Here is a 57,671-nt window from a genome sequence, read left to right as displayed (position 1 = left end):
TGGTATGAGATATAATGATAGAGTTAAGCAAGATTTCATCCAAGAAATTTGAGTATGAACTCGGTTATAACAACCACGCTCGCAGAGTTTCTTTCTCAACCTAATATAGAAGCTTCCCCAGCCTGGGAATTAATCAACGGGGGTACAATTCAAAAACCAATGCCAACCCTGTTTCACTCGCGCCTACAGCGCAATCTGGTTAACTACATAAACCTTCATACTGAAAGGTTTGAAGCGGTGCAAGAGTTACGCTGTATCGTACCTCCCTTCTCGCCAGTACCAGATATTTCTGTCGTATTGCGCTCGCGCCTTCCCCAAGAAGATGGGCCTTTGAATGGAGCGCCAGATTGGTTAATTGAGATTCGTTCCCCCGATCAAAGTACCCTAGATTTACAAAATAAGATTCTTCATTGCCTCAGCAATGGGATGCAACTTGCTTGGTTGATCGATATAACTCGCCAACAGATTTGGGTTTGGCAAGGAGATGACCTGCCAAGTATCTATTCAGGAGAAGATATTTTGCCAACTTTGGGCGAGTTACCAGATCTGACAGTTAATGCAGTCATAGATATGACTCGCAGGCAATAAAAACCTTACGCTACCGACACAACCGGGCATGATATGATATCAAGTCCGGTTGCACGGGACTTGTATAGTAAGAGTGCGATCGCTCGCAATAACAGCAGCATGTTAAGTAAAGCGAAGATGCTTGCCTCTTGGCATTAGTTTGGCAATCAAACGACCGTTATTATCATGAATTTCTCCCGTATTAGAAGCAATCGCATCTTCTCTGATTTGCTCAGTATCCAGTGTTGGCACAAGTTTCACATAACAACGAGGAAATTCTTCAGCTTTTAGTTCTGGGTTAATCCATACTTGAGGTTTTCCACCATTATTACAAAGAGATACTTTGCTCAGTTTTCCCTCTAGCTTGCGTCCTCGTTCACCTAACTGTTCTACACGGCGTTCCATGAATCCTAGAAGCTTGTCTGTGAGCCATGCGATCGCCGCTGTATCATGTTTGGCTAAATCTGCAATGCGTTTAGCTTCTGATTGTCGGAAGTCGCGATTAGCTTTGAGCCAATTAATGCGCGCAACATACCCATCAATCTTTTTCTCGATCTTAGGTTCCAACTCCTCAAAAACTGCTTCGGCTGCTGCTTTATCTTTTGGGCTTTCCGAACCCAAATATTGAGTTATAAGTTACAATTGTTGCTCTAACTCATCGAGGGTTTCTCTGACTGTTTGAATTGGCGTAGTTGTCATAGTGAATAGCTATTTTCCTTTGCGATTGTTGGACGAAGCCAGCACAGGTTTTTCAGAATCTTCTGAAGCAGGGAGAGTAGGGGCGCTGCCATTGATAGCAGCCTCTATTACATCAGCACCCGATTCTTTAGCTAGCATAGCTAGCCATATTTCTACTTGTGCATCGGTGAGATTTGGAGTAGTACGACGAATTTCTTGGGATTTTATTAATTTCCACACAGCTAAAGCTTCATTAGGTGGAGCTTGCTGGATTGCTTGTCGGATGGAACGAATCAGTTTCTCAGTAGCACGACGCAGTTTAGTTTCGTTATCGGTAGAACGCATGGCAGAAATGTATTTTGATTCACTTTTGGTTGGCGCGTCAGCGCTGGATGAAGAAAAATTTGGTGGTAACAAGGCTGTATATAACACAACCTTGTTAACTTGGAATATGGAAAATCAACAAACAACTTATGGTTGTTGGTTTAGTTGTAATAAAATTAGTTCCGTCGGACATTGCCAGATTTTGCATTCCCAAGCATACTGGGATAGCCGTTGGCTTTCTCTGACTATCGCCGCCGATACTTGCGAGCGGTGTTGTACCATAAATTGGTCTGCTTTCTCTTTGGAATCAAAGCCGAAGTACGATGTTTTCCTATTTCCTTTTGGGTCGGTGATAGTGGCGATAGATTTGGAGACAATATTGAGATGCCAGCCATCTCCTAGAGGAACCTTTTGGCAGGTGATTTTAGTCAAGGAAGTCATGGTTCGTCTGCAATCTAATATTTCTACTTCGGGAACGGATGCGATCGCGATCTTGTAGATTGGGTTGAGGCAACAAAACCCAACATTATCGCCAGCTCAAAGTTTCATAAAACGGTAAAATGGAGAAAGCTTAGCTAAAGGTAGCGGTGATGACATTGCGATCAATTACTCTGATGCTGCCGAATGAGCTGATAACCCAGCTTCAGCAGTTGGTGACGGATAGCCCTGATGCGCTGCACCAATTTGTCATTCAGGCGATCGAACACGAACTTCAGCGCCGTCAGCGCGTCAGCCGCCAGCAAGCATTCTGGGCTAAGGTGGAAACCATTCGGGCGCAGATGACGACAGAGGGGATTGAGGTGAACCCGGACGAGATTTGGGGAAATGTGCGCGATCGCTCTCCGGGTCGTGAGGTTGTATTGTGAGTCGATACCTAATCGATACCAACGTTCTGTCTGAACCCCTCAGACCTCTGCCTCATCCCTTAACGATTGAGCGGTTGCGGCTGCATACTGATGAAATCGCCATTGCTTCAGTGACGTGGCATGAAATCCGTTATGGGTGTCTGCGCTTGCCAGTCTCTCGAAGACGCGAACAGATCGAACAGTATCTCCTGGAAGTGCAAGCCACATTCCCGATTTTGCCCTATGATGCAGCAGCCGCAGAGTGGCACGCCTCAGAACGATCGCGTCTTACGGCTTTGGGTCAGCCACCAGCGTATGCAGATGGACAGATTGCAGCGATCGCGCGTACCAACGATTTAATTTTAGTGACTCACAATGTCTCTGATTTTGCAGGGTTCCAAGACTTGCAGATTGAGGATTGGTTTGTTTAACGACCGTGAAAAGCGTGGGCGACTTCATTGCAATCAAATTTCAACTTCTGGAATTGAATCGATATAGTCTTTCAACGAGATTTTTCCCCGTAAAAGTTGGAGCGTAGAATCGTTAAGGTTAGTATCGATTGCTTTGGTTGCTTGGAAAAGTTTGGAAATAGTTTGAGCCAGTCGGCTCTTAAATGCGCGATAGCACGAGCTATTGTAGTGTAGGGAAACCTTAATGGGGTCAGATATCTCATTGAGAAACCAATAGGTTAATCTAATTTGCTCCGGTAGATAGGAATCAGTTTGTGTAATTAGAAACAAATCGAGTTGAGTTCTCCAGTCTGCGGCGATTGTTTCCAAGTTCGGCATAGGTCGTGCCGTCCAGTTAACAATCTCAGCTTGCTCGTAACGATAGATAATCAGGTCAAAATTCGACTGGAGAACAACATTTTCAAAGGTACATTCACAACAATAGTTGAACGCTTTCCAGGTGTTAGGTTCTTCAGTCCATATTTCTGGAGCTAAGGATTTGAGTTGGGAGAACCATTGCGCTAGCGTTTTATTGCTTTCCAAAAGTTCCGCAATGGGTAAACCCATTAAGGACTGCTGCATCACTAGATGAAATTGTTCTCCCAAATGTCGAGATTGAATCATCTCCTTTGTGTCAATTTCGTGAATCAATCCAGGATTTTCAAGGCGTGACAAGTCTTCTGCATTGAGAACCATTGCTAGGTTTTGTAGCGTATTAGGAAGGGTAACAGTGGAAATGAGTTGCACATAGCCCCAGAGCGGCTATGTTTTAACTGCCAGGTTTCAAGCGGCAAAGTTTGTCAAACAAAGCAGTAGGAAGACAATCAATATCAGAGGTTTGCGGGACATAAATTAAGACAGTTAAAGTCAGCTGACTGCTACTCAAGCTTTTCAACAAACTTCTAACTGTCCGATACTCTACTTTTTGAGAAAAATCCAGATAAAGTATTAAGGTTGACGCCACCGAACTAAAAATTTGTTCGAGCCAGACTTCGTTGGTTGTTTGTAAGGAAAAACGCGGATAATTGCCATTCCATACAGGTCTTTTAAAACAATTGGCGAGGGTTTGGATACTCACCTGCTTTTTTGGTAGATTCTTGAAGAACTCTGGGTGATTGGTAGCACAGCCGATCTCCAACGAGGTGAGCAAGTGGCTGGACTTTCTGCACCACTTCCGGTTTGTACGGGGACAGCGCGGTGTCAAGGTTCAGGCACGGCAACGTACATTTGATCCATCTACTGGGCAGCACCAGTACATCGACTTTTTCCCGGAACCTGCGAAATTTGGGGTTGAACATCCTGAAGGAATCGGCTTATTTGACAAGTTACTAGCTGCTTTGCTCAACACTGGAGCAACGAAGGGAGATTTGCAACCGTGGTGGCAAGAAGTCTTTGTGCCAGGACAAATGCTCCCATTTACGGCAATATTTACAGACGGCTTGCCGGAAGACAAGCAGCTTCACTTGCTGTACAAACTTCGTAATTTCTTCAACACCGCTCAAGGCAATCACCCGGCATCGTGTGATTTACAACCCGATCATTCTGCTTTGTTGCCTTATGTCGAAAAACAGTGGTTTTTGATGTCGTTGGAAGGCGGTGCTTTCCTCGCTGGGGATGCTCGCAAGACCGATTTCTTTCGCCAAACTCTTCCCCATCATCTACGAAATGAATATTTTCTGCTGTTTCTGTTAGCACTGCATCAACGGTTTACCTTGATGATGCTGTCTGAAAAAGTCACCCATAATTGGGTTATTGCTGACAAAACTAACTGCGACAAAGAGCGAGAAAAAGTTTTTCAAGAAATCCGCGACCAGTTGCTTTTGTTCACCGCAAGGGGTTATTTTGCCCAAACCATGCAACGGGAACACCATCACCGCTGCTATCTCAAGTGGCAAGAGGTGTTTCAGGTAGAGCGGTTGTACCAAGAAGTCAGCGATGAAGTGCGAGAAATGCACGAATACTCGATGATGCGGCAGAGTCAACGGGTTGAAGAACGCATCAACCTGGTGGGTGCTTTTATTGGGATTCCTGCGTTAATTATCGGGTTTCTTGGTATAAATTTGCAGGGCATTACATCGGACGATGGCATGGCATTGTGGCTGGCACTGCTAATAGGACTGGGTGGAGGAATCGGACTGAGTTTGCTGGTTTGGCGGTGGTTGAATAAATCATGATTGATTTCAGTTGTAATTGAGAGTAAGCAGTTGATTTTAACCGCTCAATTTTATGACTCATTTAATTTGGCAATTCTTAGGAAACAGCGACATTTTAGTCAGCGATAGTGGGGGTACAGTTAGTGGATATCAAAAACTACAAAGTTGCTATTCAGAACAGGATATCCAAGACCAAGCTAAATGGAATGACGAAGATTTTAGCAATCAGTCTATAACCGTCAGTTTTCCATTGATAGAAAAACTAATTCATCAACTTGAAAATCAGCAAAAAATACCCAAAAACGATTTGTTATTCGCTTTTGTATTAACCAGTCAGGTCAAGTGGATGACAGCACGAAGTGAAACCGGAGAAGGATGGAATAATGTTGTTGCACTGGATGGGATTTGGTGGGAAAATATCTTATCACCGTGGCTGAAACAACAAAATATAAATTATTCTTTTATTACCCTTGATGTAGATCCGGATATCCGCAATGGGGCTGCTGATTGGGAAGGAATGGCAGCCGAAGTAGATGTTTTATTTGATAACCTTGTTAAAGTTGAAAATCAGCTAGTTTATTTTCAACCCCAAGAATTAGATAAAATTCAAATCTATAAAATTATTTGGCAGCACAGCAGCGGCACGCCAGCTTTAAGTAGCGCCATGTATCTTTGGGGCATCGAACAAAAACTAGCGGGAGTCAATGTTGAATTTGTTTATATTTCCGACCAAGAGGATGACTGTTCGCCTCATTCGAGCGATCGCTGGCAATGGCGATTAAAAGTGCCTCAAATTCGCGAACTCCTGAGTATTCAAGATTTTAGTGGGGCTTTGAGATTGTTAGATGAGGGGCATCCCAAGTATCAAGAATTAGCCAATTCTCTCTCTGATCTAGACAAATCAGTTTCTCTGAACCTTGAGGGACAAAACTTGGAAGGCAGAGATAGTATTATTGAACGCATTGGTATTGCGCTTTGGAGTGAAAAAGCTTTCCGCGATCGCAGTCAATGGATGCACTGGTATCTCAGAATCGCTGGGGCTTTTGAACTGGCTTTACTTCTGTTATTAGAAACGCAAGGAAATAACGATTATCAATGGCAGGGGCGGAAACTGATTTTTAGGAATGATAAGAAGAAGGGAGAAGTTGCGCGGTGCGGTATCAGTTTTATTGTGGATAAACTCTTAACGCAAGGGGTTTTGAATTATAAAGGTTACAATGACTCTTTGACTCACTTTGTTGCCAATTCGATTACTACCGAACCTCAATCCAAATGGGACGAATTTAAGAAATTTTATCTTCAGCATTGGGGACTGGAAACAATACCCAAAGAACAGTTGGGATTTAATTCATTAATAAATCGACTTTATCACAGTTTAATAGGAGATAGCATTGACAAACTTTTAGATCTAAAAACCCAAGAACTTAACAACCAAGTGACTGATGAAAACCATCCCTCACAAATAGCGATTAAATGGCTGGAATATATTATCCATTTAGCCGAGTTTCCGCTCAAGTCAATGCTAGTTCGCAAGCTTACCGCGATCGCGTCTCAGAAGTCGTACAAAACCTCTCATGAACCTTAAAGACTGGTTATCGAAACAAAGCCAACTGTATCTCAACCAAACTTTACCTGATGATACTCCTACAAAGTCGATTCATCCTGTCAGTGGTGAATGGCAGAATTCTCCATCCATGAATAGTAAATTCTGGTGGGGAGGTGGAGCAAGCGAGGAAGCGTGCAAACAAATTGAATTGGGTGAGAATGCTGCCGATCTAACTCAGGTTGCTGTAATAACTTTTGGCCCAGTACAAACCTTTTTAGGCGGCGGACAACGACTGAGGGATTGGGCGGTGGCATCTTGGTTATGTCATTACCTTTCAGCGGTTTTAATTTATCGCTGGGAAGAAGCAGGCGGTAAAGTTTTACTGCCATTGCATCAAAGTTCAGAATTAATCAATTGGTTGTGGGGAACTACGTCAGGAACGGAGAAATTTTGGCAGGCAGAACTGCCCAATGTGGTAACAGGATTGTATCCCGATGAACCCGATTGGCTGCAACGGCGGGAAGCTGTCATTAAGGATGAATGGCAGCGATTTTTGGCAGCATTGGAAGATTCTGCTATTGACCAAGACCCTCGATTATTAAACGGTCAAGGATGGCGCGTAATTCATTTAGACCATCAATATCTGTGGTCAGTTTATGCTGAATCAACATCGATCAACATGGCAACAGTTAGTGAAGATATTGATAAGTTGCACAAACGGATTGAATCGCGCAAGATTGGTCGCCAATGGCAAGGAACTTGGTGGGGAGGACGTACCAGTCCTAGGGATGGTTGTTTATCAATTTGGCATCCTGGTTTGCGACTGATTTATCAAGGGGGAACTTGGGGATTGCCCGATGACCAGATTAAGTCTTGGTGGGAGAGGGCGACTCAAGAAAGTAAGTTTCAAGGCTTATTTTCTCAAAGCGATCGCCTCAACAGTATCGAGTTAGTTAAGCGCTTAGCTTCCGTTCCAGAAATTATCGAACCAACGTTAGAACGATTGTGGGATAAAACCCCGCCGAATTGCCCTTGGGAACGATTTCCAGATCGCACCGCTGCTGCTGCTGCTTGGGTGACATCACAAATGCAAGAAAATCCAGATTTGCACGCACATTTGCGAAATCAATGGAATCAGAAATTGACGAATTTGGAAAAAGACTACTTTTCTCGAGCCAAGAAAAAGTCAAAATGGGGAATGCCACTTGCAGATCAAGCCGGGTTTCACCCATCACGGCAAGGTAATTTTTGCTGGCGGGGACGATTTTTTATTGTTAGGGCCTTTGACTGAAGCGATTTCTTTGACTACCAATTTACATCGACTTTGGACTGGAGAAGCTTCACCTTTAACTCAACCTCTAGAACCTGCTGTTGATGGGTGGGTGCAATACAATTCGCAAATTTACCCCGTGCCTGGGAAAAAAATGAATTTTAGCTTAGGCGTTGTAATTGCCCAACGACGAGTTCCCCAATCTCTCTGGCATCGCGGGTTAAATCAGGCGTATAAAGAAGCCAAAAATCAAGGGCGGAATCGGGTTTGTATCAAAGTTTTATTCAACAGCGGACAGTCTTTAGAGTGGGTGTGTCCTTGGCCTTTGTGGAATATGTTAATGTTCGTTGAACCTACAACCGTTGCTCAAACAGAATTGAATCGCTGGGAAAAATTACTTTCTTATTTAGAAAGTTCCCGCTTGCAGAATGTTTCTATCTTTACAGTTGGAGAATTGATTGAGACGTTGTGGGCAAGCGTAGGAATTCCTTTGAAATGGAATGACGTAATCGTGTGGAGAAGAGACTTTAACAAAGAAATTGAAAATTGGCAGTGGTGGATTAATTGGATTAGCCTGAGAGCATTTTTGGCTAGGCAAGATCGAGAACGTCAAAAATGGTTGCAATTAGTAACGGGAGGCAAGCGATGACTGGATGGTATACGATCGCGCCAGCAGGTGCGATCGCAATTGGCAACTTAACGCCAGTTGGTCAAAATAGCGGACAAGTGGGCTGTCGCTGGCCTCCGAACGGGCATCAGCTAGCGGCTTGTTTAAATTTACCCAAAGACTGCCAATTATGGGGGCCATTTTGGTATTCAGGGCGGGAAATGTACGTCACCTTACCCCTCCCGGTTTATTGCTTGGAATCTAAAACTCTTGAGTTACCTCAAGAGATTTTTCGGATGCAATGGCGAGACGAACAATGGCAGGTGCGACCAGAACATCAAGCTCAAGCCATTGAACTGATTGGTGGCAGATATTTAATTGCAGGAAAAACGCTGAAACAATTGTGGCAGCAGGGACAAATGAAAAACTCGCAATTGCAATTGCAAGAGTTACCCTGGCAAACGCTAACTTTAAGTCACAACAGCCGCGAGGATTATCAAGTTAAAGATGAGGGCGGTTTCTTTGCCGAAATGACCACCTTAATAAAGCCTGGATGGTCAATTTTAGTTAAGGTGATTGGCGAGTACGAGAAAGATAAACCAGATGACCAAAAAAACAAACCAAAATGGAGTTTTTTGGGGGCAGGGGCAACACCCGTTCTCATTTCCCCAGTCCGGGTGATAGATAGTTGGTTAACTGCCGAATGTTCTAACTCAACGGGGGCGGTTTTACTCACCGGGGCGTTGTGGCAACAGGGACATCGTAAAGTATCTTGTCCCGTTCCTTCCGTTCCGATTAAAGCTTACGCTGCTGAGACGGGTATTCCTTGGCAATCTTGGAAAAAGGTCAAACACCATGATGACTCCAATCGGCGGGTGCAAGTCTTAACTCCTGGGGAATGGATGACGCCTGCTGGGGCTGTGTATTTGTGGGAAGGAACAGCACCTTTAAAACAATCAGAACCTTTACCAGATTCGCACCATCGGCATGTTTTGGGTTACGGACATTTGTGGTTATTTGAGGATAAATTAGATGGCAATTGAGTGGTTAATTTGTCGAGAACCCGTTCATATTGGTGGGGTAGATAGTAGCAGTCGTGGGAATAATAATCCCATTTTTCGGTTAAGCGATCGCACTCCCGCTATTCCCGGTAGTTCTTTGCGAGGCGCACTGCGCGAAGGTGCCAAGAATCAAGCAAACTATCAAGCACTGGTGAAAAATTGGTTTGGGGGTGAGGATAGCGATATCTCCCCTGGCTATATTTCTTTGGGTTGGGGATGGCCTGTATGGTGGCCCGTTCACGTTTTGGGTTATGGTAATTGGTGGGTAAGTTGTCCAACCTGGTTAAACCGATTTCGACAATTATCTGGTCAGCCAGCTATCAATGCAGCGACAGATAAAGTTTACATCACAGAACCTGAACTAAAGAATAAAACTGTTTATTTGCGTTGGATCAAACTGACGAACGTACAGCATTACCAAGGCGATTTACCTGCTCCCGCCGATGTACCCAAAGACAGACGAATTATTCTCCCAGATCCGAGGATTAACTTGATAGTTGATATGGGTTTAGTGCGCCAACCAAGAGTCAGTCTTAACGATGAGCCAGATCAAAGAGGTAATTTAGTTAATCACCTATTTTCCGTCGAAGGATTTCCACCGGGAGCAGTGTTTTTGATAACTTGGACAACGCGGGGAGATGTTCAAGATTTGCCGAAGTGGAATCAATTTCTGATCGGCGGCGAACATTACTTGGGTGGGTTGTGGAGTGTTGGCTATGGGCGGATATCTATTGCTCATATTAATTAGTTAGGAGTTAATTATGACCGTCAGTCTCTCTCTGTAGGGTGTGTTAGCGATAGCGTAACGCACCATTCTACTAATTATGTTGCTCAGATTGATAGTTAGGAGTGAATTATGCCCGTCAGTTCTTATGAATTAGACCAAGAAGTGTTTCGATTGCTCAAAGAAGGTAGAGCGCAATTAGACAATTGGCAAGGTGCCGCCAGCGAAATTGCAGATTACGTAGCCAGTTGGGGAGTCGAACGTTTTTGGGCAATGTCGCGTTCTCCCGTACTGCGGGGAGGTGCAATTCCAGAAGCTGGTCAAGGTTCTGAGGAACAACGGCGTTATTTTCCTTGGGCAGTGGCACGGGTAGTTTTGTGCAGCATTGTTAGGGATGATTTGGGAATTAAAGACACAATGACTACGGAGGAGTTTCAGAATCGATTTCGGCAGTTGAATTTTAATCAACAGGTTTTATTGACCGATTTATTGATTGAAATTTCCCTGGCTATTCAGTTTTGGACAATGCGAATGAAGGATGTAAAAGACAGCGGTAATTCTGTTTAAAGGCTCAGAATTTGTTTGGCTTTATAGGTATTGATGGATTCGGAGGTTGAATAATTAGGGTTCTCCAGGACATCTTATGCCAAACTATCAGTTAGATGCCAATGTAGTAAAGATCTTTTAGCTAGCAAAATTATCGAAATTTTTAAACCCGAAAGCACAAGGTTTTAAAACTTTTAAGCGATTATTTATTCCTTCAACCATAGCATTAGTCCTTTTCTGCTCAAAGTAACCGACTATTTCTGCAAACCAGTTTTTGATCGTTTTTACTGTTTTTGGTAAAAAGGTGGAGCTTTTAACAGCCAATCTGCTAATTTTAAAGTGCCTTCACCTAGATTAGTTAGTTGGTGTTTCACTTTTGTTTATGCTTGATTTATTGAGTGTTTAACTAATATTTTAGCATAATATGTCCTGGAGAACCTAATTTTTTCCCAGGAGTTGACGGTTTGAACGTGGAAGCGGATTTGAAGCCAGGGCTGGAAGTTTTGATAAAAATCCAATTCTTCATCGATTGGTAGAATGCCCATTTCCTGGCGAGCGAATTTATACCCTACTAAAAATTGCCTGAGTGCGGTTAACGAAGCATTACCAATGTACAGTCGTGGCTTTTGCTCGATTTTGCCAAGTAGTGCCAAAATGTTGCTCATTTTTCTCTAATTTTAGAGGTTATTTAGTTCTGTTACAATGAATAATCCCTTTACTTATCTTGGCTTTGGGGCGCTTACCGCCCCCTGAAGTTTCAATATCTGACGCGATGCCAAATGAGCTAAAATTTCCTGTCGCGATCGCCAAACCGGACGCAACTTTTTGCCAGCAAACAACGGCAACTGATCGACATTATGTACCGAATTCGGTTGAGTTGAATTCCCATAACTGGTAAGTGCCATCGCTCGTACTGGCTGCGAAAACTCAATCGCCGCCACAAACGAGTCGCCATCGACAGATTTAAATTTTCCATCAGGCTCCGAAGTAAAATCAAGCACCCGAAAAATGCCCAAACCTCCAGCACCTCCATTGGCTGGCAGATCCACCCCTAGCGATCGCAGTCGGTAAACATCACCCCAAGCTACATCTAGCTTCCCATAAGCCGACTTCACCTTTGCAGCTGCCGTTGAAAGCAGTTTAGCCGCGCTTTGAGGATCTGCCAAACCATCGGGCGTAGTACGGGGAGAATTTTCGTTCCAAGGGGTGCTGAACATGCTATCAAAATCCGTATCTTCATACCAGAAAGAAAATAGTACAGCGCCCCGACTATTTGCATCTGCCTTGCGATCCCAAGCATCCAAAACATCGGCAGCTTGACGCGCTAATTCATCCCCATACTTCCTGGCGGCAGGTATCAAGTCATCTAAAATTCGATCTGCCAATTCCATGCGCGTCGAGTGCTTGTACTCGATCATTTCTGCAAACGAAATCCGTTTATCCTCATCGAGCATTTTCGCTGACCGCTGTGCGCGAAAATACATCTGGCCGCGTGGAGCCATGTAAGGCGGGTAATTATTGGCAGCGATCGCCACCGGAAAAGTTGTCGTCCAAGGCGGATCGTTAGCATTCTGCAACCAACCGCTGGCGGGATCTAGAACGCGGGGCAAATCGCTGTAAGGGTGCATTTTCGTCCACAAAGTCGCAGAAGTGTCCCCAGGAATCACACCCGACCAGTATTTAAAATCACCTTGAGAACGCACCGGAACTTGACCGTTGAACAGGTGCATAATATGCCCAAATCTATCCGCATACATCACTGTAAACATCGGCAGTTGCAAGCGCTTTAAAGCTGTTTCAAATTCAGCTAAATTAGTCGCGCGTGCCATATCCCACCATTGCTCTAATACCCCTGGTCGATCGAGTCCGACTACGCGCAACGCCAGGGCTTCCCGATCTTTTTCTGCCACAATGGGGCCGTGAATCGAACGTCGCACGAGCAGTTTTTCTGAGCGCAAAATGCTGTCATTTTGCTTAACTTTCAAGGAAAGTTCTTGTGTCTGGAAAGGTTCAACTTTGCCATCAAAACGGTAACCACCATCGGCTAACGTCAATTTGTAGGCATCCCATCCATCATGGGTGTTAACCGTATGCGTCCAGCCCAGATTATCGTTGAAAGCGATCGCTAACACCGGAATCCCCACCAGCGTCGCCCCGTAGGCATTCATCCCTGGTGCGTTCAGATGCGCTTCGTACCAAAGAAATAAATCTGACCAAGGTAGGTGGGGGTTAGCCAACAGCATCGCCTTGCCGCTTGCCGATCGAGATGGTGCGATCGCCCAAGCGTTAGAACCTAGTGTCTTAGACTTCAACCCCATCTCTTGTGGGGTAGGCATCTTGCCTGCCACTAGAGCCAAATTTTTGCTTAAACTTGATCCAAAAGATGCAACTTCCGCTCGATTAACCACAAACGTAAAATTAAGTACCCGCTGCACGTGAGCCAACAAGTCTTCCCCCTTGACTGGCAACACAACCTCTACTTCATCATCAATTAAATCCCCATGTTCTCGCGCATAAGCATTAATTCCCGCCGCAAAATCATCAAGATACTTGCGAAAATTCGGATTTTGTGAATTATACCAAGAGCGGGCGCGGTCTGGGACTCCCATTGTCAGAACCCAACGATCTGATTCAATATATTTTTCGCCCCAATATTGAGCCGCACGCCCTCGTGCTTGACCGTACAGACGTAGAATTAAATTCCCGTGGCTTTGCATCTGCGCCCAACCAAAGGAATAGAACAATGAGGATGTATCCTTACTGTAGATATGCGGGACGCCGTAGGTATCCCAAAGTATTTCATTAGATGTTGGTGGCAAACTTAACCTAGGGTTTGAAACTAACAAAGCCAGTACCAAACCGAAGATTAATGGTAAAAGTCGGAACGATTTTCTTTTCAAAAGCCAGCACCTATCCTATAACTAATTCTGGACCCCTCTGCTGCTGTTGCTAGCCCACAAGTCCCGATTAAGCCGAAACTTTTCGGGCAATTTCTCCAAAATTCCGCTAACTTGGTGAGGCGCTATCAAAAAATAATAGCTCAGATTGATTATAGTTCGATTGCAACAGTTTTCTCAACTCTTCCTTTGTTAGCGATCGCCTTTGTCTGCCCCGCCAAATATAGACGCTGGCGATCGCGGTTATTTAAAACAGGTTAAGACAGCGGAAAACGATAGATGAAAGCGCGATCGGTGGCTAACACCTCGCTGCCATCTAAAGCGATCGCCGCCTGTTTAATCTCTTCCTTCCAGCCGTCAACGGTACGCCAGCCTCCATCGGTTGGGGATTGGAACCAAGCTTCTACCATGTCCCAAACTAATAATCCCCCAGAACTTGACGTTGCGTGCAGTCCCCCGATCGGTTCACCCGGAGTGATATCGAGCCAGTTACCATTTTGTTGGTGCAGCACGCTAGTTTTTGTCACAATCACCAACGAACCATCAGATTTGCAGACTGCCTGTTGTACGGGTAAATCCTGACAATCGATTTCCTCCAAACTAGAGATCCCCAGCACTGGATTAAAACGATACAGAGGACCACCCTCCCGCACCAAGAGTACCGAATCAGCATCCAACGCCAAAACCTGCTTAAACTTGCGATCGCCCAATTCCTCAATGCGAGTTAGCTTTTTGGGCATTCCCGCTTCGCTGACATAAACCCCCGTTTGGGTTGCCAAGATGAGGTAATCTCCCACAAAGGCCAAACTGCGAAGTTCGCCGTAATGAGGGGTGTTGAGCCACTCTCCGCTCTAAAGAGACGGAGATTCAGGCCAGGAATTAAAGTTAACTTTTCGCTCATTAACAGCTATCTGGTTAACACTTCCTGACTCTGCCCTTGACCGCTCCAAGGGAGAATGAGACTGCCAAATGAGAGGACTCGCCTAATTGTTCGCGGTTGATTTGAAAATCCTTCCAAGCCTCGTGCAAGTACGGCTCCGACCTTTCCCACTGTTGGACAGCGAGATGCAATAGAAGGATACCTTCCTCATTAACAAATCTACTCAAATAAGCACTAAACAGATCGCGATGCATCGCAAATCCCGTTTGGTCAAAATGAACGCGATCTGAAAGTTTCTTTTTGATGCGTTCACCAGTCAAATGAGTTGGCGACAGTGCTGTTTTTTGGGGAGAAAACTTCATGAATGACCCGCCAGCTCTCTCAGCTAATGCGTGCCAATTCGGATTGGACAAAACCAGGAGTTTTAGCATAAATAGCCTTACCGTATCGCTTCTGCCACGATCTAACCGATACATTTTCGGTTTTGATATGTTTACCGTGCCTCAAAATCTCGTTAACAACTCTACGGTTTTGAGACTTGGCATAGGCACTCTTGCGGCGTTCTAACTCTCTCTTCTTCCTGGCGATTTTTTGATATGCTTTAGACTTTTTCCATTGTCGTTTTCCTTTTTTGGGCTTACCTTTTTTAACAACAACTCTGCGTCCTAGATTAGCGATGAAGTCAGGAGCATAGTTTTCTGGATTTGAGCAACGTTGGGAACGTTGCATCTGACGCTGTAAAGCTTTAATTTCCCGATCGTAAGTTGGTACTTGATCTGCAAACGGTAGCAATCCAGCTTCGTTGTCAGAGACGAAGGCAATATTGGAAATATTGAGATCTAAGCCAATAACTCCATCAGCCACATATTTTTTTTCTTTCTGATATGATATTCCTGAGTTGATTAGCTGAACGTACCAACGTCGCTTACCGTTAAGATCTCGCCACAACAATCGAACGTATTTTACCTGAGAATTTAAGCCGTGTTGAATTACAGGGTTGTCCTCGTCGATGATCGGCAACAGTTTTAATTTCCCCCAAACCAACTGGTTGTCTTTCCATCTCACACCTTGCTTGTTAGTTTTACCTTCAACGCTTCTAAATCTACTTGGTATCTTGTACCGGATACTTTTTGCTCGTCCAAATAAAACCTGATCGCTAGCTCTAAAAGCTCTGGTAGCTATGGTTTGTTGGGTATTGGAATCAATTAGTTGAGCTATCCACTTCGAGCGATTGCTAACGATTGTGGCATAGGCTTGAATGTCATAGTCGGAATATCTGTACTCTCGCCTTGCGGCGTTGAAGGCGTCGCTTTTTGCTTTTTTTGATTGGCGATTTATTTGTTTGGCTAATCGGTAAGTTTTACATCTGCGTACCAGATTCATTCTTGCCATTGCTGAGTTGAGACAGGCATTATATAGTTGCCGTGCTGCTTGTCAGCGAGACAGCAATTGTTTTTCCTGAAAGCTGTCTACAATTAATCGCAGTTCTGCGACGAATGTTGATGTCTTACTTTTAGCCAATTACGATCGCACCCTATTAATTACTTATTCAAGTATACGTTGGTCAGTTGCCAACAAAAATCAATATTAATTAAGCTTAATATTGACGGCGGTTGAAACCGCTCGTGTCGCGCTTCCACCCCGCAATGAATTGACGGGGCTACCACGCTCCCGTTATTTTTAGGTGTGACAGAACCATCCGTAAATCTCTGATCTCTCGTCTCCGTTTCAGTTTCCAGGTTGCCCGTGGAAAAGAGTTTGAATCGGTCTACTTCAATCGGTCGGTTAAGAATGCTAATTCCAGCCAGGTAGGCGAAATTGCGAAAGGGGCGATCGCCAACTGCCGCTTCCACGTTCCACGCCTCGCCATTGATGGTATCCTGTCCGCCAAATCCAACCCGTCCCTCCAAGAAAAAATCTGTGGGTAACGAGCGAGTTTGCACGTTAACTCGTCCGGCAATCCCATCGCTTTCAAATTCTGCCGTCGGGTTGCGAATTACTGCCACATCTTCTATCAGAAATGACGGCAAGCGGCGAACTTGAAATTCTCGCTTTTCTCCCCCATCTGGAAACGTCAGTCCATCGATGGTGATTCGAGTAAACTCTTTGTCTATGCCACGCAATCGAACATCATTGTTTTCTCCTGGCGGCCCATCCACGAGAGTCCCCGGCATCCGTTCGATAATATCTCCCAATCGCAGACTATTCCGGAGCGAAAACTCTTCGCGAGTCACCCCGACTTGAGGCACGGGATTGTCTAACTGTTCCTCTTCCTGCGTTACGACAATTTCCAGTTTTGACTCACCGATGGGGTTGAGGCTATAGCTGAAACTCCCCAGAGAAAGCTTCACTTCTTGGCTGGGGAGAGCGTTTTGACCCACGACCCGAATCTGTATTTTGTCAGGAGTAGACTGAGCGATGCTGATTCTGGCGATTCCTGCCGTTGGGTTTTCTTCCTCAAATGCTTGTCCATTGGGCAACCTCAGCACGGTATTGGGAATCTCTGCAATCAGCGTATTTCCCTCCGTGCGGGTGACAGGGTTGAGCGTGCTACCCCTGTTGGTTTCCAGAATGATGTCGATCGTCCCCATTTCGGTATTCACTTTAATTCCCGTGACTTCAACCGGATTGGGTTGTCCTGAATCTTGGGAAAGCAGATCGGCGGCGCGAGTGGATCGCGATTCCCATCGGTTCGCTGACTGTTGCGTTGTCTCTTGTGCTGGTGCTAATTGCCCATCTTCTGTAATTGGAATCTCCTCTGCTGCGCTAGGCTGCATTGCCAATACTGTCATGGTCAAGGCCAACAAATGAATTGTATTTGATATAAATTTTCCCATAGATATCCTTAGCAAAACAACCAAAAATGTTTGCATCTGAACTTTAACTATTTAGTCAAATAGCTATCTGCCAGTGAGCTTAATTCACGGCATACCTGGAGAGTCTTAATACTCCTATGATTTAAACCCCAACAGAAATCAATCTTTAACCCAATTTGAATCGGTTTTATCTCTCTAAAATAGAAAGAATTCTTTAGAAAAATTCCTGATTTCGCAGAGCAATTCGGTGAAAATTGTCTGATTGACTCTGTAAGATTACACCCGTGAAGGCATACTACCTTTATCAAAAAAAATTGTCAACACTATTGCGATAAATTTTCAACATCTAAAAAATAGACGATTTAGACTCCCCAGTCGGGTCGCCCTAAAAAGCCTTGGATTCCCGCGTTCCTGGGTCGAGCGGTATTTAAATCTTGGGGGTCTACCCCTGAGAGGACGGAGAGATGGGGTGATATTAGTGCAAATTTATTGCATTAGTTATTGCAAGCTTAAATCATCCCCTTGCGGGGTTATGTAAATGCAAACTCCAGAAAATGCAGGACTTACAAGGGCTGGCATATTTTTTCTGTAGGGTGCGTGACGCTGCGAAAATATTTGAACGTAGCAATAAGACTTGTGGCGTCACGCACCAACCACCGTTCGCGCAGCGTGCCGGAGGCATATTGTGACAGTTGCGTAAGTCCTAAAATGGTTAAGGTGACATTTTCAAAAGCCAGCACCTATCCTATAACTAATTCTGAAACTGTCCGCCTTTCCAAGTTCCTTGCAACCTCGTACCGTCGGCATAAAGATAAACCCCATTACCTTCCTTATCGCCATTGCGAAATTCCCCTTCATAACTGTCCCCGCTGGCGTATTTACACATCGCCCTACCATTGAGACTACCAGCAGAAAATTCCCCATCACAGCGATCGCCATTGGCAAAAATATACGCCCCTCTACCGCTAAATTGACCGTTGACAAACTGTCCTTCATAGCGATTGCCATCGGCAAAGGTAAACACACCCGTGCCGTTAAACTGACCGTTACTAAACTGACCTTTATAAGTTCCTTCCTTCGCGGTTAAAGTTCCCTGACCCTCGAACTTACCGTCCTTAAATTCCCCTTCGTAACGATTCCCGTTGGGATATTGTCGTACCCCTCTGCCATTAAACTGACCGTTGCTAAACTGCCCTTTATAAGTTCCCCCAGAGGCGAAAGTATAAGTTCCTTCACCATTGGGTCGATTATTACTAAATTGCCCTTCGTAACGGTTTCCATTGGCATAAATACAACTCCCATTTCCGGTTAGCTGACCTCCACTCAGCGTTCCCGTACATTTATCCCCATTTTTGAAGGTAAAAGTCCCGGTTCCTTCTGGATTGCCATTTTTGAATTGTCCCTCAAGACGATTGCCAGCCGCAGAGATATACACTCCGGTTCCATTTGGCACACCGTTGACAAACTCTCCCTCATAGCGATCGCCGTCGGCAAACGAGCGCACTCCCTTACCATTAATTTGGTCGTCTTTAAACTCTCCCGTATAGCTACCCTTATCGGCAAAAGTGTAAGTTCCAGTCCCTTCGCGCTTGCCATTGACAAAATTGCCTTCATAGCGATCGCCATTGGCATAAGTACAGCTACCTTTTCCATTCAGAGTGCCGTTGCTAATTTCTCCCTGACAACGACCCCCATCTGGTAATGTCACCTCTGCTGCCGTCGCTAGCCCAGATGGAACGAGTAAACTAGCTATACTCAAACTCGCAGTTATTAGTAGTGCTATGTCAAATCTTAAACGAAACATAAAACATCCTCTTAAAGTTGGATTAATTAGTTATTAGTAAGCAATTTTTGTTTTGACTAGCGTGAGCGCGCCTAAACTATCCTCCCAGGGTAAAGGTGATTCCCATTCGCACTCGTAGAGGTCGGCTTCCTGGTGGAGCAAATCTCATCTTCCTCACCGCTTCAATCGCTGCACCATCGAGGTCGCGATCGCCACTAGATTCTGCCAGTTGCATATTCATCGGTCTGCCACTTGGATCTAACACAAACCGAATCACCGGACGCCCTTCCACGCCTCGCTGTGCCAGACGCCTCGGATATTCAGGTTTGCAAGAAGAGAGACAATTCAATCCCTCACCATCCACCTCAGTAGCATCTCCTCCATCGTCAGTTCCTGGTTCCGCATTACTAGGTGGACGCGGCGGTACTCCTCGATTCACTGCTACCCTTCCAGGTAATCCAGATGATGGCAATCCATTTTCTTCCCCTGGTATCGAACCACCCGGAAAATCACTGGAGTTATCTAAACTCGGTCTGCTTTGTCTGGAACCCTCCGTACTCCCTGGTAGCGCAGTACTTCCAGCTACGGGGCGTCTTGGGGCCGTGCCTCGATTTACTGCTACCGTTCCCGGTACGACCGATGATGAGGTTGTGGCGTCTTCCTCTGGTATCGAACCACCCGGAAAATCACTGGAGTTATCTAAACTCGGTCTGCTTTGTCTGGAACCCCCCGTACTCCCTGGTAGCGCTTGACTTTGTGCCACTCTTCGTTGGGGAGGTGTTCCCCGATTCACCGCCACCGTTCCTGGCGCTGTGGGGGTTGAGAATGTCTCTTCGTTTTCTGGAATCGATGCACCGGGGAAACCTTCCGAACTGTCCAAACTCGGTCTAGTTTGTCTGGAACTTCCTGTATCACCCGGTAGCGCTTGACTTTGTGCCGTCTGTCGTTGGGGTGGCGTTGGTCGATTGACTGCAACTTGTTGCGGTAGGGTTGGCAAAGTGTCCGAGGATTCTACTGAATCGCGGGATGTTTCCGGTGTTACCTCATCTCTAAAAAGTTTATTGTCCTCCCTTGGTGCTGGCAACAGGGGTCGGGAGTTCCCAGATAGCCTTTGTGGTGTTTCCGGTTGCTTCGCTGCCACTGGATCGGGGAGCGGTGATGGAGTATTTTCTGCTACTGGTTCCTTGGGGGTAGACGGCCTCAAAGGCTCTGTAACTGGCCTCGAATCCTGCTTTGGCGTTGGCGGTAGATTCTCTGCCACCGGCTCAGGCGGTGGCGTTATCTCTGGCTCCGGTACGACGGGTGTTGTAGGTGTGACAACGGGTTGCGGTGGTTCTGGTGGCGGAGTTTGAGGCAAGGCTAAGCGTGGCGGTTGAATCGGTGGCGCAGTGACAACGGGTGGGGGTGGTTCTGGTGGTGGAGTTTGAGGCTCGACTGGTTTTGGCGGCTCTTTCGGTTGTTGTGCTTGGATAGGAGGCGGTGGCAGTACCCTCGGCGTGACAACTGGTAATGGTGGTTCTGGTGGTGGAGTTTGAGGTTCCACTGGTTTTGGCGGCTCTTTCGGTTGTTGTGCTTGTGGCGTGACAACTGGCGATGGCGATGGTGCCGGGGGAGAGGGTGAAACTTTTGGTGAGGGTGGTGGTGTTTCCTCTGCGGGTGCATCGACCATTATGACTTCAATCGGATTGTCTGCAAGTGCAGGCTGTCTATCCCAAAGCATCGTGCCAATAAACAGCACGAGGGCGTGGAAAACCACAGACCCCAACAGGCTGTATGTCAGAAAAGACCTTAACTCCTCCTCTTCCTTTTCTCGCTGGTTAACGCCTATCACCGAAAGACTCATATTGCAATTTATTTTCATCTGCTTTGAGTCAGGGTAAGATGCTCTGTCCACCCATGTCAAGCAAAAAACTGAATAATTTCTAAATTTAATGCCGTTTTAATCCGAAATTTTTACACAAATCTTTACAAAAATTTACCTAAAAGTTGGTAGTCAATTGCTCAAAAAATTAAAAAACACTTGACATAGATTAGCAGTAAGATTAGGCTTTGATGAGATGTTAGCCTTGCCAGAGCAGCGCTCTGGTAGGTAACAACAGCATTCTGGATTACCTGAAACACAGCAGATGGGATTTAGTAAACTGTTTTCGGCGGGCGGCATCGTCATGTGGCCCCTACTGATATTTTCTGTAGTAGCGATCGCATTAATCTTCGAGCGAATCGCGTTTTGGTTTCGCGTTAACCGACGACAAACACAGGTGGTGCGAGATGTGTTAACTCTCTACCGCCGCGACAACGTAGTTGGTGCAATAGATAAACTCAAGCTCAATGCCGATTTGCCAATAGCGAGGATCTTTCTCGGCGCTTTGCTATTGGAAGATCCGAACCCGGAAGAATTTCGCTTGGCATTGGAAAGCGAAGCGCAAGCTGAAATCCCCGTCCTCAAAAGGTTTAACAACATATTCGATACGATTATCAGCCTTGCACCGCTACTGGGTTTATTAGGTACGGTGACGGGATTGATTGCCTCGTTTGGTTCGCTGACTCTGGGTGACGTAGGCGGAACAAAAACCGCCAGTGTCTCGGCGGGAATCAGCGAGGCGCTGGTTTCTACCGCGACGGGATTGGTTGTTGCCATTTTTACGCTGTTATTTGCCAATACATTTCGCGGGTTTTACCTGCGCCAAATTGCTCGAATTCAAGAATATAGCGGTCAATTAGAACTGCTGTATCGCCGTCGCTACGAACGAGGAGAGAAATCTTATGCGCCTACCCGATGAACCAGATATCCCGCCTCAGATCAACATCGTGCCGATGATCGATGTGGTGTTTGCGATTCTGACATTTTTTATTATGTCTTCCCTGTTTTTAACGCGGTCGGAAGGGTTATCGGTGAATTTGCCTTCTGCATCGTCGGGGAAAAGCCAACCACCTGCATCTGTGACGGTGACGATTGACGCGGAGGGAAAGTTAGCAGTCAATCGCGAGTCTATTGGGTTGGAGGGGCTTGAAGGTGCGGTGCAAAAGCTGCGAAAGCCGGATCAAGAGTTACTAATTGTATTGAATGCGGATAAAGCGGTTAACCACGGGCAAGTCGTGCAGGTGATGGATAAGTTGCGTCGGATTGAGGGGGCTAAATTAGCGATCGCCACTCAGAAACCCTAGTTTTCGTTGACATTGAACTTACGCCAACATTTTATATGTAGGGTGCGAAGCGCGATCGCGTAACGCACCTTCCACCATATTTATTGTTGCTGCGTAAGTCCTCTTTTTCCTTTCCTCCTTCCCCGTTAACCGAACAGGATCGCATTAGGTTGCTAGTCCAGACTCCTCCATCTTCTTGCGTAAACTAAGCGGCCTCATATCAGTCCACACTTCCTTGATATATGCCAAACATTCTTGTTTCAGACCGCTTTTACCAGCGTCTTTCCAACCGAGAGGATTTTCGCGCGAGGCTAACCATATTGAATACTGTTCTTCATGATTCACAACTACTTTATAAAGTGCGGTGTCATCTCGATCTTCCCAAGTCATTTTTTCTTCTCCTTGAATTGAGTTTTAGCGATCTTGAAAACAGGACTTACACTTGGGCGTTCCTACCAGCTTTGTTTCTTGCTGCGATGTAGAGAAGTTACATTTAACTTCTCTACATCAAAACGATTTTTCAGAGAAACCCGGATGGGTGCGCGTAAGTCCTAGAGGAAATAGCCGTTATTTTTGGTGACTACCTAGTGAGTGGCTTACGACAAACAAAGTAGGCATTACCAGCGGCTCTCTTTACTCCCAGATCGCGTTCCGCATCATAGACACAAACTTCCGTAAAGCCTACACTCTCCAGAACCGACTGAACTTCAGCACTGGAATAACATTTTTCTAGCAGCGTCGTGTCTTTTCGCTGCCAAGTTCCCTCTACTAAGTAGAATATAGTGATATTAAGTTTACCGATTTTATTTTCTGGATTATAGCTCTGTTGAACAGCCCAGGCATAATCATCTTTGACATCGCCAGACATGCCACCGTTCCAACCCGACTGATACTCTTCTTCCAAAAACATATTGAACAGAAACCAGCCATTTTCTAGCAGTGCTGCATACACATTACGGAAAACGCCTGCCAATTCTTCAAGCGTCATCACGTAGTTCAAGGCACCCATCGAAACAACTGCATCAAAAGTAGCAGGCAATTTGAAAAAGCGTGCATCATCAAGGATAAATTTCCCGCCTGAAGCGTTTATCCTGGCATAGGATAACATTTCCTCCGAGCCATCAATTCCAGTTACTTGGTAGCCTTTCTTTAATAGCTGTTGTGTGACTTGTCCCGAACCACAACAGAGATCGAGAATTTTTGCTCCCTCAAGCAAATGGGGTAACAGCAATTTTTCTAAAGGCGGTAGTGCTTTCTGGCAAACATCTGGTGCCCATGATTCGTTGTATATCCGAGCAAAAGGGTCATAGCTGGTAAAAAGAGTTGTTGAAGACATCAAAATTTCTCCTAGATAAACTAATGGGTTTGAAATGAAATAGGCGTAACTGGCTGAGTGCAATTTGATCAACAGGACTTACGCAGCAACACCATATATGCTGTTGCTGGTGCGTTACGCTTCGCTAACGCACCCTACATCTAGAGTGTCTGCGCCCGCTCAATTTACACAACTTGGACAGCGTTTCGTTTCAGAGAAATACTCGGTAAAAAGCCGCCTTCTCTCAGTTCCTGAATGCTATCTTTAACCGCCTGAATCGCGTATTCAATATCTTCATCTGAATGAGCAGTAGACAAGAAATTTCCCGCGCCTCGGAGCAGGACTCCTTTGTCTAGCAGATGGTAAAATAACAAATCCATACTTGCGGTCGCCGCCCCATGATCTGAAACTTCATCAGTTCCCAAAGCAGCAGGGCCAAAAACCGAACCAAAATGCGCGAGTTGAATGGGCAATTCTTCTTCTTCAAAGCAAGCATTTAGCGTTTCAACAAATTTTGACGTGCGTTGATTCAACTGCTGCTGAAGCGCAGAACCCTGATTTTTTAGATATTTAAGTACAGCAAGTGCAGCAGCAATTGAGAGTGGATGCTTGCAGTGAGTGCCTGCAAAAAATGTCTTTTTTGTTTGAGGAAAAGATTCATCTCCATAGTTCCATATTCCGCCATCAATTGCATCCATATAAACTGCTTTGCCAGCTATAACACCGATTGGCATACCGCCACCGACAATTTTTCCGTAAGTAGCAATGTCTGCTTGAATGCCAAAGTAAGCTTGCGCTCCACCGGGATGAATTCGGAAACCCGTCACCATTTCATCAAAGATTAATGCAATTCCTGATGTTGCTGTCAATTGTCTGAGTTGTAACAGAAATTCTTTGGGTTGTAAGTTAGGTCGGCGGGTTTGCACGGGTTCAACTAGAACAGCCGCTAACTCATTTTGATGAGCTTTTATCATTTCAAGGGACTGAGGATTTCCGTAGTCTAAAACCAAAATATCTGTGACGAAATTTGGCAGGACTCCGGGTGCAATTGGTAGAGTGTGGAAATTTCCATTTTCTGTTGGCGCTTTGGCTAAGGTTCCATCAAAATGACCGTGATAAGAACCTGAAAAAAGAGCAATTTTGTTACGACTTGTGACTGCTCTGGCAATACGCACTGCTGTCATCACGGCTTCTGTGCCTGTGTTGCTGAAAGCTACTCTTTCCATTTGCGTTAGTTCGCAAATTAATTCAGCGACTTCACCAACCATTTCTGTTTGTGGTCCAATCTGGATGCCTAGTTCTAGTTGCTCTTGCAATGCTTGTTTAATGAAGGGGGGATTGTGACCAAAAAGATTGATGCCAAATCCCATGATTAGGTCGATATATTCGTTGCCATCAATATCCCAAACTTTGGCACCAAAAGACTGCTTTGCCACAATCGGATAGAACACCTCTTTGAAGAAAGGATTGAATCCATCCGAGGCTCGGTTGTCAGCTATAATCGGGCGATATTTTTGGGCAAATTCTTTAGAATTTTGGGTACGCTTGTTGTAGCGTTTGACGAATTTTTCCAGATAGTCTTGTTGCAAATTCATTTTTATACCTCTTGTGTTGGAGCATTTAAAAAGCCGCTGCGAATTAGATAGGCGAAGTAGGTGCTGAGTAATTGGGTATTGACTGGCGGACAGGTAATAGAGGTTTCTAGGAGTCCGTTGAGGGTATTTTGGCAGTCGAATTGTAAGGTGGCTTTGCTGTTGCGATCGCTAGCATTTTCATAAAAAGTAGAAGCAAGGGGATACAAAGCATTTTCTGGGTTATTTTCCGCAATATTTAGCATTTCTGTTTGCCAACTTGAGTAGGAAATTTGCTTGAGTGGATAGCCCATTGAGCGAATCCAATTCACCAATTCATTCCAATGGACAGAGTGGGGATTTACGAGGTGAAAGGCTTTCCCCAGAGATGATTGTTGTTTGGATAGATGAGCGATCGCTTGACTAACATAATCCACAGGTGTAAGGTTCACCATTGCATCCAAATTAGGGGCATATCCGAGTTGGATACAGCCTTTAATTGTTCTGAATGTATGGTCGTTGGTATTGCAAACGCCTGTTTTACTATGTCCCGATATCCGTCCAGGTCGATAAATCGAGACAGGGATACCTCTAGAAGCCGCGATCGCTACTAATTTTTCAGCTACCCATTTACTCTGAGAATAGCCATCATGTATCAGTTCGCTATTGTCGATTTCATCGGCTTCTCGAACTACGCGAATTTCGTCACTTTCTGATGCAGAGAAAACAGAGGTAGTGGAAATAAAATGCACTGGCTTGACTTTAATTTTAGCTGCCAATCTCAATATTTCTTCGGTTCCTAAAACATTGGCAGCTTTGAGGGCAGAATAGGGATAAGTGAAGTTAACCAATGCACCGTTGTGGTAGATAACATCAAGTTGTTCTGCTAGTGCTAGAAATTCCCGATCTGCAAGACCTAAAAACGGCTTAGATAAGTCTCCTACTACTGGAATAATTCTAGAACTGAGATGTTCGTTCCAGAGTAAATAAGATTGGAGAGTATTTTGAATTCTCTGTTTGCCTTCTGTTATATTGGCAGAACGTACCAGACAGTAAATATCTGCCTCAGTTTGTTGGAGAAGTTCAGAGAGTAAAAAGGCTCCGAAAAACCCTGTGACTCCAGTTAAAAAGATAGCAGTGGGCTGAGTTTTCAGTTCAAAGGGTACATTATTAGGGCGAATTGTGGGGTCTAGAACTGCTTCATTGTCGATCGCGATACGGCTAACGCCACACTTCGCGATCGCATCTTTCTTACTAATTTCAAAACCTGATTTTGTTGGCATTCCCATTTCGATACGTTCAGCCATTCCTGCGACGGTAGGCGCTTCAAATATACTGCCCAAGGACAAGTCTATGGAAAACGTTTTTCGCACTCGCGCCAACACCTGAGTAACTAACAGAGAATGTCCGCCTAATTCAAAGAAGTTGTCATAAATTCCTACCTGTTCGACACGCAAAACTTCAGCCCAAATTTCGGTTAATTTCTTTTCGATAGGAGTACGAGGTCTTACAAAATTTGCTTGCAAATCAGGGCGTATTTTCTCTGGTGCTGGCAACTTTTGCCGAGCGACTTTGCCGTTGGGCGTCAGTGGCAAAACCTTGAGCATTACGTAAGCAGAAGGCACCATATATTCAGGTAACTTTTCTTTTAAAAAATCCCGCAAATCACTGGGGTTTAGATTTTGAATTGGTAATAGGGAAGTGGGGACATTGTTTCTCTGCACTACATAGGCAACAAGGCGTCGATCTCCTGGAACATCTTCTCGCGCCAAAACCACACATTCTTGCACGTTTGGATGTGTTAAAATAGCCGCTTCAATTTCACCCAATTCAATGCGAAATCCGCGAATTTTTACCTGATGATCGATGCGTCCTAAAAACTCTAAAGTGCCGTCCGGTCTATACCGGGCTAAATCTCCAGTTTTGTAAAGACGCGCTCCCGGTTCTTCGCTAAAGGGGTGAGGAATGAATTTTTCAGCGGTTAATTCAGGTCGGTTTAAATAACCACGCGCCAAACCTGCGCCGCCAATATGCAGTTCGCCAACTACACCAATAGGCGCTAAATTTTGATATTTATCTAATACGTAAAGTTGGGTGTTGGCGATGGGATTGCCGATAGGAATTGAACCTGATAGAGAGGGATTAGATACTTGATAAATGCAGCATCCCACTACAGTTTCAGTAGGGCCATATTCATTAATAAGTATGGTATTGGGAGCATATTTTTGCCAAAAAGCGATGCTTTCGGCGAGAAGATTTTCGCCACCAATGATGAATGCTCTGGTACGACCTGCTGCTTCTGGTGGCGAGAGTTGATGGCTGAGTAATTCTAACTGAGCAGGGGTGATTTTTACTAAGCTAAGGTTTGACCTGTTTCCCAGAGTCGCCGCTATAGTTTCAATGTCGATATCTTGTGGCAGAAGTTCTACTTTTCGGCCTACTAACAGGGGTGAAAATAGTCCAGTGACCGTTAAATCGAAGGCAATAGAAGAGTGAACGAGTGACCCCTCTCCTTGTTCGACAGTATAGGCTTTGGTACACCAAGTAAGATAGTTTAACAGCCCTTGGTGATGGATTAAAGTTCCTTTTGGTTTGCCTGTGGAACCCGAAGTGTAGATGACATAAGCCAGATTTTCAAATGTTATTCTACTGGCAGGGTTTTCTCTGCTTTCAGGCGCGATGATTTCCCAATCTGTATCCAGAGAAACTACTTTAATTCCATCTGTTGGCAATTCTTTCGCTAGATTTTTCTGAGTCAGCAGTATCGGCGTTTGTGCATCTGCAAGGATGAAAGAAAGCCGCTCTTTCGGATAGGTTGGGTCTAGCGGTACATAGGCTCCACCTGCTTTAAGAATGGCTAAAATTGCCACTAGCATTTCCAGGGATCGCTCTAGGTAAAGTCCTACCAAAACTTCCGGTTTAACGCCCAACTTTTGCAAGTAATGCGCTAATTGATTGGCGCGTGCGTTGAGTTCTGCATAAGTAAGTTTTTGATTTTCAAATACAACGGCAATGTTGTTGGGGGTGCGTTCTACCTGTGCTTCAAATAGGTGATGAATAAATTTGTCTTTTGGAGCGGCAGTTTGAGTGTTGTTGAATTCAAATAGTAGCTGTTGCTTTTCGCGATCGCTAATAATTTCCAATTGGGCGATCGCGGTTTCTGCATTTTCAATAGCGCTGCCTAACAAAGTCTGAAATTGTTCGGCTAACCGTTTGATATCATCTGCGGAAAATACATTGCCGTCGTAGTGAAACTCTGCATTTAGCGTATCGTCCTGACGAACGCAAGAAAGTTTTACTTTGAAGCGATCGATGCAAGCGTATGACTTGTAAATTGAAAACGTTACGTCCCCACCAGAATGCTTTACAGGTTGTTCTTCAAACTCAAAACAAAACGGTAAAAAAGACGGATATGCCACCTTTTCTTCCCAACTAAAATACTCCTGCCTTGCGTAAATTTCCCTTGCTGATTCGTTAAGCCGCATCAAAATGTCACCGAACAAGTTATTATCTTCCTGCTCGCAGTGAAGCGGTAAATATTTGGTAAATAGTCCTATTGCTTCTTTCAACTCTTCATATTTTCTGCCATCGCACGCCATGCCGACGATAACGTCGGATTGTTCTGTGAGTCGCCAAAGCAGAATTTGCCAACAAGCTAATAAGAAGACTGAAACTGAGGTTTGGTATTTTTGGGCGATCGCTTCTATTCTCCTTACATTCTCCTGAATCGGCAACGTGAGGAATTGCGGTGCAAATTCCGATTCTCCAGAAGACCAATTTTCAAAAGGCAGTTTTAAAGTTTCAAGAGCGGAGAAATCCTGCTTCTGCCAATACTCTCTGCCTGCTTTTGTATCTTCTGCTTCAAGTAATTCATTTTGCCATTCAGCCAGATTAGCATATTGTAGTGGTTCGTCTAATAGTTCCTCTCCTTGCAAGCAGGCAGCATAGCAACGGCTGATTTCACCTAATAAATTCTTCAGTGCTGTCCTATCCGCACAAAGAGATGGTAAGCTGATAACTAAAACATATTGATTAGGTAATAACCTAATTAAAATAGTTTGGCATAATGAATCTTTCTCAAAATTCAATTTTTGCTCGCTCGCCTGGTCAAATATTCTCTCTATTTCTTGAGTATTTAGATTTTTCAGGGTAAGTTCCTGTAATGATACCGTGCATTGACTTTTTATCACCTGAATAGGAATTTTGATCCCTCTTGTGCGGTGAAAGGCTGTACGAAGAATCTCATTGCGATCGACAACTAGCTGTAAAGCTTCTTCCAAAACCTCTACTTTCAGATTTCCTTGCAAAAGAATCGCACACCCAGCTTGATACGACTGGCTATCTTGTTGTAACAACCACAGACGTTTTTGTTGTGGGGAAAGTGGAAATCCCAGAATTTGTTCTTGCATTTCTCCTGCCCTATTTCAATTTAAAATTTCGTCAAAACTTGTCAATTCGCCCATCGCAACTAAGAGCTTTCTTTCTCCTACATAGGGATTGCGTGCATGAGCAGCCAAAACGTTGTCCAGCGCTAATACATCCCCTTGCTGCCAAGCGAAACAAACTTCCAATTTCTGATACACTTGGCAAATTTCATCCATCACCGAATCTTCAATCGGAGTGCCATCGCCGTAATAGCAATTTCGGGGTAAATCCTCTTCCGAAAATAATGTCAATAGGGACTCGCGAGTCTTTGGATCTAAGCAAGCTGGGTGCCAATGTTGCGCCTGATTAAACCACGACATTTCCCCTGTTTTAGGATGCTTAACCACCGCTGGACGAACAGAACGAGTTCTCAGGCGGTTTCCAGTTTTCCATTCTAATTCAATTCCCGCCTGTCTGCAAATAGCTTCAACTTCCGATCGACTTTCAGTTTGAAAAACTGTTTTCCAATTTAATCCCAAACCATCCCCATAATTTCGCAGATACATCACCTTTTTTTCAATGAATTTCTCCCTAATTTTTAAGTCGATTAATTGAAAAACTTTTCGACTGTCAACGATGGGTGTTTCTCCTCCTTGCTGTGTGGGTTGAAGACAGCAAAAGAAAATTTTCATTGGCCAACGATAGTTGAAAGAGTTTTCGTTGTGCCACAACAACTTTTGCTCGGCTGGGTAAAAGACTGGAGTATAAACATTACCGCTGACTGTTTCTCTGGGATGTTCGCCATTCTCATTGAATAATTCTGAACAAATGGCTAAACCCAATCGTTCAAATGCAGGTGCTGTGTCTATATTGAATCCTCGAAAAAGTATAGCACCATGCTCGTGGAATTTTGTTTCTATAAACTCTCGATTTCCTGCAATCCAATCGACCAAATCGACATCCTTTACAGCAGGCCGCATTACAAAAGGAAGTGTTAATCCCGGATGTAAATAATCTGTCTCAATCAATGCATCTTGTGGGAGACTAACTGATTTACGCTTGAGATTTTTCAGCTTTTGAAAGCTAAGTGTTTCCAAGTCTGAGTTGTTCACAGTTTATCCTTTGTTTGAACGAGTAACAAATTTCTTGAACTTTTGCAGGCTAACCTCTGCAAGTTCTTTCTCTTCTCCGAGTAGCTGTTGCTTGTCTGCTTGTGCGAGGATTTCTACCAGATCGTTGATTCTGCTATTTGGTTGGGCAACAATGCTGCTGAAGAGCCTCTCAAAATGAACCAACATTCCATTGATAGTGCTGGCGTTGAACAAGTCAGCATCGTATTCTAAAACCGCCATCAGTCCTTGCTCTGTCTCCGAGATAAAAAGCGTCAAGTCAAACTTTGTCATGCCGCTTTCTATCTCCTGGGGTTGCAGAGTTATACCTGAAAATTCTATGGGCGGAATTGGGGCATTTTGTAAAACCAATTTTACCTGAAATAGCGGCGTGCGGCTCAAATCTCGCTTGGGATTAAAAGCCTCAACTAACTTTTCAAATGGTAGGTCTTGATGTGCATAAGCTCCCAAAGTTACTTCGCGCACTCTTCCTAGCAATTCTCGAAAAGTAGGATTTCCGCCAAGGTTAGTACGTAATACTAATTGGTTGATGAAAAAACCAATTAACCCTTCAGTTTCGGCATGATTGCGGTTAGCAACATCAGTACCGATAACAATATCATCTTGTCCGCTGCGATAGTGCAGCAAAATTTGAAAAGTTGCTAGCACTGTCATAAACAGCGTTACTCCTTCCTTGGCGCTGAGAGTTTTGAGAGCCTCGGTAGTGGTTTTGGATATTACCAAAGATTCCTTGGAACCTCGGAAAATTTGAACTGCTGGTCGGGGACGGTCGGTGGGTAATTTTAAAATGGAAAGGTTGCTAAGTTGCTGTTTCCAATAAGCGAGTTGAGTTTCTAACACTTTTCCCTGTAAGCATTGCCTTTGCCAAACAGCAAAATCAGCATATTGAATGGATAATTCGGGAAGTGGAGAGGGTTTTCCGAGACAAAAAGCTTCGTAAATATTAGCAATTTCTTGAATCAGAATTCCCAGCGACCAAGCATCAGAAATAATGTGGTGCATGGCGAATAGTATTACCCAATCAGTTTCGCCGAGTTGCAGTAGCTTGACTCGCAATAATGGCGCTTTATCTAGTGCGAAGGGTTGCCGAATTTCTTCTATTGCTAGGTTTTGGGATTTTTGGATGCGATCGATCTCAGAAAATTCCCTTAAATCTACAATTGGTATTGTCACACTTAGAGTTGAAGCAATTTCTTGTACGGGTTCTCCATTCACCTCAATAAACGTGGTGCGTAAGCTTTCATGTCGCTTGATAACCTCATTCAAGCTTTGTTCCAGTGCCTTGACGTTGAGCGAACCAAAAACACGCAGGGTGGCAGGCATATTGTAAGCAGAATTACCTGGCATTAATTGGTTAGCAAACCACAGTCTTTGTTGAGCAAAAGATAAGGTTAAATTTCCCTCTCTGGGAACGCAAACAATTGGCGGAAGTTCCAGTTTCTGCCCTGCTTTGATTTCTGCCTCAATTCTTGGAGACAACTCTGCTATCGTTGGCGATTCAAACAAATAGCGCAGAGGAATTTCAAGTTGAAAAGCTTTGCGGATCCGAGAAATAACTTGGGTTGCCAGTAAGGAATGTCCGCCAAGTTGAAAAAAGTTATCGGTAATTTCGATTGGTTGAATTCCTAAGACTTGAATCCAAATCCCGGTTAATATTTCCTCTGTGGGAGTGCGGTAAATTTTAACAGTTTTTTTCGATTCTTCTGTCTGAGTAGGTATAGGTAGTCTTTTTCTGTCGATTTTACCATTGGGTGTCAGCGGTAGACTTTCCAACAGGACAAAGGTGGAAGGCACCATGTATTCAGGCAATTTATTGGCTAAAAATAGATGCAGTTCTGAGTCCTGAATTTTGTATCCCGATCTCGCTGTAAGATATGCAACTAACTGTTTATTACCAGGTCGATCTTCTCTAACTACAACCACCACTTGCTGTATGGCTGGATGTTGATTTAATGTGGCTTCTATTTCTCCAAGTTCGATGCGGTAGCCTCGAATTTTGACTTGGTTGTCGCTCCTACCGAGAAATTCTATATTACCATCGGGTAAGTATCGAGCTAAATCGCCAGTATTGTAAATTCGGCTGAATCTTGGATTAATTTCTATGTTTTCAAAAGGATTTTGGATAAACTTTTCCGTGGTTAGTTCAGGTTTGTTAAGATAGCCTCTTGCTAAACCAGCACCACCAATATAAAGTTCTCCAGCAACTCCGATGGGGACTGGTTGTAAGTTTGCATCTAAGATATAAAGCTGAGTGTTGGGAAAGGGCTTTCCAATCGGTACTAATTGGTCAATAGATAAGCCTATATCTGTACTTTCAAAGTATGAACTATCAATCGTAGCTTCGGTGACTCCAAAAGAGTTAATCAGTCTTGTTTGAGAACCGCAAAATTGTCTAAATTTGCTGTATTCGCTGTTATACCAACTATCAGAACCGCAAACAAGCAGTCGCATAAAGTCAAGGCGCTGTTCGGTTTCTTCTAAGTATTGAATTAGGTTTCTTAAGACTGCTGGGACAAATTCGGCGCAATCAACTTGTTCTTGAAGCATCAACTGATAAAGCTTTTCGGCATCTAGCAGGTGTGAGCGATCGCACAGCACCAGCTTTCCGCCCGAACACAAAGCGCGTACCATATCTCCGGTAAACACATCAAAGGAGAAGCTTGCCATTTGCAGGTGACAAGTAAGTTGTTCTCTTAGTTGATAAACTTCTTCCCACCCTAGATAAGCATTAACAACGCTTCGATGCTCAATCATTACTCCTTTAGACTGTCCGGTAGAACCAGAGGTGTAGATGATATAAGCTAAGTTTTCAGATCTGGCTCGAATAACTGGATTAGATTCGCTTTTTTGTGCAATCTTTTTCCAGTTTTCATCCAAATTAATTACCGTCATTTGTTCAAAGCTATTAACCAATGACGAATGACTAATAACTAATGACAATTCGGCATCTTTTAGCATGAAAGCTAGCCGTTCTTGGGGATACGCTGGATCGAGAGGGACGTAAGCACCGCCAGCTTTAAGAACGCCTAATACTGCCACAATTAAGTCTAAAGAGCGCTCCAAGCAAATGCCAACTTTTACTTCTGTTCCTACACCGACCGATTGTAAATAATGCGCCAAACAATTCGCCTTTGCATTCAATTCCCGATATGTTAATTGCTGGTCTTTAAAAACAACAGCAATAGCAGATGGTGTTCGTTTGACTTGCTCCTCAAATAGTTGATGAATGCACTGATAAATCTCAGACTTTGTTCCCCCCTTTTCAAGGGGGGCTAGGGGGGATCTAATTTTGGATTGATTTTGATTAAATTCGATTAGTAGCTGATATCGCTCTTTTGCTGTTAATAGCGATAGTTCAGATAGCCGCTGATGGGGTTTTGCAATGAGATTTAAAAGCAACGTTTCTAAATGCCGCAACATTCGATTAATGGTATCGGAGTGGAAGCGATCGCAAACATATCCAATCTTCAACAACAACTCCGAATCCGGTACAACTGTTACAGTCAACGGATAATTAGTCTTTCCAAAAGTGCGGAAATTCCCAATTTCTAGATTTGAATTAAGCTGTCCTACCGCCGGATATACCGGGTAATTTTCAAACACTACAATGCTCTCGAACAGCGACACACCGCGAGGAACTTCACTCCAACCTTGAATGTCTATCAACGGGTTGTATTCATACTGACGTAATTCCACAAGCTGCGTCTGAAACTGCTTCAACCAAGGTAAGATAAATTCATGTTGCTCTACCCAAACTCTTACTGGCAAAGTGTTAATAAATAACCCCACCATTGACTCAGCACCCACCAGCGTCGGTGGACGACCGGAAACTGTCGTACCATATACAATGTCCTGTTCGCCACTGTAACGGCTCAAAAGCAGCGCCCAAACTCCTTGCACTATGCTATTCAGCGTTAGTTGCTCTTGCCGCGCTAAAGATTGCAATGCTAGGGTTGCTTCTGCTGAAAGCTTTAATTGCTGCTCATCATAGCTTGGGATTGGTGACTGTTGATTGGCAATTAGTGAATGGGAAAATATCGCTGTAGGCGCAGTAAAACCTTTGAGTGTTTCTCGCCAAAATGCCTCAGCTTCAGTCACATTCTGTTGCTGTAACCAAGCGATGTAATCTCGATAAGGACGGGGTTTTTCTAGATATAATTCCTTACCTTGACAAAAAGCTGAATAAAAGGTAATAACTTCTTTAAAAATTAAAGGTAAAGACCAACCATCTAACAGCAAGTGATGGTGATTCCAAATAAATTGATACGAGCTTTCTGCTAGTTGAATCAGGGTAAGATTCATCAGCGGTGCTTTGGAAAGTTCAAAGCCTCGCTTTTGTTCTGTTTCCAACAAAGCCTCTAGTTGCTGTTGCTGTTCGACGCTGGAGAGTTCGCGCCAGTCAAGTTGCTGCCAAGGTAAACTTACTTGCCTTCCCACCACTTGCAGCGGTTTTTCCAGATTTTCCCATACGAAAGCAGTCCGTAAAACTGAATGCCGATTTAAGACTTCTTGCCAAGCTTGCTTAAATGCTGCAACATCGAGATTTCCATTCAGTTCAAGGCTTAGTTGTTCGACATACATGCCAGATGTGGGCGCATAAAGGCTATGAAAAAGCATTCCCTGTTGCATGGGAGAAAGAGGATAAATATCCTCAATATTTTTCTGATTCATAGGACTTCTCCCCCTTCAAATTCGACTGTTTGTAACACTTGAGCAAGTTCGTCAGCACTCAGTTGGGTGAGTGGTAATTCATTTGTTGTATCCTTGGCTTGTCTAGGCTGGGATGTATCTACCAATGCTGCTAATTTGGCAATGGTTTGATGTGTAAATAGTTGTTTGGGAGTTAAAGATAATCCGGATCGATCCGCTTTGGATATAACCTGAATGGTGAGGATAGAATCTCCGCCCAATTGGAAGAAGTTGTCGTGAATGCCTACCTGTTTAAGAGCGAGAACTTCCGCCCAAATTTCGGCTAGTATTTGCTCAACAGGGTTGCGCGGTACTGCATAGGTTGCTGCCAATTCGAGTTGAATTTGGTCAAGTTTTGGCAGTGCCTTTCGGTCTATTTTGCCATTGGGTGTCAGCGGCAAACTTTCCAGGATTGCGAAGCTAGAAGGCACCATGTAGTTAGGCAATCTTTCCTCTAGGTAGCTAAGCAAATCGCTGGGTTTTAGATTAGTAAGTTGCTTTTCTGGAACGAGATAAGCTACTAGACGCTTGTTGCCAGTTTCATCCTCTGGCGCTAAAACTACAGCGGTTTGTACTTCTGGGTGTTGGCTTAAAACGGCTTCAATTTCGCCTAATTCAATTCGGAAACCTCTGATTTTTACTTGATAATCAATCCGACCAATAAATTCGATGTTTCCGTCAGGTAAGTAGCGTGCTAAGTCGCCAGTTTTGTACAACCGCACCCCTGGTTTACTACTGAATGGATTAGGAATAAATTTTTCGGCAGTTAGTTCGGGCTGGTTGAAATAACCTCTGGCTAAGCCATCTCCGGCAATGTACAATTCGCCAGGAATTCCTATGGGAACTGGGTTGAGATACTTATCTAATATGTAGATTTGGGTGTTAGCGATCGCTTTCCCAATATAAGCCACCCCATCTTCCCTATTGACCTGATAAACCGCAGACCAAATTGTTGTTTCTGTCGGTCCGTATAAATTCCACAGAGAATCGCATTTGTCTAACAATTGCTGACTCAAATTCTGGGGAAGCGCTTCGCCACCACAGAGAATTTTCAGCGGCATTTTAGGCAACCCAGCTTCTAAAAGCATTCGCCAAGTGGCTGGAGTCGCTTGCATAATAGTCGCGCCGGAATCGGCTATTTCTGCTAATAATTGAATTCCATCGCTGGCAACTTCTCGACTCGCGATTACAACACTAGCACCGACAATTAAAGGCAGGTAAAGTTCTAAACCAGCAATATCAAAAGTAATGGTGGTAACTGATAGGAGAATATCTCGTTCTGTTATTCCCGGAGTTTGGCGCATAGAAGTTAAGAAGTTAACCACTGCGCCGTGCTGAATTTGTACGCCTTTGGGTTTACCTGTTGAACCAGAAGTGTAAATTACATAAGCGAGATTATTACTTGTTACTTCAGTGACTAAATTATTTTTATTTTCTTGGGCGATGCTATTCCATTCGGTATCTAAACAAATTACCTTCGCTTGATGTTGCGGTAATTGTACTATCAAATGTTGTTGAGTTAGCAATAGCGAAATTTGTGCATCTTCCAAGATATAAGCGATGCGCTCTTGGGGATAAGCTGGATCTAATGGTACGTAAGCTGCACCTGCTTTGAGGATGGCTAAAAGTGCGATGAGCATTTCGAGCGATCGCTCTACACAAATGCCAACCAATACCTCTGGTTTTACACCCAGCGATATTAAGTAATGTGCCAATTGATTAGCTCTTTGATTGAGTTCTTGATAACTCAACTGTTTATCTTCAAAAATGACAGCAACAGCATCCGGCGTTCTTTCTACCTGCGCCTCAAATAACTGATGAATGCTCGCTATTGGCGACTGAGAAACTTCCCCCTGTTTTCCTGCAAGCCATTCCACCAATAATTGCTGCTGTTCCGCTTCTGTTAACAGCGACAATTCCGAAAGCCGTTGATGGGAATTGACAACAATACTTTCCAACAATTTCTGGTAATGCCCCAGCATTCGGTTGATAGTCGAAGCATCAAATAGATCGGTGTTGTATTCCAAATTAACAATGAGTCCTGTGTCTGCTTCCTCTACATACAAAGTGAGGTCAAATTTAGCAGTTTTGCTGTTAATTTCTAAAGGTTTTAAGGTTAAATCTGGTAGTTCCAGAGGAGTTGTAGGAGCGTTTTGCAAAACGAACATTACCTGGAATAACGGCGTATGACTCAAATCTCGCTGTGGTTGCAGTGAGTCTACTAACTTCTCGAAGGGCAGGTTTTGATGGGCATAAGCGCCTAAAGCGACTTCTCGGACTCGCTTTAATAACTCTTGAAAACTGGGATTTCCTTCTAGATTAGTACGCAATACTAAGGTATTGACAAAAAAGCCAATTAGCTGTTCTATTTCTTGGCGATCGCGATTGGCAATCGGCGATCCAACTAATATATCCTCTTGTCCGGTATAGCGATGCAGCAAGGTTTTGAATGCTGCTAAAAGGGTCATAAATAGCGTTACACCTTGCTGCTGACTCAAGCTTTTCAATGACTCGCTTAAACTAGGAGAAAGTTGTAAGGATCGCGTTGAACCATTGAAAGTTTGAACGGCTGGGCGCGGGCGATCGCTAGGCAATTCTAGTATTGGTAAATCCCCACTTAATTGCTGTTTCCAATAAGTTAGCTGATTTTCTAAATACTCTTCAGACCATTGCTGTTGCCAAACCGCAAAGTCTGCATATTGGATGGGTAATTCTGGCAGTGGAGAGGGTGTCCCATTGCAGAAAGCTTGATAAAGTGCCGCCACTTCTCGAATCAAAACTGCTGTTGACCAACCATCTGAAATAATGTGATGTAGCGTCAATAGCAGCAAATGATCTTCTTCGTCTAACTTTACCAAATTGCCGCGCAATAAGCAGTCATTTGCTAAGTCAAAGGGGCGTTGAGCTTCAATCATTGCCAGTCGCAAGGCTTCTGCTTCCCTCTCAGTTTCCGGCAATTCATGCAAGTCTATTACTGGCAGGTTGATGATGGTATCGGCAGCAATTATTTGAACTGGTTTACCATTTTTAACGGGAAAGTTTGTCCGCAAAATTTCGTGACGTCGCATGACTTCCCGCAAGCTACCTTCAAGTGCTGCAATGTTCAGCTTTCCTCGTAGCCTGACAGTTTTCGGCAGGTTGTAAGCGGGGCTATCGGGTTCTAATTGATGGAGGAACCAAAGTCTTTGCTGGGCGAAAGACAAAGGCAATTCTCTGTCTCGCGAACTGCGCTGAATTTGCGAAGAGAGTGCTTGTTCAATTTGATTGGAACTTACAATTTGTTGGGCTAATTCTGCAACAGTTGGCGACTCAAACAAGCAGCGTAAAGGCAGTTCTACTTTAAATGTTTCTCGCATCCGAGAAATGACTTGAGTTGCTAACAGCGAGTGTCCGCCTAAGTCGAAGAAATTATCGTGAATGCTTACTTGTTCCAAACCGAGAATTTTCGCCCAAATTCCAGCTAAGATTTCTTCGACTGGAGTGCGCGGTGCGACAAAAGTTCTTTCTAATTCTTGCTGTGCGCGATCGCATTCTGGCAATGCAACTCTGTCTACCTTACCGTTAGGGGTTAAGGGTAGAGATTTCAGCATTACGAAAGCCGATGGCACCATGTATTCCGGCAATTTTTCTCTTAGGAAAAGGCGTAAATTATTATAATTAGTTTTTTCTACGGCTTTTTCAGCAGGAACAATATAAGCTACTAACCGCTTATTTTCCGTTTCATCTTCTCTGGCTAAAACTACAACTTCTCGCACGGCTGGATGTTGTCTGAGTGCTGCTTCTATCTCTCCCAGTTCAATTCGGAAACCGCGAATTTTTACTTGGTTGTCAATGCGACCGATAAATTCTAAATTACCATCTGGTAAGTAACGAACTAAGTCCCCAGTTTTGTAGAGTTTTGCATTCGTTTCATCGTTAAATGGGTGAGGAATAAACTTTTCAGCAGTTAGTTCTGGTTGATTTAGATAACCTCGCGCTAAAGATGCACCGCCGATATATAATTCGCCCGGACATCCGATAGGTACTGGCTGTAGGTGCGAGTCTAATACATATAGTTGCGTGTTGGCAATTGGACGACCTAAAGGAACTGTTTTTGCCCAAGAATGTGATTCATTTTTAACTGTAAAAGTAGTAACGCCAACGGTTGCTTCTGTGGGGCCGTAATGGTTAAAAATGGTACAGTTTGGCGATAATTGACGAATTTGTTCGATGAGTTTCCAACTAGCAGTTTCACCTCCCAAAATCAACCTTTGACGCGGCAAAATGGATGATTCGGGTGAAGAGTTTAAAAGGGCAGATATGTGGGAAGGTACTATTTTGAGGCAGTCGATGGGATGCTGACGGCAGTATTCAGCAAAGGCTGCTGAGTCAGACGCACATTCTTGAGATAAGATGTGCAAGCATCCGCCTGTGCATAGAGAAGGGAAGATGACTGTGTTGCCTAAGTCTGCTGCTAGTGTGGAGGCGATCGCATAATTTGCATCTGCGGGTAGGTTTAATGTGCGTGCGATCGCATTCAGGTAATTCAAAAGTTGTCGATGTTCGACGGCAACTCCTTTCGGTTTACCAGTAGAACCAGAGGTAAACAGCACATAAATTAGATTTTCAACTGTTATCTCACTACTGGGATTTACATCACTTTCCTGTGCAATAACATCCCAATCTTTGTCTAAACAAATTATCTGTGCGTCAAGTTTTGGTAGCGTATCGACTAAGTGCTTTTGTGTCAACACCAACGATACTTGTGCATCTTGCAACCGAATTGATAAACCTTCTGGTGGTAATGCCGGATCTAAAGGTAAATATGCACCGCCTGCTTTCAAAATAGCTAAAAGTCCGATGATACTTTCTAGGGATCTTTCTAAATATAATCCCACCAGCACTTCTGGTTTTACTCCCAGACGCTGTAAGTAATGAGCAAGTTTGTTGGCGCGTGCGTTTAGTTCGCTGTAGGTTAATTGCTGGTTTTCAAATACAAGGGCTATTTTTTCAGGCGATCGTTCTACCTGTTCTTCAAATAATTGATGAATGCACTTAGCGTTTGAATAATTAGTTTTTGTGTTGTTGAACTCTACTAAAAGTTGCTGACGTTCGCTTTCACTGAGAATTTCCAATTGCGCGATCGCATTTTCGGGATTTTCAATTGCCCCCGCTAACAATGTCTCAAACTCTCCCGCCAAACGTGCGATCGCTTCTGCTGAATAGTAATTTTTATCGTAATGAAATGAAAGTTTGAGCGAGTTGCGATCGCGAGTACAGGTAAGTTTAACTTTAAACGGTTCGATGCAAGTGTATTGCTGATAAACAGAAAAAGATACGCCACCTGCAAAGCATTCTGACTGCCATTGTTCAAACTCGAAACCAAACGGGAAAAATGTCAATTTTTCTTCAACAAAATAATCCTGCCACTCTTCGGCGTTTTCTTTAGCTTTATTTACCAGTTCTAAGACTTCCCAAAAGCGCAAGTCTGGTGTCAAACGGCAATGAATTGGTAGCCAGGTGGCGAATAATCCTAATGCGTCGTGGAGTTCTTCATATTCTCTGCGATCGCAACCCGTCCCAACAATAATATCTGTTTCTCCCGTCAGTCGCCAAAGCAGTATTTGCCAACAAGCCAGGAAGAACACATCAGCCGAAATATCATACTTTTGTACCAGTGCTTCAATCTTTTCTGTCACATCTGAACTGATCTCACAGGTAAAACATCCCGGCTGAAATTTTGTTTTGTTGAAAGAGGTATTCTCAAAAGGAAGTTTCAACCCATCTAGATTAGAAAAATCCTGCTGTTGCCAGTAATTTTTACCTGTTTCTGCGTCTTCATCTTCTAGTAATTGATTTTGCCATTCGGAAAATTGGACGTATTGCACAACCCCGTCTTCCAATTCCTCACCTTGAAGGCAAGCAGCGTAGGAATTGCCGATCTCTCGCACTAGATTATTGAGCGTCCAGCTATCCGCACATAGTGCAGGCAAGTTGATAGCCAAAATCTGCTTTTCAGGCGATAGCGTTATTAGGGTTGAACGCAACAGCGTCCCTTTTTCAAACGCAAATCTTTGGGGTCTTTCCCATTGTAAAATTTCTTCTACTTTGACAGCCTGTTCCTCTGGTTTACAATCGGTTAAATTGATATCGCGCCACCAAGTATCGCTGCGATCTTCCACTACCATCACCGGAGTTTTCATACCCGGTAACCGGCGAAAGTTTGTCCGCAGAATCTCATGCCTTTCGACAACTTTTTGTAAGGCGGCTTTTAAAATTTCCGCTTGCAGATTCCCTTCTAAAAGGATAGCGCAATTAGCCAGGGTAGAAAAGCCGTCTTGCTGCAACAACCAAAGACGCTTCTGCTGAGGAGAAAGTCTAAATCCGCTAATAGTTTTAGTTTGCATGTGCTTTCTCCATATCTTTGTTTACAATGTCTTGGCTGTGGAACATTTCGCCCATCGCTACCACAATTTTGCGCGCCCCTACATAGGGATTTCGGCTGTGTGCGGCTAGCATATTATCTAGCATCAAAACATCTCCTTGTTGCCAAGGAAAACTAATTGTGGCTTCTCGATAAATTGCTTGAATTTCTGCCATCACCGAATCTTCAATGGGAGAACCATCGCCGTAATAAACATTTCGCGGCAGGTTTTCTTCACCAAACAAAGATAATAAAGATTCGCGAACTCCTGGATCTAAACAGGATATGTGGTGTAACATAATTTGGTTGAAAAATACAGAATCGCCTGTTTTGGGATGTTTGGTTATTGCCTGTGCAATTCTCTTATTTTTTAAACCATTTCCATTTTTCCATTCTAACTCTATTTTCGCTTTTATGCAAGATTCCTCAACAAGTTTTTTATCAGTAGTGTGGAAGAATTCTTGCCAACTAACATCCAAACCTTCGGTGTAGTTGCGGACATACATTAATTGCTTTTTCTCGAAGTGCGATCGCAATTGCGGATCGAGCATTTGATAAATTTTCCGACAATCTACAATTGGCGTTTCTCCACCCTGTTGCGCTGGTTGTACGCAGAAAAACCAAATTTTTAAAGGCCAACAATGCAGGTGAGAACTTTCATTATGAAACAAGATTGCTTTGTCAGACGGATAAGGCGTTGAACCGTAAACTTTGCCCCCAACTCCCTCACGCGGCAAGTCTCCATATTCACCGAATAATTCTGGACAAATTGCCCCAGCAAAGTTTTCAAACGTCACCGCAGAACTTAAATTAAAACCTCGGAAAAGCAAAGCGCCGTGATGCAGTAATTTCGATTCTATGAATTCCTGGTTGTTCTTTGCCCAATCAATTATATCGATATCTACAACCTCTGGTTTAATTACCAAAGGCAGAGTTTCCCCAGAAGGCAGATATTCTGTTTTAACCAAACTCTCCTGTAAAAAGCTGACAGCTTTCGGCGCAACTTTCATGAACTTATTGAGTTTGGCATCTTTACGTTCTCGTTTTTCCATTTGTTGTTGTTTCTTTTCAGCTTCAGCGAGTATATCTAAATTGCTTAACCGGGCATCTGGCTGAGCGATAATGTTATGCAGCAGCGTTTGAAAATGTCCTGTCATCCGAGCAATTGTGTTTCTGTCAAAAAGGTCGGTGCTGTAGTTCCAGGTTCCCTCAATTCCCCCATCTGTTTCTGTGAGGAATAACGCTAAATCGAACTTTGCGGTTTTGTTATCCACTTCTAGCAGAGTTAAGGTTAACCCAGGCAGTTCTAAAGGTGGCATTGGAGCATTTTGCAACACAAATAACACCTGAAACAAAGGAGTGTGAATCGTCTTACGTTCTGGGCGCAGAATTTCTATCAACTTAGCGAAAGGTAAATCTTGGTGTGTATAAGCGCCCAAAGTTACTTGACGCACTCGTGTTAGTAATTCGCGAAAACTTGGGTTACCGCCGAGGTGAGTGCGTAAAACTAAAATATTGACAAAAAATCCAATTAATTGCTCTGTTTCCGAACGATTGCGGTTAGCAACATCAGTACCAACCAGGATATCTTCTTGACCCGTGTAGCGATGCAGTAGGGTTTGAAACGCTGCCAACAGAGTCATAAACAAAGTAACACCTTCTTGGCGCGAAATCGTCTTCAGTTGGGATGACAAACTTGCAGGAAGTGCGAAGGAATATGTAGCACCTTGGAAGGTGGGAACTGCTGGTCGCGGAAGGTCAGTTGGCAACTGCAAAACAGGCAAATTACCGCTCAATTGCTGCTTCCAATAACCGAGTTGAGTTTCTAGCGCCTCACTCTGCGATCGCTGTCTTTGCCAAACGGCGAAGTCTGGATATTGAATGGAAAGTTCGGGAAGTGGAGAGGGTTTTCCGCTGGAAAATGCTTCGTAAAGCGTTGCTATTTCTCGGATGAGTACTCCCACAGACCAACCATCAAAAATAATGTGGTGAATAGTTAATAGTAATAAATGTTCTTTTTCTCCCAAACGCAGCAAAGTACTTCGCAAAAGTTGGTCTTTTTCTAAATCGAAAGGTTTCTGCGCTTCTTGAAGTAAAAAGTTTTCCATCTTGTCCCCCTCGTGAGGGGGGATCTGAAAATCTAAAACCGACAATTTAAAATCCCAAGTAGGATTGACAATTTGAACTGGCTGTCCTTCCACTGTGCTAAAAGTGGTTCGCAAAGCTTCATGACGCTTAATAACTTCAATGATGCTGCGTTCCAATGCTTCTACGTTGAGGGAACCTGTCAAACGAACGACAGCGGGAATATTATAAGCGTGTTTGTTGGTTTCCAGTCGCTCCAAAAACCAGAGTCGCTGCTGGGCAAAAGAAAGGGGAATTTCTGCATCTCGCGAAACTATTTCGATGGGAGAAGTTTGCAAGTTTTTCCCAGACGTAATAGCTTTTTCAACTTGTTCAGCCAAACTAGCTATAGTGGGCGCTTCAAATAAGTAACGCAAGGGAAGTTCTATTTTAAAAGCATCCCGCACGCGAGACATCACTTGCGTAGCAAGCAAGGAATGTCCGCCTAAGTCGAAAAAGTTATCGTTAATCCCGACTTGTTGAATCCCAAAAATTTGAGTCCAAATTCCTACCAAAACCTCCTCGATAGGGTTACGAGGTGCATGGTTTTCAGAGGCATTACCAACATTATGAATAGTTTTAATTCGGGGAATTTGGTCAACAGGAATTATGTTTAAAAGTGATGGTATTTCTGGCTCTGGCTGGACAACGATCTCTTTTAACAAGTTTTGGAAATGTTCCAGAATGCGGCTGACACTACTTTCATCCAATCGTCTTGCATCGTAGACAAGTTGAAATTTTAACTCTAAATCAGGTTTGATTAGAAGTGCCAGAGGGTATTTTGTTTGACCTCCCCGCAAACTTTGATGCGCTACCTCAATAATTAAATCAGATAATTCTTCTCTGGATACATTCGAGGGAAAATTCTCGAAAACCAGGATACTTTCATAAAGCGGTAATGCACCTGGCATTTCGCTCCATTGATGAACTTGTCCGGCGGCGGTGTATTCATATTGCCGCAGTTCCAGGTTATAAGTTTGAATATCTTTGAGCCATAACCAAAAAGATTTTTCGCGCTCGATCTTTACGCGCACTGGCAAGGTATTTATAAAGATTCCAATGGTTGATTCGCTTCCCGCTAAATCCGCAGGACGACCGGAAACAGTAGTACCAAAAACTACATCTTTTTCACCGCTATAGCGACTCAAAAGTAATGCCCAAATCCCCTGAAGTAAAGTGTTTAAAGTTAGGCGATAATGCAATGCCAAAGACTGCAATTGGCCCAGTTCTGATTCTGGGAGAAAGGCTATTTTTTGATTGGTCGCTGGTGAGTGAGAAATTCTTTCCTGCGTTTCTGCTTTAATTCCCAAAGCAGTCGGTTTTGCGAAACCTTGCAAGGTTTTTCGCCAGAAAGTCTCGGCTTTGGACAAGTCTTGGTTTTTTAGCCAAACAATGTAATCCCTGTAGGGACGGGGTTGTTCTAAATGTAAGTTTTCACCGCGACGGAAGGCTTGGTAAAAGGCAAAAACTTCTCGGAAAATTAAAGGAATAGACCAACCATCTAAAAGTATGTGATGGTAGCTCCAAATGAACTGGTATTCGTTTTCAGCTAAATGAATAATACTTGTGCGGATTAGGGGTGGGCGGGTTAATTCAAAACCTTGTTGGCGTTCGGCTTCTAGGAAAGTTTTTAATTGCTCTTGTTGCTCTTGGAAAGACAATTGACGCCAATCTTTCTTATCTGGGTAAAATTGTAGTTGCCGCAACACAATTTGCAGCGGTTCGTCTTGTTCTTTCCAAACAAAACAAGTTCTTAAAATTGGGTGGCGATCGCTAACTCGCTGCAATGCCTCGGCAAAGGCATTCAAGTCTAAGTTTCCATGTATTCCACAAGTTATTTGTTCTATATGAACTCCTGAATTGGGAGCTATTAAAGTATCGAAAAGCATCCCTTGTTGTACTGGAGAAAGTTGATAAATTGCTTCAATGTTTTTCTTGTTCACATTATCCTCCGATTAAAAAAGGTCTAGTTCTGCCAAAGCTTTATCTAGTTGTGCTTGACTCAGATCCACATCGGGAAAGTCAGAAGGCGTGTAACCTCCGGCTTCGGGAGATTGACAGTGGGCGATAATTTCTCGCAACTTTTGCCAACAATTTTCAGTCAAACTTTCAATTGTGGCGCGTTTATATAAGTTCTCGCTGTATGTCCAAGTCAGCCACAATTGTCCATTACTAACAAAGGCGTTTCCTTCTAGCAAATGGGTTCGCTTTCCTTGGGGACTGCGCCTTGGATCTAAATTCCAATGCGTCAGTTTAAAGATAGATTCTTCAGGTATAAACCTATCCAATTGTCCTAAGTAATTAAAGATTACTTCGGCTTGCGGTGCGCTTTGCAGTTGGGTTGCTTCTTCTGTGAGATAGCGCAATACGCCATAGCCCAATCCTTCATTTGTAATCCGGCGAAGTTGCTCTTTACACGAAATCAAGGCATCTTTTAAATTGGTTGTTTTTCCTAAGTCTAAAACTACTGGAAAAAGGGTTGTAAACCAGCCGACTGTACGCGATAAATCTAAATCGTTAAAGATGTCATCCCTGCCGTTCCCTTCTAAATCAACTAACAGCGAAGTATGGCCTGTCCATTGTCCAAATGCTTGCGCGATCGCACTCAGCAATACGTCGTTAATTTGCATCTGGTATACTTGCGGTACTTGCTGTAGCAAAGCATTAGTTTCTTCGGCGCTGAGGGCGATTGAAATAGTTTGGGCAGAAGCAACTGTGTTATCGCCGTCTGGGTAATCTACTGGTAGGGGGGATATTGGTTTTTGCGCCTGTGACAGCCAGTAGGCTTTTTCTTCTTGTAAAACCGCTGATTTTGCATATTCTTGCACTCGATAAGACCACTGTTTGAATGAGGTGGTTTTGGGCGGTAATTGAATGGTTTTACCTTGACTGAGTTGAGCGATCGCTTTTTCCAAATCTTCCAGTAAAATTTTCCATGAGAAGCCATCAACGGCTAGGTGGTGGGCAACTATCAGCAAGCGGCTGGGTTGTTGCACGCCCAAATCAAAAAATGCCACCCGTGCGATTGGCCCTTGGGAAAGGTTTAAACTTGATTGTATTTCTGTAATTGTGGCCTGAATAACAGATTCTTGTTCAGTTGGAGATAGAGTCGATAAATCTATCTGTGCAAAAAAAGTATCTTCGTCACCGGGACTGGCGTTTACTTGCTGCCAGCCGCATTTTTCTTGATAAAAACGCAATCTTAATGTGTCATGCTGCACCAACAATGAAGGTAATGCTTGTTTCAAGATATCGGGGGAGACAGGTTGCCGCAGTTCCACCATAATTGCCAAATTCCAATGATGTTTTTCCGGCAAGTTCTGCTCAAAAAACCAGTGCTGAATGGGTGTGTGAGGAATTTGGCCAATTATCGGTTCTTGTTCGGCGCGACTTGTTGCTGTTGTCCCCGCAACTGTTGCTAATTCGGCGATGGTTTGATGTTCAAATATTTGCTTTGGAGTGACTAAAATACCAGCTTTTTTAGCTTTAGCGATTACCTGAACGCTGAGTATAGAATCTCCACCTAAATCAAAGAAGTTATCGTTAACTCCTACCTGTTTTAGGTTGAGAACTTCAGCCCAAATTTTGGTTATATTTTCTTCGATTGGCGTGCGCGGTGCTGCATTGACTGATTCTGAATCGCTTCTATTTGTATCGGGTGCTGGTAATGCGCGTCTGTCTACTTTACCGTTGGGTGTTAATGGCAATGTTTCCAGGAAAACAAAGGTTGATGGCACCATGTATTCAGGCAATTTTTCTCGGAGAAAGCAGCAAAGATTGTTAAAATTTGTTTGCTCGCCTGCTTTTTCATTGGAAACGACATAAGCAACTAACTGCTTAACACCGGGTTTATCTTCCCGCGCCACAACTACAACTTCCTGCACAGTTTGATGTTGTCTTAATGCTGCTTCTATCTCTCCTAATTCAATTCGGAAACCGCGAATTTTTACTTGATGGTCAATTCGACCGAGATATTCTAAATTTCCATCTGGTAAATAGCGAACTAAGTCGCCAGTTTTATAGAGTCGTCCTTCAGACTGATTTCTAAAAGGATTGGAAATAAACTTTTCGGCAGTTAGTTCGGGACGGTTTAAATAACCCCTTGATAACCCTGCACCGCCGATGTAAAGTTCTCCCGGTACCCCGATAGGAACTGGTTGCAGATGGCGATCGAGAACGTATAATTGCGTGTTGGCGATCGCTTTCCCAATCGACACAATTCCCTCAGAAGATTCCACCCGATAAATTGTTGACCAAATGGTGGTTTCTGTGGGGCCATATAAATTCCAAACAACAGATCCTTTTTGTAATAACTGATTTGCCAATTCTCTAGAAAGTGCTTCTCCGCCGCAGAGGATTTTTAAGCGATCGCTTCCTTCCCATCCCGCTTGCAAAAGCATTCGCCAAGTAGCTGGAGTCGCTTGCATAACTGTAGCGTTAGTTTCCGCTAACAAAGCTGATAATTGACAGCCATCAGCAGCGACTTCACGACTGACTATAATTGTGCGATCGCCTCTAATTAATGGTAAATAAAGTTCCAACCCCGCAATATCAAAAATAATCGTAGTAACTGATAGGAAAACTTCTCCTTCTGTCAGTCCCAAAGTACCGTTCATCGCAGTCAAAAAGTTGACGACTCCACTGTGAGAAATTTCCACGCCTTTTGGCTTGCCAGTAGAGCCAGAGGTGTAGATAATATAAGCTAAATTATCAGAATTCGATCGACTGACGGGATTAAATTTGTTTTCCCGTGCAATACTTTCCCAGTCTGCATCCAAACAGATTACTTTTGCATTATGTTTCGGTAGCGCCGTCACAACTTGCTTTTGCGTTAGTAGCACTTGAACGTTGGCATCTTCTAACATAAAAGCCAGCCGTTCTTGAGGATGCGCCGGGTCTAAAGGTACATAAGTTCCTCCTGCTTTGAGAATCCCTAAAAGCGCAATTAGCATTTCTAAAGAGCGTTCTACACAAATGCCTACCAGCACATTTGGCTGCACTCCTACCGCTGCCAAATAATGCGCTAATTGATTTGCTCTGACGTTCAATTCTTGATAGGTAAGCTGCTGGTTTTTAAAGACCGCTGCAATTGCATCAGGTGTTCGTTTTACTTGCGCTTCAAATAGTTGATGGATGCAAGTATCTTTGGGATAATTGCTCGCAGTATCGTTCCACTCTACTAACAAAGTTTGCTGTTCCGACTTGGTTAAAATCGGTAATTCTGATAACCTTTGCTCTGGATTGGAGACGATACTTTCTAATAACGCAGTAAAATGTTTAATTGTTCGGTTAATAGTAGCAGGATCGAACAAGTCGGTATTGTATTCCAACTCTCCGGTTAATCCGGATTCGCTGTTTACCATGTAGAGGGTGAGATCGAACTTAGAGGTGCCGCTGTTCGTTTGCAGTCTGGTTAAAGTTAAACCAGGTAAAATTAATTCTGGCATCGGATCTTCTTGCAAAACGAACATCACTTGAAACAGCGGTTGATGGCTCAAGTTTCGTTCTGGTTGCAGTTCTTCTACCAGTTGCTCAAAAGGCAAATCTTCGTGTGCGTAAGCACCTAATGCTACCTGACGGACGCGATTGAGTAATTCCCGAAAACTTGGATTTCCTGAAAGGTCGGTTCGCATTACCAAGGTATTGACAAAAACCCCAATCAATCCCTGAATTTCGCTGTAGTTGCGATTAGCAATTGGAGTTCCAACTGATATATCTTCCTGTCCGCTGTAGCGATAAAGTAAGGTTTGAAATGCCGCCAGCAGGGTCATAAACAAAGTACAACCCGACTGCTGACTGAGAGATTTGAGCTTTTCGGTTAAACTCGGCGATAGTTGAAAGTGAGTAGTTGCACCTCGGAAAGTTTGTACAGCAGGTCGCGGTTTATCTGTTGGAAGTTCCAATACAGTTGTTGCACCCGTCAATTGTTGTTTCCAATAGGAAAGATGGTTTTGCAAATGCTCTTTAGACCATTGACGCTGCCAAACTGCAAAGTCAGCATATTGAATGGGAAGTTCTGGCAATGATGAGGGTTTGCTATGAGAAAAAGCTTCGTAAAGTGCTGCTACTTCCCTAATGAGCGATCGCATCGACCAACCATCACAAATAATATGGTGCATAACGAACACCAGCACATATTCTTGTTCACCCAGCTTCAGCAATGTGCCTCGCAACAAAGGCGCTTTGGTTAAATCGAAAAATCTTTTAACTTCCTCAGTTACAAAATCTTGAATCTTGTCCCCCCCTTGATAAGGGGGGTTAAGGGGGATCGAATTTTTAACTTCCTCAGTTACAAAATCTTGAATCTTGTCCCCCCCTTGATAAGGGGGGTTAGGGGGGATCGAATTTTGAACTGTTGAGAAATCCAAAATCGACAATCTAAAATCCCAACTGGGATGGATAACTTGCACAGCTTGTCCATCCACCATCTCGAAAGTGGTTCGTAACGCTTCGTGACGGCGCACAATTTCATTCAAACTTTTCTCCAGCGCCTCCACATTCAACGAACCTTTTAAATGCACAGATGAAATTTCGTTGTAAGCGTTTCCAGAATCAAACTGATGCAAAAACCACAATCGCTGTTGTGCAAAGGAAAGCGGTGCAGGACTTTGTTCGGCACGTCGAGGAATAGTTTTTAATTTGGAATTGGATTCAACTTCCCCCCGCAATCGCTTTTCTAAAAGCGCTCGTTTGGCAGGCGAAAGTTTAGACTTTCTTGCTAAAAGTTCGTCTTTTCTGATGTCCATAGTCCCTCTACACCCTATTTATTCCTCATCGTTTATCTGAACTTATACATAATTACCTGCTTATTACTGGTAAACTACTGATACAAGTTCCTCAGCTTCTTCAGGTAATTGTTCCAATTCCTCAATTAGCATTTCTTCGATAAAAAATGCTAATTCTGCCACAGTAGGTGCTTCAAACAAAGTACTGAGAGATAAGTCTACTTGGAAATCTTTCCGCAGTTGGGAAATTAACTGAATGCCGATCAGGGAATGTCCGCCCAAATCAAAGAAGCTGTCGTGAATGCCTACCTGTTGAACACCTAGTAATCTTTGGTAAGCTTCTGCAATTATACTCTCTATTTGATTGCTTGGAGCAACTGATGACTCGCTAGTAGATAGTGGGTATTGAGTAGTAGGTAGTGGGGAATTTACTTCCTGTTTTCCTACTTGTTTTCTCGGATCAATCCAGTAACGCTGACGCTCAAATGGATAGGTTGGCAACGGGATACGATAACGAGATTCCCCAGCATAAAACCCAGACCAATCTATTTGGAATCCTCCTAACCAAAGTTGACCCAAAGTATTCAATAAAAATGCTACATCCGATTGGATTTCTTTGGGATGGCGCATGGAGTTTAGCACTAGCCCATTGTGATGTTGCAAAGCGAAAGTACTTAAGGTTTTTCCGGGGCCAACTTCTAGAAAAATGCGCCCAGGTTGTTGCAGTAAACAGGCGATTCCTTCGTTAAATCTTACCGTTTGTCTGAGATGTTTTGCCCAATAAATTGGCTCTGTCGCTTCTTTGGCAGTAATCCAAGTGCCAGTTAAGTTAGAAACAAAGGGAATTTGAGGATACTTTAATTTTATTTTCGCTAATTGCTCGATGAAAGGTTCGATAATCGAATCCATTATCTGGGAATGAAAACCACCAGAAGTCTGCAAACGACGAGACTCTATACCCTCTTTTTTCAGGCGAATTTGCAATGCTTCTACTGCGTTTATCGTACCAGAAACAACGCATAAAGATGGCGCGTTGTTTGCAGCTAAAGAAAGTTCCTCATTCAACAAAGGTTGTACTTCTGCTTCCGAAAGTGGAACGGAAAGCATGGCACCATTAGGAAGTTCCTGCATCAGTTGTCCGCGAATTGCTACTAATGCCAGTGCATCTTCTAAGGAGAAAACATCAGCAATACAGGCAGCTACATATTCTCCAATGCTATGACCGATTGCTGCAACAGGACGTATTCCCCAACTCATCCATAATTGAGCGAGAGCGTATTCGATCGCAAATAGAATTGGTTGGGTAAAACAGGTTTGTTTAAGTTGTTCTTCAGCAGCTTGGATTTGTTCTTCACTAGGATAAAGAATATGGCGAATATCTAATCCCAAATGCGGTTTAAGTATGTCGGCACAACGATCGATTTGTTGAGAGAATACTGACTCGGTTTGGTAAAGTTCTCGCCCCATATTTACATATTGCGAACCCTGTCCGGGAAACATAAATACAACTGAGCGATCGCAACATTCCTGAAAGCTGCTAAAAACTCGTTTTGCTGCCTGAGTTTCTAACGCCTTCACCGCATCTTCTATATCCTGACAAACAACAGTCCGCCGATAACTAAAACTTCGTCTTCCTACCTGTAATGTGTAAGCTACATCTGCAAGGTTTAAATCTTTTTGTTGCTTGAGGTAATCAACCAGATTTGTTGTCGCCGTTTCTAATGCTGAATTAGTTTTAGCAGAAAGAACTAATAAATGATTCTTTCTCCCCTCTGCGTTTGACAAAGAGACGTTGCGCGTGAAATTATGAGATTCTTCCAAAATTACATGAGCATTTGTGCCGCCAATACCGAAAGAACTGACTCCAGCGCGACGGGGAGTGCCATTACTTTTCCATTCAGAGAGTTTGGTATTCACATAAAAAGGACTCCTGTCAAAATCAATTTCAGGGTTAGGTTCTTGAAAGTGCAAACTAGGGGGTATTTGTTTGTTTTTGAGAGCAAGGACGGTTTTAATTAAACCTGCGACGCCAGCAGCAGTATCTAAATGTCCGATATTGCTTTTTACCGAACCAATGGCACAGAATCTTTTCTTATTTGTATAAAGTGAAAAAGCTTCTGTGAGTGCGGCAATTTCTACCGGATCTCCTAGAGGTGTTGCAGTACCGTGAGTTTCGATGTAAGTAATAGTTTCGGGATTAATTCCTGCTAAGCCAATAGCTTCTGCGATCGCTCTTGTTTGTCCCTCCACACTCGGCGCTGTATATCCAACTTTTAAAGCACCGTCATTATTAATAGCGGCTGATTTGATTACCCCATGAATGCAATCTCGATCTGCGATCGCATCCGACAATCTCTTCAAAACCACAATTCCCACGCCGTTACCGATCGCAGTTCCCTGCGCTTTGGCATCAAAAGCTCGGCAATGTCCATCAGGAGATAAAATTCCGCCTTCCTGATACAAATATCCAGTTTTATGCGGCACAAATATAGAAACTCCACCCGCTAAAGCCATATCGCATTGATAGCTTAACAAGCTAGAACAAGCAAAACTTGTGGCTACCAATGATGTGGAACAAGCAGTCTGAATATTAATACTTGGCCCCCGCAAATTTAACTTATAAGAAAGGCGAGTTGTGAGGAAATCTTTGTCATTTCCCATTAATGCTTGACGACCGCTGATCGCTTCTATAAATTCGCGGTTTGAATAAAGATTGTTGAACAGGTAACTGTTCCAACCAACCCCCGCAAAAGCACCAATTCGATCCGGGTAAGTTTCCGAATTATAGCCAGCATTTTCTAATGCTTCCCAAGCACATTCTAAAAACAGCCGATGTTGCGGATCGGTCATTTGTGCTTCTCTGGGACTGAAGCCGAAAAAGGCTGCATCGAATAAATCTATGTCTTCTAAAGTTGCCCCAGCTTTTACATAATTCGGTTGCTTCAAGTCCTCCGGTTCTATCCCTGAATCCAACAACTCTTCATCATTGAAAAATCTAATTGATTCTACGCCATCCCGGATATTTTGCCAAAATTCGTCGATGTTTTTGGCACCGGGAAAACGACCTGCCATGCCGACAATCGCTATGCTTTCTAACTCCTCAGTCATTTCCCAACCTCACTTGTTTCATTAATCTTTTTTGACGTTTAAGAGCCAATCTTTGCTTCTGAACTAAATCGCTAATCTCTTGTAATATTGGCTTTTGTTCTCGTTTTACACTCAAATATTTAGCCAATGATTCGATAGTTGGATATTTAAACATTTCAACCATCGAAATGTTTTGCTCCAACCTCGCTTGTAGTCTGCTATGCACCTGGGATATCAACAATGAATGTCCGCCGAGGTCGAAAAAGTTGTCATAAATCCCCACTTTTTCTAATTGCAATACTTCTTGCCAAATAACAGCGATAATTTGTTCCAGTTCAGTTTGCGGCGAAACATAAACTACTTCTAATTCTGGACGCAGACTTTCGGGTACTGGCAATGCTTTACGATCGACTTTACCATTAACTGTCAGTGGCATCGAATCCAACGTCACCAAGGCCGAAGGTACCATGTATTCTGGCAGTTTTTCTGCCAAATAGGTTCGCAATTCGCTAATTGTCAGAGTTTCCCCAGGATGAAGAACTACATAAGCGATTAAGCGATCGCATTTTGCCAAAACTACACATTCCCGCACTTTGGGATGGTGACTCAACACCGCTTCAATTTCCGATAGTTCAATGCGGAATCCTCGCATTTTCACCTGATGGTCAATTCTCCCGAGATATTCAATAATTCCATCAGCACGATAACGCGCCAAATCCCCTGTTTTGTAAAGCCTTTCTCCGGCACCAAAAGGATTAGGAATAAAGCGTTCCGCAGTGAGTTCGGGACGATGCAAATAACCTCTAGCAACACCCGCGCCGCCGATATACAATTCGCCTGTGATTCCTACAGGTACTGGTTGCAAATATCGGTCTAAAATGTAAAGTTGAGTGTTAGCGATCGCACGACCAATAGGAACCGATCCCGACTGCTTATCTTTTGCTGCTTGATAAATGCAGCATCCAACTACGGTTTCTGTTGGCCCATATTCGTTAACCAACATGGTATCGGGTGCGTTTTCTTGCCAAAAAGCAATGCTTTCAGCTAATAAATTTTCGCCACCGATAATAAATGCTCTAGTTTTCCCAGCAGCTGACTGCGGCAATAACTGGTGACTCAATAATTCTAACTGAGCAGGAGTAATTTTTACCAAGCTAAAGTTGGAATTATTTCGTAGCGTCTTCGCCAGAGTTTCTACACCTTTCTCTTCCGGCAGAAGTTCAACTCTTCCACCTACTAATAAAGGTGAAAATAGCCCTGTAATAGTCATGTCGAACGAAATCGAAGAATGAACGGGCGAACCTTCTCCTTGTTCGACGCTATAAGCTTTTGTACACCAACTAAGGTAGTTTACCAAGCCTCGGTGATGAATCAAAGTTCCTTTGGGTTTACCCGTAGAACCGGAAGTATAAATAACGTAGGCAATATTATCAGCGCAGACATTACTTATGGGATTTTCTGAAATTTCTTCGCCAATTTCCTGCCAATTTGTATCTAAACACACAACCTTTCCTGGATGGGCAGGTATTACTTCTAATAGGTGTTGTTGAGTCAATAGCACAGGTGCTTGAACATCCTCCAACATAAAAGCTAGTCGTTCTTTTGGATAGGTAGGGTCTAGCGGCACATAGGCTCCTCCCGCCTTCAAAATGCCCAAAAGTCCCACCAACATCTCAATAGAACGTTCTACGCAAATGGCGACAAAAACCTCTGGTTTTACCCCTAGCTTTTGCAAGTAATTTGCTAGTTGATTCGCCCGCTGGTTGAGTTCTCGATAGGTTAATTGTTCGTTCCTAAAGATAACTGCAACTGCATCGGGCGTCCGTTGTACTTGCTCCTCAAACAATTGATGAACGTACAAATTATGTGAGTATTCTGTTTTAGTCTGATTCCACTCGATTATTAGCTGATTTCGCTCAACCTCTGTTAGCAAAGGTAAATCCGAAAGGCGTTGGTTAGGATTGGCAACAATACCTGCCAACAAATTTTGGAAATGCCCCAACATTCGGTTAATCGTAGTTGCTTTAAACAGGTCGGTGTTGTACTCGAAAGTAGCAACAAGTTCCCGCCCTCTATCTTCCACAAACAAAGTTAAATCAAACTTTGCCGTTTTTGTATCAACCTCTTGAACTTGCAAGTTTAAATTCGCAACTTCCAAAGTTGGCATAGGGAAATTCTGGAGAGCAAACATTACCTGAAATAGCGGTGTGTGACTCAAATTTCGCTCTGGATGCAGTTCCTCCACCAACTTTTCAAAAGGTAAATCTTGGTGCGAGTAAGCATCTAAAGCAACCCGACGTATCCGCTTCAGTAACTCTGGGAAACTGGGATTGCCCGAAAGATTACTTCGCAATACTAAAGTCTTGACAAAAAATCCAATTGCTGACTGAATTTCAGCGTTATTCCGGTTAGCAATAGGCGAACCTACGAGAATATCATCTTGATGAGTGTAGCGGAAAAGCAACGTTTTGAATGCCGCCAGCAAGGTCATAAATAAAGTCACACCTTCCTGCTGACTCAGTTCTTTAATTCCCTCCCGCAAAGCTTCCGGTAGTACTAAAGTTTGCCTAGCACCTCGGAAAGTAGAAACTGTTGGACGCGGATAGTCAGTTGGTAAATTCAGTACCGGAAGATTACCGCCTAATTGCTGCTTCCAGTAAGCAAGTTGAGACTCTAAAACCTCATCTTTTAACCACTCTCGCTGCCAATAGACATAATCTACGTATTGAATAGTATTTTCTGGCAAAGGCGAAGGTTTTCCAGTTAAGAAAGCTGCGTAAAGTGCTGTCATTTCGCGAATCAAAACACCAGTAGACCAACCATCAAAAATAATGTGGTGCATGGTGAGGAGTAATATGTTATCCTCTGCATCCAGACGCAATAATTTGGCTTTAAATAAACTTCCCTCTCCTAAATCAAAAGGTTGTTGAGCTTCCCGATCTAGAAAACTTTCGATTGAAAATTTCCAGTCTTGTAGGATAGGCATCTTGCCTGCCATCCCCACTCCCCAATCGCCTGACCCCTGAATTACCTGAACTAATTCCCCATTTACTTCTTTGAAATTCGTTCGCAAGACTTCATGGCGTCTGATAATTTCTTTTAGACTTTCCACCAGCGCCAACTCATTTAACTGCCCTTTTATGCGAACAGCGATCGCAATGTTGTAAGCAGAAGAATTTGGTTCTAACTTATTGATAAACCAAAGTCTTTGCTGAGCAAAAGAAAGCGGATGTTCGTTAGAGTTTCTCTCAACGGGAGATAGATTTACCGAATTTACTATGTCGTTTGTAAGCTGAGAGAGTATCTGCATCGCCAGTGCAGAAATACTAGCACCCTCGAAGAAGTCAGCCACAGATACGGTTACTTTAAAATCAGCTTCAATTCTATTTTTTAATTCAAAGACTTTTAAGGAATCCAAACCAAAGCTAATCAAAGGTTGGTCTTTGCCCGCGAAAGATGGCGAAACACCGATAATTTGTGCCACCTGTTCCAGAAGATAAGATTCTAAAAGTGACTGACGTTCTTCCTGGGAAATTGCTAAAATTCCCTCTCGATTTAAACGAGTTGAATTTTCCGCCTTTTCTTCACTTGCCAAAAAGCTGCTTGCTAATACTTCCAAAGTGCCTGCTAGAAATTCTGCCTTGCAAGCACGGCGTTGAATTTTACCGCTAGAAGTTTTCGTAGTACTCCCACCTTTAATCAGCACCACAGCATAAACTTGCACTTCATGTTCCAGAATCACTGCCTGACGAATCGCGGCAGTTACTTCCTCGAAATCCGGTTTTTGGCGAAATTCTAACTCTTGTACAACTATCAATCTTTCTTCATTTTCTACTTCCACTGCAAACGCCGCCACGCTGCCTTTCCGCAATGCCGAATGACTGCTTTCTGCTGTTAGTTCGATGTCTTGCGGGTAGAGATTGCGACCTCTGATGATAATTAAATCTTTCAGCCTTCCAGTAATAAAAAGTT

The 57,671-nt window shown here is 43.6% G+C and carries 37 protein-coding genes (1 of these 37 only partly in view); 13 read left to right on the top strand and 24 right to left on the bottom strand.

Annotation, left to right across the window (positions count from 1 at the left end):
- Positions 1-54 precede the first annotated feature (54 nt).
- Complete coding sequence (locus ACE1CM_RS09995) at positions 55-588, top strand: Uma2 family endonuclease (protein WP_374877270.1); 534 nt, start codon at positions 55-57, stop codon at positions 586-588.
- 102 nt (positions 589-690) lie between these two features.
- Here ACE1CM_RS09995 and ACE1CM_RS09990 read toward each other — a convergent pair whose 3' ends face one another.
- Together ACE1CM_RS09990 and ACE1CM_RS09985 are read right to left on the bottom strand one after the other, a co-directional pair.
- Positions 691-1,188, bottom strand: coding sequence for a siphovirus Gp157 family protein (locus tag ACE1CM_RS09990; RefSeq protein WP_374877269.1), 498 nt, complete (start codon positions 1,186-1,188; stop codon positions 691-693).
- Between the two features lie 87 nt (positions 1,189-1,275).
- Complete coding sequence (locus ACE1CM_RS09985; RefSeq protein WP_374877267.1) at positions 1,276-1,590, bottom strand: hypothetical protein; 315 nt, start codon at positions 1,588-1,590, stop codon at positions 1,276-1,278.
- Between ACE1CM_RS09985 and ACE1CM_RS09980 the strand changes: the two genes are divergently transcribed.
- The 3 genes from ACE1CM_RS09980 to ACE1CM_RS09970 all read left to right on the top strand — a co-directional run bounded on the left by ACE1CM_RS09980 (position 1,589) and on the right by ACE1CM_RS09970 (position 2,845).
- A complete protein-coding gene (locus ACE1CM_RS09980; protein ID WP_374877265.1) occupies positions 1,589-2,068 on the top strand; it encodes a hypothetical protein in 480 nt (159 codons plus the stop codon). The two genes, ACE1CM_RS09985 and ACE1CM_RS09980, sit on opposite strands and share 2 nt — an antisense overlap.
- A gap of 91 nt (positions 2,069-2,159) precedes the next feature.
- A complete protein-coding gene (locus ACE1CM_RS09975) occupies positions 2,160-2,435 on the top strand; it encodes a hypothetical protein (RefSeq protein WP_374877264.1) in 276 nt (91 codons plus the stop codon).
- The gene (locus ACE1CM_RS09970) at positions 2,432-2,845 is read left to right on the top strand and encodes a type II toxin-antitoxin system VapC family toxin (protein WP_374877263.1); all 414 of its coding nucleotides are present in this window, start codon (positions 2,432-2,434) and stop codon (positions 2,843-2,845) included. Before ACE1CM_RS09975 ends, ACE1CM_RS09970 begins: the two co-directional genes overlap by 4 nt.
- Before the next feature lie 33 nt (positions 2,846-2,878).
- Here ACE1CM_RS09970 and ACE1CM_RS09965 read toward each other — a convergent pair whose 3' ends face one another.
- On the bottom strand, positions 2,879-3,559 hold the full coding sequence (locus ACE1CM_RS09965) for a hypothetical protein (protein WP_374877262.1): 681 nt from the start codon (positions 3,557-3,559) through the stop codon (positions 2,879-2,881).
- A 73-nt stretch (positions 3,560-3,632) separates the two neighbouring features.
- On the bottom strand, positions 3,633-3,941 hold the full coding sequence (locus ACE1CM_RS09960; protein WP_374877260.1) for a hypothetical protein: 309 nt from the start codon (positions 3,939-3,941) through the stop codon (positions 3,633-3,635).
- Between the two features lie 64 nt (positions 3,942-4,005).
- Between ACE1CM_RS09960 and ACE1CM_RS09955 the strand changes: the two genes are divergently transcribed.
- From ACE1CM_RS09955 to ACE1CM_RS09925, 7 genes are all read left to right on the top strand, one after another.
- Complete coding sequence (locus tag ACE1CM_RS09955) at positions 4,006-5,037, top strand: hypothetical protein (protein ID WP_374877258.1); 1,032 nt, start codon at positions 4,006-4,008, stop codon at positions 5,035-5,037.
- 52 nt (positions 5,038-5,089) lie between these two features.
- Positions 5,090-6,601: a hypothetical protein gene (locus tag ACE1CM_RS09950; protein WP_374877257.1), complete on the top strand. Its 1,512-nt coding sequence runs from the start codon at positions 5,090-5,092 to the stop codon at positions 6,599-6,601.
- Positions 6,591-7,853: a type III-B CRISPR-associated protein Cas10/Cmr2 gene (locus ACE1CM_RS09945; protein WP_374877255.1), complete on the top strand. Its 1,263-nt coding sequence runs from the start codon at positions 6,591-6,593 to the stop codon at positions 7,851-7,853. The genes ACE1CM_RS09950 and ACE1CM_RS09945 overlap by 11 nt, the downstream gene beginning before the upstream one ends.
- Positions 7,768-8,481, top strand: a complete 714-nt coding sequence (locus tag ACE1CM_RS09940) for a hypothetical protein (protein WP_374877254.1) — start codon at positions 7,768-7,770, stop codon at positions 8,479-8,481. The genes ACE1CM_RS09945 and ACE1CM_RS09940 overlap by 86 nt, the downstream gene beginning before the upstream one ends.
- Positions 8,478-9,482 carry a type III-B CRISPR module-associated Cmr3 family protein gene (locus ACE1CM_RS09935; RefSeq protein ID WP_374877253.1) on the top strand — a complete coding sequence of 335 codons (1,005 nt, stop codon included), beginning with the start codon at positions 8,478-8,480 and terminating at the stop codon, positions 9,480-9,482. The genes ACE1CM_RS09940 and ACE1CM_RS09935 overlap by 4 nt, the downstream gene beginning before the upstream one ends.
- The gene (locus ACE1CM_RS09930) at positions 9,472-10,248 is read left to right on the top strand and encodes an RAMP superfamily CRISPR-associated protein (RefSeq protein WP_374877252.1); all 777 of its coding nucleotides are present in this window, start codon (positions 9,472-9,474) and stop codon (positions 10,246-10,248) included. The genes ACE1CM_RS09935 and ACE1CM_RS09930 overlap by 11 nt, the downstream gene beginning before the upstream one ends.
- Before the next feature lie 108 nt (positions 10,249-10,356).
- The gene (locus ACE1CM_RS09925) at positions 10,357-10,791 is read left to right on the top strand and encodes a hypothetical protein (protein ID WP_374877251.1); all 435 of its coding nucleotides are present in this window, start codon (positions 10,357-10,359) and stop codon (positions 10,789-10,791) included.
- Between the two features lie 117 nt (positions 10,792-10,908).
- On the opposite strand, the gene ACE1CM_RS09920 is transcribed toward ACE1CM_RS09925, so the two are convergent.
- From ACE1CM_RS09920 to ACE1CM_RS09880, 9 genes are all read right to left on the bottom strand, one after another.
- Positions 10,909-11,094 (bottom strand): transposase, encoded by a 186-nt coding sequence (locus tag ACE1CM_RS09920; RefSeq protein ID WP_374877250.1) that lies wholly within the window; start codon positions 11,092-11,094, stop codon positions 10,909-10,911.
- Between the two features lie 56 nt (positions 11,095-11,150).
- Positions 11,151-11,435: a hypothetical protein gene (locus ACE1CM_RS09915; RefSeq protein ID WP_374877249.1), complete on the bottom strand. Its 285-nt coding sequence runs from the start codon at positions 11,433-11,435 to the stop codon at positions 11,151-11,153.
- 54 nt (positions 11,436-11,489) lie between these two features.
- Positions 11,490-13,589 (bottom strand): acylase, encoded by a 2,100-nt coding sequence (locus ACE1CM_RS09910; protein ID WP_374877248.1) that lies wholly within the window; start codon positions 13,587-13,589, stop codon positions 11,490-11,492.
- 335 nt (positions 13,590-13,924) lie between these two features.
- Complete coding sequence (locus ACE1CM_RS09905; RefSeq protein ID WP_374877247.1) at positions 13,925-14,446, bottom strand: hypothetical protein; 522 nt, start codon at positions 14,444-14,446, stop codon at positions 13,925-13,927.
- Between the two features lie 136 nt (positions 14,447-14,582).
- Complete coding sequence (locus ACE1CM_RS09900; protein ID WP_374877246.1) at positions 14,583-14,909, bottom strand: hypothetical protein; 327 nt, start codon at positions 14,907-14,909, stop codon at positions 14,583-14,585.
- 19 nt (positions 14,910-14,928) lie between these two features.
- Positions 14,929-15,930 (bottom strand): hypothetical protein, encoded by a 1,002-nt coding sequence (locus ACE1CM_RS09895; RefSeq protein WP_374877245.1) that lies wholly within the window; start codon positions 15,928-15,930, stop codon positions 14,929-14,931.
- A 158-nt stretch (positions 15,931-16,088) separates the two neighbouring features.
- Positions 16,089-17,339 (bottom strand): TonB-dependent receptor plug domain-containing protein, encoded by a 1,251-nt coding sequence (locus ACE1CM_RS09890; RefSeq protein ID WP_374877244.1) that lies wholly within the window; start codon positions 17,337-17,339, stop codon positions 16,089-16,091.
- 775 nt (positions 17,340-18,114) lie between these two features.
- Positions 18,115-19,167: a hypothetical protein gene (locus tag ACE1CM_RS09885; RefSeq protein WP_374877243.1), complete on the bottom strand. Its 1,053-nt coding sequence runs from the start codon at positions 19,165-19,167 to the stop codon at positions 18,115-18,117.
- 76 nt (positions 19,168-19,243) lie between these two features.
- A complete protein-coding gene (locus tag ACE1CM_RS09880) occupies positions 19,244-21,007 on the bottom strand; it encodes a TonB family protein (RefSeq protein ID WP_374877242.1) in 1,764 nt (587 codons plus the stop codon).
- Between the two features lie 265 nt (positions 21,008-21,272).
- On the opposite strand from ACE1CM_RS09880, the gene ACE1CM_RS09875 reads away from it, so the two are divergent.
- Entirely contained in the window at positions 21,273-21,926 is a 654-nt protein-coding gene (locus ACE1CM_RS09875; RefSeq protein WP_374877241.1) for a MotA/TolQ/ExbB proton channel family protein, read from the top strand.
- The gene (locus tag ACE1CM_RS09870) at positions 21,910-22,311 is read left to right on the top strand and encodes an ExbD/TolR family protein (RefSeq protein WP_374877240.1); all 402 of its coding nucleotides are present in this window, start codon (positions 21,910-21,912) and stop codon (positions 22,309-22,311) included. The genes ACE1CM_RS09875 and ACE1CM_RS09870 overlap by 17 nt, the downstream gene beginning before the upstream one ends.
- 144 nt (positions 22,312-22,455) lie before the next feature.
- Here the strand turns inward: ACE1CM_RS09870 and ACE1CM_RS09865 are convergent, their stop codons facing one another.
- From ACE1CM_RS09865 to ACE1CM_RS09815, 11 genes are all read right to left on the bottom strand, one after another.
- Positions 22,456-22,680, bottom strand: a complete 225-nt coding sequence (locus ACE1CM_RS09865; protein ID WP_374877239.1) for an MbtH family protein — start codon at positions 22,678-22,680, stop codon at positions 22,456-22,458.
- Between the two features lie 190 nt (positions 22,681-22,870).
- Complete coding sequence (locus ACE1CM_RS09860) at positions 22,871-23,626, bottom strand: class I SAM-dependent methyltransferase (RefSeq protein ID WP_374877238.1); 756 nt, start codon at positions 23,624-23,626, stop codon at positions 22,871-22,873.
- A gap of 164 nt (positions 23,627-23,790) precedes the next feature.
- A complete protein-coding gene (locus ACE1CM_RS09855; protein WP_374877237.1) occupies positions 23,791-25,200 on the bottom strand; it encodes an aspartate aminotransferase family protein in 1,410 nt (469 codons plus the stop codon).
- 2 nt (positions 25,201-25,202) lie between these two features.
- Positions 25,203-29,585 (bottom strand): amino acid adenylation domain-containing protein, encoded by a 4,383-nt coding sequence (locus tag ACE1CM_RS09850; RefSeq protein WP_374877235.1) that lies wholly within the window; start codon positions 29,583-29,585, stop codon positions 25,203-25,205.
- 15 nt (positions 29,586-29,600) lie between these two features.
- Positions 29,601-30,653 (bottom strand): TauD/TfdA family dioxygenase, encoded by a 1,053-nt coding sequence (locus ACE1CM_RS09845; protein WP_374877234.1) that lies wholly within the window; start codon positions 30,651-30,653, stop codon positions 29,601-29,603.
- 3 nt (positions 30,654-30,656) lie between these two features.
- Positions 30,657-35,342, bottom strand: a complete 4,686-nt coding sequence (locus ACE1CM_RS09840) for an amino acid adenylation domain-containing protein (protein WP_374877233.1) — start codon at positions 35,340-35,342, stop codon at positions 30,657-30,659.
- Positions 35,339-41,746: an amino acid adenylation domain-containing protein gene (locus ACE1CM_RS09835; protein WP_374877232.1), complete on the bottom strand. Its 6,408-nt coding sequence runs from the start codon at positions 41,744-41,746 to the stop codon at positions 35,339-35,341. Before ACE1CM_RS09835 ends, ACE1CM_RS09840 begins: the two co-directional genes overlap by 4 nt.
- Positions 41,736-45,830: a condensation domain-containing protein gene (locus ACE1CM_RS09830; RefSeq protein WP_374877231.1), complete on the bottom strand. Its 4,095-nt coding sequence runs from the start codon at positions 45,828-45,830 to the stop codon at positions 41,736-41,738. Before ACE1CM_RS09830 ends, ACE1CM_RS09835 begins: the two co-directional genes overlap by 11 nt.
- A 12-nt stretch (positions 45,831-45,842) precedes the next feature.
- On the bottom strand, positions 45,843-50,633 hold the full coding sequence (locus tag ACE1CM_RS09825) for an amino acid adenylation domain-containing protein (protein ID WP_374877230.1): 4,791 nt from the start codon (positions 50,631-50,633) through the stop codon (positions 45,843-45,845).
- 63 nt (positions 50,634-50,696) lie between these two features.
- Positions 50,697-53,720 (bottom strand): beta-ketoacyl synthase N-terminal-like domain-containing protein, encoded by a 3,024-nt coding sequence (locus ACE1CM_RS09820; protein WP_374877229.1) that lies wholly within the window; start codon positions 53,718-53,720, stop codon positions 50,697-50,699.
- Positions 53,713-57,671, bottom strand: partial view of an amino acid adenylation domain-containing protein gene (locus tag ACE1CM_RS09815; protein ID WP_374877228.1) — the 3' portion only. 1,366 nt of this gene lie beyond the right edge of the window; only the last 3,959 of its 5,325 coding nucleotides appear in the window; its start codon lies off the right edge, out of view — the gene reads right to left on this strand; the stop codon is at positions 53,713-53,715. Before ACE1CM_RS09815 ends, ACE1CM_RS09820 begins: the two co-directional genes overlap by 8 nt.

Source organism: Microseira sp. BLCC-F43 (assembly GCF_041929235.1).
GTDB lineage: Bacteria > Cyanobacteriota > Cyanobacteriia > Cyanobacteriales > Aerosakkonemataceae > Microseira.
The sequence above is the reverse complement of the archived record's forward strand: the minus strand, read 5'-3'. Positions and strand labels throughout refer to the sequence as shown.

Excerpts from the sequence above, each read along its gene's own strand:
- ACE1CM_RS09890 (WP_374877244.1), bottom strand. The coding sequence starts at position 17,339 with ATGACAGTATTGGCAATGCAGCCTAGCGCAGCAGAGGAGATTCCAATT.
- ACE1CM_RS09870 (WP_374877240.1), top strand. The coding sequence starts at position 21,910 with ATGCGCCTACCCGATGAACCAGATATCCCGCCTCAGATCAACATCGTG.
- ACE1CM_RS09875 (WP_374877241.1), top strand. The coding sequence starts at position 21,273 with ATGGGATTTAGTAAACTGTTTTCGGCGGGCGGCATCGTCATGTGGCCC.
- ACE1CM_RS09895 (WP_374877245.1), bottom strand. The coding sequence starts at position 15,930 with ATGAATCTGGTACGCAGATGTAAAACTTACCGATTAGCCAAACAAATA.
- ACE1CM_RS09930 (WP_374877252.1), top strand. The coding sequence starts at position 9,472 with ATGGCAATTGAGTGGTTAATTTGTCGAGAACCCGTTCATATTGGTGGG.
- ACE1CM_RS09980 (WP_374877265.1), top strand. The coding sequence starts at position 1,589 with ATGGCAGAAATGTATTTTGATTCACTTTTGGTTGGCGCGTCAGCGCTG.
- ACE1CM_RS09985 (WP_374877267.1), bottom strand. The coding sequence starts at position 1,590 with ATGCGTTCTACCGATAACGAAACTAAACTGCGTCGTGCTACTGAGAAA.
- ACE1CM_RS09900 (WP_374877246.1), bottom strand. The coding sequence starts at position 14,909 with ATGAAGTTTTCTCCCCAAAAAACAGCACTGTCGCCAACTCATTTGACT.
- ACE1CM_RS09855 (WP_374877237.1), bottom strand. The coding sequence starts at position 25,200 with ATGAATTTGCAACAAGACTATCTGGAAAAATTCGTCAAACGCTACAAC.
- ACE1CM_RS09945 (WP_374877255.1), top strand. The coding sequence starts at position 6,591 with ATGAACCTTAAAGACTGGTTATCGAAACAAAGCCAACTGTATCTCAAC.
- ACE1CM_RS09975 (WP_374877264.1), top strand. The coding sequence starts at position 2,160 with ATGACATTGCGATCAATTACTCTGATGCTGCCGAATGAGCTGATAACC.
- ACE1CM_RS09825 (WP_374877230.1), bottom strand. The coding sequence starts at position 50,633 with ATGGACATCAGAAAAGACGAACTTTTAGCAAGAAAGTCTAAACTTTCG.
- ACE1CM_RS09935 (WP_374877253.1), top strand. The coding sequence starts at position 8,478 with ATGACTGGATGGTATACGATCGCGCCAGCAGGTGCGATCGCAATTGGC.
- ACE1CM_RS09835 (WP_374877232.1), bottom strand. The coding sequence starts at position 41,746 with ATGCAAACTAAAACTATTAGCGGATTTAGACTTTCTCCTCAGCAGAAG.
- ACE1CM_RS09860 (WP_374877238.1), bottom strand. The coding sequence starts at position 23,626 with ATGTCTTCAACAACTCTTTTTACCAGCTATGACCCTTTTGCTCGGATA.
- ACE1CM_RS09965 (WP_374877262.1), bottom strand. The coding sequence starts at position 3,559 with ATGGTTCTCAATGCAGAAGACTTGTCACGCCTTGAAAATCCTGGATTG.
- ACE1CM_RS09925 (WP_374877251.1), top strand. The coding sequence starts at position 10,357 with ATGCCCGTCAGTTCTTATGAATTAGACCAAGAAGTGTTTCGATTGCTC.
- ACE1CM_RS09820 (WP_374877229.1), bottom strand. The coding sequence starts at position 53,720 with ATGACTGAGGAGTTAGAAAGCATAGCGATTGTCGGCATGGCAGGTCGT.
- ACE1CM_RS09850 (WP_374877235.1), bottom strand. The coding sequence starts at position 29,585 with ATGCAAGAACAAATTCTGGGATTTCCACTTTCCCCACAACAAAAACGT.
- ACE1CM_RS09950 (WP_374877257.1), top strand. The coding sequence starts at position 5,090 with ATGACTCATTTAATTTGGCAATTCTTAGGAAACAGCGACATTTTAGTC.
- ACE1CM_RS09840 (WP_374877233.1), bottom strand. The coding sequence starts at position 35,342 with ATGAATCAGAAAAATATTGAGGATATTTATCCTCTTTCTCCCATGCAA.
- ACE1CM_RS09885 (WP_374877243.1), bottom strand. The coding sequence starts at position 19,167 with ATGTTTCGTTTAAGATTTGACATAGCACTACTAATAACTGCGAGTTTG.
- ACE1CM_RS09995 (WP_374877270.1), top strand. The coding sequence starts at position 55 with ATGAACTCGGTTATAACAACCACGCTCGCAGAGTTTCTTTCTCAACCT.
- ACE1CM_RS09865 (WP_374877239.1), bottom strand. The coding sequence starts at position 22,680 with ATGACTTGGGAAGATCGAGATGACACCGCACTTTATAAAGTAGTTGTG.
- ACE1CM_RS09880 (WP_374877242.1), bottom strand. The coding sequence starts at position 21,007 with ATGAAAATAAATTGCAATATGAGTCTTTCGGTGATAGGCGTTAACCAG.
- ACE1CM_RS09915 (WP_374877249.1), bottom strand. The coding sequence starts at position 11,435 with ATGAGCAACATTTTGGCACTACTTGGCAAAATCGAGCAAAAGCCACGA.